Origin of the sequence: Mycolicibacterium wolinskyi str. Jessa 2025, assembly GCF_049241375.1 — a bacterium.
GTDB classification, from domain to species: Bacteria; Actinomycetota; Actinomycetes; order Mycobacteriales; family Mycobacteriaceae; genus Mycobacterium; species Mycobacterium wolinskyi.
In genome coordinates this window covers 5,892,075-5,946,973 of sequence record NZ_CP185960.1, presented here as the reverse complement: position 1 = coordinate 5,946,973, position 54,899 = coordinate 5,892,075, and the positions used below count along the sequence as shown (strand labels likewise).

60 protein-coding genes (2 of these 60 cut by a window edge) are annotated in these 54,899 nt (G+C 67.3%); 51 read left to right on the top strand and 9 right to left on the bottom strand.

Annotated elements, in window-relative coordinates; all coding sequences use genetic code 11:
- The 5 genes from mftC to mftG form a co-directional block, all read left to right on the top strand.
- On the top strand, window positions 1-819 hold the 3' portion of the coding sequence (gene mftC / locus ACOI2T_RS29485) for a mycofactocin radical SAM maturase (RefSeq protein WP_409502094.1). The gene continues 360 nt to the left of window position 1, outside the view; only the last 819 of its 1,179 coding nucleotides appear in the window; the start codon falls outside the window, past its left edge; its stop codon occupies window positions 817-819.
- A gap of 2 nt (window positions 820-821) precedes the next feature.
- On the top strand, window positions 822-2,015 hold the full coding sequence (gene mftD / locus ACOI2T_RS29480) for a pre-mycofactocin synthase MftD (RefSeq protein ID WP_409502093.1): 1,194 nt from the start codon (window positions 822-824) through the stop codon (window positions 2,013-2,015).
- A 132-nt stretch (window positions 2,016-2,147) separates the two neighbouring features.
- Window positions 2,148-2,882 carry a mycofactocin biosynthesis peptidyl-dipeptidase MftE gene (gene mftE, locus ACOI2T_RS29475; RefSeq protein ID WP_409502092.1) on the top strand — a complete coding sequence of 245 codons (735 nt, stop codon included), beginning with the start codon at window positions 2,148-2,150 and terminating at the stop codon, window positions 2,880-2,882.
- On the top strand, window positions 2,879-4,291 hold the full coding sequence (mftF, locus tag ACOI2T_RS29470) for a mycofactocin biosynthesis glycosyltransferase MftF (protein ID WP_409502091.1): 1,413 nt from the start codon (window positions 2,879-2,881) through the stop codon (window positions 4,289-4,291). The genes mftE and mftF overlap by 4 nt, the downstream gene beginning before the upstream one ends.
- 8 nt (window positions 4,292-4,299) lie before the next feature.
- The gene (gene mftG, locus ACOI2T_RS29465; protein WP_409502090.1) at window positions 4,300-5,718 is read left to right on the top strand and encodes a mycofactocin dehydrogenase MftG; all 1,419 of its coding nucleotides are present in this window, start codon (window positions 4,300-4,302) and stop codon (window positions 5,716-5,718) included.
- On the opposite strand, the gene ACOI2T_RS29460 is transcribed toward mftG, so the two are convergent.
- Window positions 5,705-7,279 (bottom strand): MFS transporter, encoded by a 1,575-nt coding sequence (locus tag ACOI2T_RS29460; RefSeq protein WP_409502089.1) that lies wholly within the window; start codon window positions 7,277-7,279, stop codon window positions 5,705-5,707. The two genes, mftG and ACOI2T_RS29460, sit on opposite strands and share 14 nt — an antisense overlap.
- Window positions 7,280-7,370: 91 nt before the next feature.
- Here ACOI2T_RS29460 and ACOI2T_RS29455 point away from each other — a divergent pair, with 91 nt between their 5' ends.
- Window positions 7,371-8,036 (top strand): TetR/AcrR family transcriptional regulator, encoded by a 666-nt coding sequence (locus tag ACOI2T_RS29455; RefSeq protein ID WP_409502088.1) that lies wholly within the window; start codon window positions 7,371-7,373, stop codon window positions 8,034-8,036.
- Here the strand turns inward: ACOI2T_RS29455 and ACOI2T_RS29450 are convergent.
- Complete coding sequence (locus tag ACOI2T_RS29450; RefSeq protein ID WP_085146512.1) at window positions 8,002-9,252, bottom strand: cytochrome P450; 1,251 nt, start codon at window positions 9,250-9,252, stop codon at window positions 8,002-8,004. The genes ACOI2T_RS29455 and ACOI2T_RS29450 overlap by 35 nt on opposite strands.
- Window positions 9,253-9,369: 117 nt before the next feature.
- On the opposite strand from ACOI2T_RS29450, the gene ACOI2T_RS29445 reads away from it, so the two are divergent.
- Both ACOI2T_RS29445 and ACOI2T_RS29440 read left to right on the top strand, forming a co-directional pair.
- Window positions 9,370-10,962: a carboxylesterase/lipase family protein gene (locus ACOI2T_RS29445; RefSeq protein WP_409502087.1), complete on the top strand. Its 1,593-nt coding sequence runs from the start codon at window positions 9,370-9,372 to the stop codon at window positions 10,960-10,962.
- A 4-nt stretch (window positions 10,963-10,966) separates the two neighbouring features.
- Window positions 10,967-11,320 (top strand): nuclear transport factor 2 family protein, encoded by a 354-nt coding sequence (locus tag ACOI2T_RS29440; protein ID WP_085146514.1) that lies wholly within the window; start codon window positions 10,967-10,969, stop codon window positions 11,318-11,320.
- Here the strand turns inward: ACOI2T_RS29440 and ACOI2T_RS29435 are convergent.
- Window positions 11,317-11,790, bottom strand: coding sequence for a hotdog fold domain-containing protein (locus tag ACOI2T_RS29435; RefSeq protein ID WP_085146515.1), 474 nt, complete (start codon window positions 11,788-11,790; stop codon window positions 11,317-11,319). The genes ACOI2T_RS29440 and ACOI2T_RS29435 overlap by 4 nt on opposite strands.
- 433 nt (window positions 11,791-12,223) lie before the next feature.
- Between ACOI2T_RS29435 and rpsJ the strand changes: the two genes are divergently transcribed.
- The 17 genes from rpsJ (at window position 12,224) to ACOI2T_RS29350 (ending at window position 26,665) form a co-directional block, all read left to right on the top strand.
- On the top strand, window positions 12,224-12,529 hold the full coding sequence (gene rpsJ, locus ACOI2T_RS29430; protein WP_003883485.1) for a 30S ribosomal protein S10: 306 nt from the start codon (window positions 12,224-12,226) through the stop codon (window positions 12,527-12,529).
- 14 nt (window positions 12,530-12,543) lie between these two features.
- The gene (gene rplC, locus ACOI2T_RS29425; RefSeq protein ID WP_067842138.1) at window positions 12,544-13,197 is read left to right on the top strand and encodes a 50S ribosomal protein L3; all 654 of its coding nucleotides are present in this window, start codon (window positions 12,544-12,546) and stop codon (window positions 13,195-13,197) included.
- Window positions 13,197-13,844 carry a 50S ribosomal protein L4 gene (rplD, locus tag ACOI2T_RS29420; RefSeq protein WP_067842139.1) on the top strand — a complete coding sequence of 216 codons (648 nt, stop codon included), beginning with the start codon at window positions 13,197-13,199 and terminating at the stop codon, window positions 13,842-13,844. The genes rplC and rplD overlap by 1 nt, the downstream gene beginning before the upstream one ends.
- Window positions 13,844-14,146 carry a 50S ribosomal protein L23 gene (gene rplW, locus ACOI2T_RS29415; RefSeq protein ID WP_067842152.1) on the top strand — a complete coding sequence of 101 codons (303 nt, stop codon included), beginning with the start codon at window positions 13,844-13,846 and terminating at the stop codon, window positions 14,144-14,146. The genes rplD and rplW overlap by 1 nt, the downstream gene beginning before the upstream one ends.
- A 23-nt stretch (window positions 14,147-14,169) precedes the next feature.
- Window positions 14,170-15,006 (top strand): 50S ribosomal protein L2, encoded by an 837-nt coding sequence (gene rplB / locus ACOI2T_RS29410; protein ID WP_067842155.1) that lies wholly within the window; start codon window positions 14,170-14,172, stop codon window positions 15,004-15,006.
- A 12-nt stretch (window positions 15,007-15,018) separates the two neighbouring features.
- Window positions 15,019-15,300, top strand: coding sequence for a 30S ribosomal protein S19 (gene rpsS, locus ACOI2T_RS29405; protein WP_003892827.1), 282 nt, complete (start codon window positions 15,019-15,021; stop codon window positions 15,298-15,300).
- Window positions 15,297-15,761 carry a 50S ribosomal protein L22 gene (rplV, locus tag ACOI2T_RS29400; RefSeq protein ID WP_085146516.1) on the top strand — a complete coding sequence of 155 codons (465 nt, stop codon included), beginning with the start codon at window positions 15,297-15,299 and terminating at the stop codon, window positions 15,759-15,761. The genes rpsS and rplV overlap by 4 nt, the downstream gene beginning before the upstream one ends.
- Entirely contained in the window at window positions 15,761-16,624 is an 864-nt protein-coding gene (gene rpsC / locus ACOI2T_RS29395) for a 30S ribosomal protein S3 (RefSeq protein WP_067842161.1), read from the top strand. The genes rplV and rpsC overlap by 1 nt, the downstream gene beginning before the upstream one ends.
- A 2-nt stretch (window positions 16,625-16,626) precedes the next feature.
- Window positions 16,627-17,043 (top strand): 50S ribosomal protein L16, encoded by a 417-nt coding sequence (rplP, locus tag ACOI2T_RS29390; protein WP_067842164.1) that lies wholly within the window; start codon window positions 16,627-16,629, stop codon window positions 17,041-17,043.
- Entirely contained in the window at window positions 17,043-17,276 is a 234-nt protein-coding gene (gene rpmC / locus ACOI2T_RS29385) for a 50S ribosomal protein L29 (RefSeq protein WP_067842167.1), read from the top strand. Before rplP ends, rpmC begins: the two co-directional genes overlap by 1 nt.
- Complete coding sequence (rpsQ, locus tag ACOI2T_RS29380; RefSeq protein ID WP_067842170.1) at window positions 17,276-17,572, top strand: 30S ribosomal protein S17; 297 nt, start codon at window positions 17,276-17,278, stop codon at window positions 17,570-17,572. Before rpmC ends, rpsQ begins: the two co-directional genes overlap by 1 nt.
- 86 nt (window positions 17,573-17,658) lie before the next feature.
- Window positions 17,659-18,168 (top strand): NUDIX hydrolase, encoded by a 510-nt coding sequence (locus ACOI2T_RS29375; RefSeq protein WP_409502086.1) that lies wholly within the window; start codon window positions 17,659-17,661, stop codon window positions 18,166-18,168.
- 264 nt (window positions 18,169-18,432) lie between these two features.
- Complete coding sequence (locus tag ACOI2T_RS29370) at window positions 18,433-19,941, top strand: phosphatidylglycerol lysyltransferase domain-containing protein (RefSeq protein ID WP_421874926.1); 1,509 nt, start codon at window positions 18,433-18,435, stop codon at window positions 19,939-19,941.
- 118 nt (window positions 19,942-20,059) lie between these two features.
- Complete coding sequence (locus ACOI2T_RS29365) at window positions 20,060-21,970, top strand: cellulose biosynthesis cyclic di-GMP-binding regulatory protein BcsB (RefSeq protein ID WP_409502361.1); 1,911 nt, start codon at window positions 20,060-20,062, stop codon at window positions 21,968-21,970.
- A 2-nt stretch (window positions 21,971-21,972) separates the two neighbouring features.
- A complete protein-coding gene (locus ACOI2T_RS29360) occupies window positions 21,973-23,499 on the top strand; it encodes a hypothetical protein (RefSeq protein ID WP_409502084.1) in 1,527 nt (508 codons plus the stop codon).
- Window positions 23,500-23,501: 2 nt separating this feature from the next.
- Window positions 23,502-24,986 (top strand): glycosyltransferase, encoded by a 1,485-nt coding sequence (locus ACOI2T_RS29355; RefSeq protein ID WP_409502360.1) that lies wholly within the window; start codon window positions 23,502-23,504, stop codon window positions 24,984-24,986.
- Window positions 24,986-26,665, top strand: a complete 1,680-nt coding sequence (locus ACOI2T_RS29350) for an ArnT family glycosyltransferase (RefSeq protein ID WP_409502083.1) — start codon at window positions 24,986-24,988, stop codon at window positions 26,663-26,665. The genes ACOI2T_RS29355 and ACOI2T_RS29350 overlap by 1 nt, the downstream gene beginning before the upstream one ends.
- Window positions 26,666-26,754: 89 nt before the next feature.
- Here ACOI2T_RS29350 and ACOI2T_RS29345 read toward each other — a convergent pair whose 3' ends face one another.
- A complete protein-coding gene (locus ACOI2T_RS29345; protein ID WP_409502082.1) occupies window positions 26,755-27,420 on the bottom strand; it encodes a fasciclin domain-containing protein in 666 nt (221 codons plus the stop codon).
- Between the two features lie 110 nt (window positions 27,421-27,530).
- Here ACOI2T_RS29345 and ACOI2T_RS29340 point away from each other — a divergent pair, with 110 nt between their 5' ends.
- A complete protein-coding gene (locus ACOI2T_RS29340) occupies window positions 27,531-29,258 on the top strand; it encodes a cytochrome c biogenesis protein DipZ (protein ID WP_409502081.1) in 1,728 nt (575 codons plus the stop codon).
- A gap of 6 nt (window positions 29,259-29,264) precedes the next feature.
- Here ACOI2T_RS29340 and ACOI2T_RS29335 read toward each other — a convergent pair whose 3' ends face one another.
- The gene (locus ACOI2T_RS29335; RefSeq protein ID WP_409502080.1) at window positions 29,265-29,963 is read right to left on the bottom strand and encodes a TetR/AcrR family transcriptional regulator; all 699 of its coding nucleotides are present in this window, start codon (window positions 29,961-29,963) and stop codon (window positions 29,265-29,267) included.
- 55 nt (window positions 29,964-30,018) lie between these two features.
- Here ACOI2T_RS29335 and ACOI2T_RS29330 point away from each other — a divergent pair, with 55 nt between their 5' ends.
- From ACOI2T_RS29330 to ACOI2T_RS29320, 3 genes are all read left to right on the top strand, one after another.
- On the top strand, window positions 30,019-30,699 hold the full coding sequence (locus ACOI2T_RS29330; RefSeq protein ID WP_409502079.1) for a DUF2306 domain-containing protein: 681 nt from the start codon (window positions 30,019-30,021) through the stop codon (window positions 30,697-30,699).
- A gap of 57 nt (window positions 30,700-30,756) precedes the next feature.
- Window positions 30,757-33,120, top strand: coding sequence for a sulfatase-like hydrolase/transferase (locus tag ACOI2T_RS29325; RefSeq protein WP_409502078.1), 2,364 nt, complete (start codon window positions 30,757-30,759; stop codon window positions 33,118-33,120).
- 114 nt (window positions 33,121-33,234) lie between these two features.
- The gene (locus ACOI2T_RS29320; protein WP_409502077.1) at window positions 33,235-34,116 is read left to right on the top strand and encodes a formylglycine-generating enzyme family protein; all 882 of its coding nucleotides are present in this window, start codon (window positions 33,235-33,237) and stop codon (window positions 34,114-34,116) included.
- Here the strand turns inward: ACOI2T_RS29320 and ACOI2T_RS29315 are convergent.
- Together ACOI2T_RS29315 and ACOI2T_RS29310 are read right to left on the bottom strand one after the other, a co-directional pair.
- A complete protein-coding gene (locus ACOI2T_RS29315) occupies window positions 34,048-34,776 on the bottom strand; it encodes a YoaK family protein (RefSeq protein WP_409502076.1) in 729 nt (242 codons plus the stop codon). The two genes, ACOI2T_RS29320 and ACOI2T_RS29315, sit on opposite strands and share 69 nt — an antisense overlap.
- 3 nt (window positions 34,777-34,779) lie before the next feature.
- The gene (locus tag ACOI2T_RS29310) at window positions 34,780-36,354 is read right to left on the bottom strand and encodes a hypothetical protein (protein ID WP_409502075.1); all 1,575 of its coding nucleotides are present in this window, start codon (window positions 36,352-36,354) and stop codon (window positions 34,780-34,782) included.
- Window positions 36,355-36,721: 367 nt separating this feature from the next.
- Here ACOI2T_RS29310 and ACOI2T_RS29305 point away from each other — a divergent pair, with 367 nt between their 5' ends.
- Window positions 36,722-38,098 carry an MFS transporter gene (locus ACOI2T_RS29305; protein WP_409502074.1) on the top strand — a complete coding sequence of 459 codons (1,377 nt, stop codon included), beginning with the start codon at window positions 36,722-36,724 and terminating at the stop codon, window positions 38,096-38,098.
- Here ACOI2T_RS29305 and ACOI2T_RS29300 read toward each other — a convergent pair whose 3' ends face one another.
- Entirely contained in the window at window positions 38,099-39,766 is a 1,668-nt protein-coding gene (locus ACOI2T_RS29300; RefSeq protein WP_409502073.1) for a PucR family transcriptional regulator, read from the bottom strand.
- Between the two features lie 186 nt (window positions 39,767-39,952).
- Between ACOI2T_RS29300 and ACOI2T_RS29295 the strand changes: the two genes are divergently transcribed.
- From ACOI2T_RS29295 to rplO, 20 genes are all read left to right on the top strand, one after another.
- Complete coding sequence (locus tag ACOI2T_RS29295) at window positions 39,953-40,405, top strand: GlcG/HbpS family heme-binding protein (protein ID WP_085146535.1); 453 nt, start codon at window positions 39,953-39,955, stop codon at window positions 40,403-40,405.
- A gap of 119 nt (window positions 40,406-40,524) precedes the next feature.
- Window positions 40,525-41,244, top strand: a complete 720-nt coding sequence (locus tag ACOI2T_RS29290; protein WP_067842216.1) for an iron-containing redox enzyme family protein — start codon at window positions 40,525-40,527, stop codon at window positions 41,242-41,244.
- A 34-nt stretch (window positions 41,245-41,278) separates the two neighbouring features.
- Entirely contained in the window at window positions 41,279-41,656 is a 378-nt protein-coding gene (locus ACOI2T_RS29285) for a Rieske (2Fe-2S) protein (protein ID WP_067842220.1), read from the top strand.
- A complete protein-coding gene (locus ACOI2T_RS29280) occupies window positions 41,653-42,882 on the top strand; it encodes an NAD(P)/FAD-dependent oxidoreductase (RefSeq protein ID WP_409502072.1) in 1,230 nt (409 codons plus the stop codon). The genes ACOI2T_RS29285 and ACOI2T_RS29280 overlap by 4 nt, the downstream gene beginning before the upstream one ends.
- A complete protein-coding gene (locus ACOI2T_RS29275) occupies window positions 42,879-44,318 on the top strand; it encodes an aldehyde dehydrogenase family protein (RefSeq protein ID WP_409502071.1) in 1,440 nt (479 codons plus the stop codon). The genes ACOI2T_RS29280 and ACOI2T_RS29275 overlap by 4 nt, the downstream gene beginning before the upstream one ends.
- 14 nt (window positions 44,319-44,332) lie before the next feature.
- Window positions 44,333-44,686 carry a Rieske (2Fe-2S) protein gene (locus tag ACOI2T_RS29270; RefSeq protein WP_067842230.1) on the top strand — a complete coding sequence of 118 codons (354 nt, stop codon included), beginning with the start codon at window positions 44,333-44,335 and terminating at the stop codon, window positions 44,684-44,686.
- Window positions 44,687-44,735: 49 nt separating this feature from the next.
- Window positions 44,736-46,286: a gamma-glutamyltransferase family protein gene (locus ACOI2T_RS29265; protein ID WP_409502359.1), complete on the top strand. Its 1,551-nt coding sequence runs from the start codon at window positions 44,736-44,738 to the stop codon at window positions 46,284-46,286.
- Window positions 46,276-46,704, top strand: a complete 429-nt coding sequence (locus tag ACOI2T_RS29260; RefSeq protein ID WP_409502070.1) for a RidA family protein — start codon at window positions 46,276-46,278, stop codon at window positions 46,702-46,704. The genes ACOI2T_RS29265 and ACOI2T_RS29260 overlap by 11 nt, the downstream gene beginning before the upstream one ends.
- A gap of 164 nt (window positions 46,705-46,868) precedes the next feature.
- Entirely contained in the window at window positions 46,869-48,365 is a 1,497-nt protein-coding gene (locus tag ACOI2T_RS29255) for a permease (protein WP_409502069.1), read from the top strand.
- Window positions 48,362-49,744 (top strand): amidase, encoded by a 1,383-nt coding sequence (locus ACOI2T_RS29250; protein ID WP_409502068.1) that lies wholly within the window; start codon window positions 48,362-48,364, stop codon window positions 49,742-49,744. The genes ACOI2T_RS29255 and ACOI2T_RS29250 overlap by 4 nt, the downstream gene beginning before the upstream one ends.
- Before the next feature lie 253 nt (window positions 49,745-49,997).
- A complete protein-coding gene (rplN, locus tag ACOI2T_RS29245) occupies window positions 49,998-50,366 on the top strand; it encodes a 50S ribosomal protein L14 (RefSeq protein ID WP_014814254.1) in 369 nt (122 codons plus the stop codon).
- On the top strand, window positions 50,367-50,684 hold the full coding sequence (gene rplX / locus ACOI2T_RS29240; RefSeq protein WP_067842241.1) for a 50S ribosomal protein L24: 318 nt from the start codon (window positions 50,367-50,369) through the stop codon (window positions 50,682-50,684).
- Between the two features lies 1 nt (window position 50,685).
- Window positions 50,686-51,249, top strand: coding sequence for a 50S ribosomal protein L5 (rplE, locus tag ACOI2T_RS29235; RefSeq protein ID WP_067842243.1), 564 nt, complete (start codon window positions 50,686-50,688; stop codon window positions 51,247-51,249).
- Between the two features lie 4 nt (window positions 51,250-51,253).
- Window positions 51,254-51,439 (top strand): type Z 30S ribosomal protein S14, encoded by a 186-nt coding sequence (locus ACOI2T_RS29230; RefSeq protein WP_064946110.1) that lies wholly within the window; start codon window positions 51,254-51,256, stop codon window positions 51,437-51,439.
- An 84-nt stretch (window positions 51,440-51,523) separates the two neighbouring features.
- Window positions 51,524-51,922, top strand: a complete 399-nt coding sequence (gene rpsH, locus ACOI2T_RS29225; protein WP_067842245.1) for a 30S ribosomal protein S8 — start codon at window positions 51,524-51,526, stop codon at window positions 51,920-51,922.
- Between the two features lie 13 nt (window positions 51,923-51,935).
- Window positions 51,936-52,475, top strand: coding sequence for a 50S ribosomal protein L6 (gene rplF, locus ACOI2T_RS29220; RefSeq protein WP_067842247.1), 540 nt, complete (start codon window positions 51,936-51,938; stop codon window positions 52,473-52,475).
- A 2-nt stretch (window positions 52,476-52,477) separates the two neighbouring features.
- Entirely contained in the window at window positions 52,478-52,891 is a 414-nt protein-coding gene (rplR, locus tag ACOI2T_RS29215) for a 50S ribosomal protein L18 (RefSeq protein WP_067842248.1), read from the top strand.
- Window positions 52,892-52,916: 25 nt separating this feature from the next.
- Complete coding sequence (gene rpsE / locus ACOI2T_RS29210; protein WP_084356398.1) at window positions 52,917-53,564, top strand: 30S ribosomal protein S5; 648 nt, start codon at window positions 52,917-52,919, stop codon at window positions 53,562-53,564.
- 2 nt (window positions 53,565-53,566) lie between these two features.
- On the top strand, window positions 53,567-53,746 hold the full coding sequence (gene rpmD / locus ACOI2T_RS29205) for a 50S ribosomal protein L30 (protein WP_067842254.1): 180 nt from the start codon (window positions 53,567-53,569) through the stop codon (window positions 53,744-53,746).
- Between the two features lie 5 nt (window positions 53,747-53,751).
- A complete protein-coding gene (gene rplO / locus ACOI2T_RS29200; RefSeq protein ID WP_067842257.1) occupies window positions 53,752-54,195 on the top strand; it encodes a 50S ribosomal protein L15 in 444 nt (147 codons plus the stop codon).
- A gap of 36 nt (window positions 54,196-54,231) precedes the next feature.
- Here the strand turns inward: rplO and ACOI2T_RS29195 are convergent, their stop codons facing one another.
- A complete protein-coding gene (locus tag ACOI2T_RS29195) occupies window positions 54,232-54,384 on the bottom strand; it encodes a hypothetical protein (protein WP_409502067.1) in 153 nt (50 codons plus the stop codon).
- Window positions 54,385-54,484: 100 nt separating this feature from the next.
- Between ACOI2T_RS29195 and sppA the strand changes: the two genes are divergently transcribed.
- Window positions 54,485-54,899, top strand: partial view of a signal peptide peptidase SppA gene (gene sppA / locus ACOI2T_RS29190; protein ID WP_409502066.1) — the start only. It continues 1,370 nt past the right edge of the window; the window shows 415 of its 1,785 coding nt (coding positions 1-415); the start codon lies at window positions 54,485-54,487; its stop codon lies off the right edge, out of view.

Genomic DNA, 54,899 nt, shown 5'->3' with positions numbered 1-54,899 from the left:
GTCGACGTCCAGATCTCACTCGACGGCGCGAACGCCGAGGTCAACGACGCCGTACGCGGCAAAGGCTCGTTCGACATGGCGGTCCGTGCGCTCGAGAACCTGAGCAACGCGGGTTTCAAGGACGCCAAGATCTCCGTGGTCGTCACCCGCCACAACGTCGACCAGCTCGACGAGTTCGCCGCGCTCGCAGCGCGTTTCGGTGCCACCCTGCGCATCACGCGGCTGCGGCCGTCCGGCCGCGGCGCCGACACCTGGGACGAGCTGCACCCGACCGCCGACCAACAGCGCCAGCTCTATGACTGGTTGGTGGCCAAGGGCGACGGGGTGCTGACGGGCGACTCGTTCTTCCACCTTTCGGGCATGGGCGCGCCTGGCGCGCTCGCCGGGCTGAACCTGTGCGGCGCCGGGCGCGTGGTTTGCCTGATTGACCCGGTCGGCGACGTCTACGCGTGCCCGTTCGCCATCCACGACAAGTTCCTCGCCGGAAACATCGTGTCCGACGGCGGTTTTGACAATGTCTGGAAGTACTCCCCACTCTTCCGTGAACTGCGCGAGCCCCAGTCGGCCGGTGCCTGCAGTAGCTGCGCGCATTACGACAGCTGCCGTGGCGGATGCATGGCGGCCAAGTTCTTCACCGGTTTGCCACTCGACGGTCCCGACCCCGAGTGCGTCGAAGGCTGGGGTGCCCCGGCGCTCGCGCAGGAGCGCGTCAAGCCCAAGCCCAGCGGTGACCATTCCCGGGGGACCAAGCAAGGTCCAGTGGCGCTGAAGCTGCTCACCAAACCCCCGGCCCGATTCTGTAACGAAAGTCCGGTGTGACGATGGCAAAAGATATCTGGTTCGAGACGGTCGCGATCGCTCAGCAACGAGCCCGCAAGCGGCTGCCCAAGTCGGTCTACGGTGCGCTCGTCGCGGCGAGCGAGAAGGGCGTCACCGTCTCCGACAACGTCGAGTCGTTCGCCGAGCTCGGCTTCGCCCCGCATGTCATCGGCGCTCCGGAGAAGCGCGATCTCGCCACCACCGTGATGGGCCAACAAATTTCGATGCCGGTGATCATCTCACCGACAGGGGTGCAGGCCGTTCATCCCGAGGGTGAGGTCGCGGTTGCCAGGGCTGCTGCGGCCCGTGGCACCGCTATGGGTCTGTCGTCGTTTGCCAGCAAGCCCATCGAAGAGGTCATCGCGGTCAACGACAAGATCTTCTTCCAGATCTACTGGCTCGGCGATCGCGATGCGATCGCCGCCAGAGCCGAGCGGGCACGCGCGGCCGGTGCGGTCGGGTTGATCGTGACCACCGACTGGAGCTTCTCGCACGGTCGGGACTGGGGGAGCCCCAAGATCCCCGAGAAGATGGACGTGCCGACCATGGTCAAGATGATGCCCGAGGCGCTGACCAAGCCGCGGTGGCTGTGGCAGTGGGGCAAGACCATGAGTCCGCCGAACCTGCGGGTGCCCAACCAGGCCGCACGCGGTGAGGCCGGCCCGCCGTTCTTCAACGCCTACGGCGAGTGGATGGGCACTCCGCCCCCGACCTGGGAAGACATCGCCTGGCTGCGCGAACTGTGGGGCGGCCCGTTCATGCTCAAGGGCGTCATGCGCGTCGACGATGCCAAACGTGCTGTTGACGCTGGTGTTTCGGCGATCTCGGTGTCGAACCACGGTGGTAACAACCTCGACGGCACCCCGGCGTCCATCCGCGCCCTGCCCGCGATCGCCGATGCCGTCGGCGACCAGATTGAGGTTTTGCTCGACGGCGGGATCCGGCGCGGCAGTGACGTGGTCAAGGCCGTGGCGCTGGGTGCCCGGGCAGTCATGATCGGCCGGGCCTACCTGTGGGGCCTGGCCGCCGAGGGGCAGGCGGGGGTTGAGAATGTGCTCGACGTCCTGCGCGGCGGGATCGACTCGGCACTCATGGGCCTTGGCCGTTCGTCGATTCATGATCTGGTCCCCGAGGACATCCTGGTGCCGGAGGGGTTCACCCGTACGCTGGGAGTACCACCCGCGCCGGGTTCCTGACGGGGCCGGTCGGCGCTTCTCGGCCCGCGTGACAGGGGTGGCGGAAGGGGCGCACGTGGTGGTGGCAAGCGGTTTCAGGAAAATTCCGGAAAATCAATTGCTGCCCATGCTCCAACAATTGGCGCACGCCAGGTGAATTCGGCCTACCATCGGCACGTGGCTTTCCCCAGCGGGCTCGGGAACTCGACGTCGAGGCAGCTACGAAGCATGTCGCCAATGTTGGTCATCCCGGTTGGTTCCACCGAACAGCACGGCCCGCACTTACCGCTGGACACCGACACCCGCATCGCCACTGCGGTGAGCCACGGGGTCGTGGAGCGGCTCGTGGGTGGCGAATGGCTGGTGGCACCCGCGGTCAGTTACGGGGCGAGCGGCGAGCACGAGGGTTTCCCGGGAACCGTGTCCATCGGGACGGCCGCCCTCCGGCTTTTGCTGGTCGAGTACGGTAGGTCTGCGTCGAACTGGGCATCCCGGTTGGTATTCGTCAACGGTCATGGTGGAAACGTGGAGGCGCTGGCGGCCGCGGTTGCGCTGCTTCGATACGAAGGGCGCGACGTCGGCTGGGTTTCGTGTAGTGCAGTCGATTCCGACGCGCATGCGGGCCATACCGAAACATCTGTATTGCTACATATTTCGCCCGGTGATGTATGGACCGATGAGCTCGCCCCGGGAAACACCGCTCCGTTGGCGGAGCTCATGCCGCGCCTGCGCAGCGGCGGTATCGCGGCCGTCAGCGAACTCGGCGTGCTCGGCGATCCGACGACTGCCACGGCGGCCGAGGGGGAGCGTATCTTTGCTGAGATGGTCAACGGCTGCGCCGACCGGATCACGCGGTGGCAGCCCGACCGGAACGGGATGCTGATATGACCGGACCGAGACTGCCCGACGGTTTTGCCGTGCAGGTGGATCGCCGAGTCAAGGTGCTCGGGGAGGGTGCGGCGTTGCTCGGGGGGTCCCCGACGCGCCTGCTGCGGCTCGCGCCGACGGCGCAGAACATGCTCAACGGCGGGCGCCTCGAAGTGCACGACGCGCTCAGCGCGCAGCTCGCGCGAACATTGCTCGACGCGACCGTCGCGCACCCCCGGCCGGCCAGCGGGCCGTCGCACCGTGACGTCACCGTCGTTGTCCCGGTGCGCGACAACGCATCCGGGCTGCACCGGCTGATCGGTGCGCTGCGCGGCCTGCGGGTGATCGTGGTCGACGACGGCTCGGCGATCCCGGTATCGCCGGCCGAATTCGCCGGAATGCACTGTGACGTTCAGGTGCTGCGACACAGCCGCAGCAACGGTCCCGCCGCCGCCCGCAACACCGGCTTGGCGGCGTGTGAGACCGACTTCGTGGCATTCCTGGACTCCGACGTGGTGCCGCGACGCGGCTGGCTGGAGGCGCTGCTCGGCCACTTCTGTGACCCCGCCGTCGCGCTGGTCGCGCCGCGCATCGTCGGCCTGCACAACGCCGACAACCTCGTGGCCAGGTACGAGGCTGTGCGGTCCTCGTTGGACCTCGGTATGCGGGAGGCGCCGGTGGTGCCGTACGGGACCGTGTCGTACGTGCCGAGCGCGGCCATCATCTGCCGGCGGTCCGCCCTCGTCGCGGTCGGCGGGTTCGACGAGACCATGCAGTCGGGTGAGGACGTCGACCTGTGCTGGCGGTTCGTCGAATCGGGCGCCCGGCTGCGATACGAACCGATCGCCCTGGTCGCTCACGATCATCGCACCGATCTGCGAAAGTGGTTCGCGCGCAAAGCATTCTACGGTTCGTCGGCGGCTCCGCTCACGGTGCGCCATCCGGGCAAGACGGCGCCTCTGGTGATCTCCCGCTGGACGCTGATGGTGTGGCTGCTGCTGGCCATGGGCTCCTGCGTGGGGTATTTCGCGTCTCTCGTGGTGGCCTTCGTCACCGGCAGGCGCATCGCCCGCTCGCTCAGTGCGATCGACACCGAGCCGAAGGAAGTCGCGGTGGTCGCCGCCCACGGGCTGTGGTCGTCGGCGTTGCAGCTGTGTTCGGCGATCTGCCGGCATTACTGGCCGATCGCCCTGATTTCCGCGTTGATATTCCGGCGAGCCCGCCATGCGGTGCTGCTCGCGGCGGTGATCGACGGGGTGGTGGACTGGGCGACCCGGCGCGGCAACGCCGACGATGACACCAAACCTGTCGGCCTGCTCACCCACATTCTGCTCAAGCGGCTCGATGACATCGCGTACGGGACCGGCCTGTGGACCGGCGTGGTGCGCGAACGCCATCTCGGTGCACTCAAGCCGCAACTACGGAGCTAACGCGGCAATTGCGGAGTGACATATTGATCATTGGCGCCGGAAGCGCCGGATCGGTGTTGGCCGAACGTCTTTCGGCAGACCCGGGTTGCCGGGTGACCGTCGTGGAAGCCGGGCCGGCGCCGGCGGACCCGCGGGTCGCAGCGCAGATCACCGACGGGGTGCGGCTGCCGATCGGGGCCGCGAGCTCGGTGGTGCGACACTATCCCTCGACGCTGACCGAGGAGCCGCGTCGGCACACCGAACTGATCCGCGGGTCGGTCGTCGGTGGCTCCGGAGCGGTCAACGGCGGTTACTTCTGCCGCGGGTTACCGACCGACTTCGACGCGTGGGCGGTTGCCGGGTGGAGTTGGGACGACGTCCTTCCGCATTTCCGCGCGATCGAAACCGACCTGGACTTCGACACCCCGCTGCACGGGCTCGAAGGCCCGATCAAGGTCCGCCGCGTACGCGAATTCGACGGATGCACAGCGTCTTTCGTTGATGCGGCGGCCGCGGCCGGGTTCGAGTGGATCGATGATCTCAACGGTGCGGACGCGGCGGCCGCGCTGCCCGCAGGCGTCGGGGCGGTACCACTCAACATCAACGGCGGCACCCGACTGGGCCCGGGCGGGGCGTACCTGCAGCCGGCGTTGCAGCGACCGAATCTGACGCTACTGTCCGACACGCGGGTGCGCCGGGTGCTCATCGCCGGCGGCCAGGCGATCGGCGCCGAGTGCGCTGACGGTGAGATACTGAGCGCCGGTCGAATCGTGTTGTGCGCCGGCGCAATCGGGTCGGCCCAGCTACTGATGCTGTCCGGTGTCGGCCCGCCGGATGAGTTGGCGGCGCTCGGCATATCCGTCGTTGCCGGATTGCCGGTCGGCATGGCGACAGTGGACCATCCGGAGTGGGTGCTGCCGGTCGCGTGGACACCCACGCACGATCTGCCGCCGTTGGAGGCCGTGCTCACGACGGCAGCCGGCGTGGAGATCCGGCCCTACACCGCCGGTTTCTCGGCCCTCGTCCACGGCCCCGGCCACGACCCCGCCGAGCTGCCACACCTCGGGGTCGCCCTCATGCGGCCGCGCTCGCGCGGGCGGGTCCGGCTCGCGTCGGCCGATCCGTTGGCTCTGCCCGTCATCGAGCACCGCTACGACACGGCGGCCGAGGATGTCGCGGAGCTGCAGGCCGGCGCGGAGCTGGCTCGCGAATTGGTCAGCCACACAGTGGAAGTCGGCCCGATGTCGTGGTCAACTTCGCAGCATCTGGCCGGCACGGCCCCGATGGGCACCGGGCAGGGCGCGGTCGTCGACCCGACCTGTCGCGTGCACGGGATCGAGGGGCTGTGGGTGGTCGACGGGTCGATCATGCCGTCCATTACGAGCCGGGGTCCGCATGCCACGATCGCGATGATCGGTCACCGGGCCGCGGAGTTCATCGCGAGCTGAGCCGGCGCACCCATCGCAGTTGTCGCCCGTCGCGCCCGGGGGCCCAGATGCCGACCAGGACTGACGCGACGGTCAGCACCACCGCCATGACCAATTGCGCCGAGTTCGTCGCGTCCAGGAACGCCGTGCGAGCCAGGTCGGCAAGCTGTGCGCCCTGCGGGCCCAGGTGCTCGGACACTGTCAAGGCTTCGGCCAGTGAGTTCAGCGCCGGGCCGCGCACGGCGTCGGGAACCGACGTCAGCGCAGGTGCCAACACGTGCTGGTACTGCGCGGCCAGGATCGATCCGGCGACGGCGATGCCCAACGCGGCGCCGACCTCACGCGTGGTGTCGTTGACTGCGGAGGCCACGCCTTGCTTCTCGTCGGGTACCGCACCCATGATCGCCGAAGTCGTTGGTGCCGTGCATAATCCGATGCCGGTACTGACGATCAGCAGGGGCCATGCGAAATCGAAGTAGGACGAGTCGAGTTCGAGCAGTCGCATACACAGCAGGCCAACCGCGATCAACAGCAGCCCTGCCGCGGCCGCGAGCCGCAACCCCAGCAGCGGTAGGTAGAGATGGGTGGTCGCGCCGAGTACCAGGACCGGAACAGCCAAGGGGCACAACGCGAATGCCGTCTGCAGTGCGCTGTATCCCATCACCAGTTGGATGTACTGCATGCTCACGAAGAAGAAGCCGAAGCTCGCGAAGAACAGGAACGTCACGCCTGCCGAGCCGGTCGCGAAATCCGGCTTGCCGAACAGGCGCACGTCCAGCAGGGGGTGTTTGTGCCGCAATTCGACGAGCGTGAAGACCGCGGCCAGCGCGATGCCGCCGGCCATGCAGCCCCAGACGATGGGGTGCGCCCAGCCGCGCGCCGGTGCTTCCACCACGCCGAAGACGAAGACCGCGACCGCCGTTCCGACAAGGAGGGCGCCCAGCCAGTCCAGTGGGGCAGCGCTGTCATCGCGTGAGGAGGGCACCGTGCACGTGAGGACGAACATCGCCACGCCCACGAGCGTGAACGTCACGAAGATGGAGTGCCAGGTCCAGACGTGCAGCAGACCGCCGGTCACGAGAAATCCGACGATTGCGCCGGATCCGACGACGCCGGCCCAGATCCCAACCGCCTTGTTGCGTTCGGATTTCGGGAACGCCGCGGTAAGCAATGACAACGTGGCGGGCATGATGAAGGCCGCGCCCGCGCCGGCGATCGCGCGGGCCACGATCAGTTGGACCGGGCTGTCGAGGATCAGCGGTGCTGCCGACGCGAGGGTGAAGACCACGAGACCGGTCAGCAACGCACCGCGGCGGCCGTACCGGTCGCCGATCGCGCCGGCAGGCAGCAGCAGACACGCCAGCGCGAGGGTGTAACCGTCGATCACCCACGTCAGTTGGGCCTGGGTGGCCGATGTCTGGCGCGCGATGTCCGGCAGCGCGGCGTTGAGCGCCACCATCGAGGAGATGACGATCGAGACGTCCATGCAGGCGACGGCGAGCAACCAGTACCGCTGTCGGATCGACAGTTCGGCCATGCCCGGATCTATATCCTGGGCTGACTCGACGAGAGCGTCGGCCATGCTGTGCGCTCCTTCGTCAGGCGATAGTTTTGAGACTAACAGTCTCGTATCGAGACGGTAAGTCTTGTTTCTTTGGCGGAGGTGGTGGACCATGACCCCGGGCAGCAGTGACCCGCGTCCGGCCCGCTCGCGGGCGCGACTCTTGGAGGCGGCGACAGCCCTGTTGCGATCGGGTGGGCCCAGTGCGGTCACCGTCGATGCGGTCACCCGGGCCGCCAATGTGGCGAGGGCCACGCTGTATCGGCATTTCCCGAGCGGAAATGACTTGCTGGCAGCGGCATTTCGATCGCTCATCCCCGCGGCGCCGATGCCTCCGGAGGGCGGCACGCTGCGTGACCGGCTGATCGCGACGGTGCAGGCGCAAGCTGAGCTGATCGCCGAGGCGCCCATCACCATCACTGCGATGTCGTGGCTCGCGCTGGGCGGCGACATGGAGCAGCTGCCCTGGCGTGCGTCCGACAGTCAAGAGGTCCGCACGCTGCGCGAGCGGGTGGCCGAGCAGTACGCGGCGCCGTTCGAGGCGATATTCGACAGCCCCGACGCCCAGGCCGAACTGGGACCGGTGGACCGCACGCAGGCGGCCGCGCTACTGCTCGGGCCGATCGTGCTGGGCAAGCTCAGCACGCTGCCGGAGTTCGACTACTCGGCATGTGTGCGGTCGGCGGTGGACGGCTTCCTGGCCACCCACCGCCTGGCTGAGTCGCCCAGGCCTGCGCAGGCGGTCAGCGAAGCGAATAACGAATCGGCAGGTGTTTGAGCCCACCGACGAACGTCGTCGCGGAAAGCTCAGGGGTGCCTGCCAATTCGATGCTCTCGAGCCGTGACAGCAATTCGGTGAACAGGCTGTTCATCTCCATGCGGGCCAGGGCCGCGCCCAGGCAGAAGTGCACACCGTATCCGAACGCGAGGTGCTTGTTCGGGTCACGGCCGACGTCGAAGCGGAACGGATCTGCGAAGACCTCTTCGTCACGGTTGCCGGAAACGTATGCGAGATAGACGGATTCGCCCTCGGCGATCGGTACGCCGCGCACGGTGGTGTCGGCGGTGGCGGTCCGCATGAATTCCTTGACCGGGGTGGACCACCGGATCATCTCCTCCACGGCGGTGCCCATCAGCTCGGGCTGTTCGCGCAGCCGAGCGAGTTCGGACGGGTTCTCGATGAGCGCGTGCAGCCCGCCGGAGATCGCATCCTTGGTGGTGTCGTGGCCGGCGCTGGCGACGATGACGTAGTACGACGCGGTGTCGACGTCGGACAACGGCTCGCCGTCGATACGGCCGTTGGCGATCGCCGAGGCCAGGTCGTCGGTCGGGTTGGCCCGGCGCGATGCGGTGAGCTTCGAGAAGTAGGCGAAGAAGTCGAGCAGGACCGCCAGCCCGTCCTCGAGGGACTTGCCGCGTTGATATTCCTCGTCGTCGCCGCCGAACATCTCCTGGGTCAGCATGTGCATGCGGGAGTAGTCCTCCTCCGGCAGGCCCAGCAGCGACATGATGACGTACAGCGGAAAGTGGACGGCGATCTCGGTGACGAAGTCGCATTCGGGGCCGATCTCGCGCATCCGGTCGACGTACCGCTTGGCAAGCTGGTCGACACGTACCTTGAGGTCACGCATTGCCTTGGGGCGGAACCAGTCCGCGCCGATCGCCCGGACCTTGCGGTGGTGCGGGTCGTCCATGTGGATCAGTGTCCGCAGGCCCATGCCCGCCTCGAGCTGCTCCTTGGCCATGTCGTCGGCGGCCGCGGTCGCCAGCAGGGGGCGGGGTGCACTGATGAAGAGGTTGTTGTCGCGCTCGATGGCCATGATGTCGGCGTGTTTGGTGATCGCCCAGAACGGCCGGTACGGCGGATTGTCGACCCAGGCCACCGGGTTGTCGGCGCGGAGCTGGGTCAGGGCCGCATGCAGTCGCGCGTCGTCGGCATATGCCGTCGGGTCGGCCAGGACTTTGGCGGCGTCATCCATCGTCGGCGCGCTCATTCGGACTCCTCCCGGTGCGGGGCTATTCACTTGACGGGTGTCAAGAATTCACCATATGTGACCGGGGCCACTCGTGGAAGAGGAAAGCCCGATCCGTTGCCAGTAGGCTCGTGCCTCATGCGCTCGGGGCGGTGGATCATCGCGTTGCTCACGGCATTGACGCTGATCCTCGCCGGATGTGGGAGCGGCGGCAGCGAGACCGTACCGGCCCCTCCGGTGAGCGCGGACCCGGCGATCGTGCACACCGCGGCGGGCACCGTGCGCGGAACCGTGGCCTCCGACCATCGCCTGTTCGCCGGAATCCCGTACGCCGCACCCCCGGTCGGGCAGCGGCGGTTCGCGGCACCGGCCCCGGCGGCCGGCTGGCCGGGGGAGCGCGACGCCACCAGGCCGGGGCCGCGGTGCATCCAGGACCCCGGCGGCGACCCCGAGCAGGGACGAGATGCCGGTGAGGACTGCCTGACGCTCAACGTGTGGACGCCGCCCGCCTCGGGTGAGCAACGGCCGGTGATGGTGTGGATTCACGGCGGCGCGTTCGTCAACGGCAGCAGCGGGATCTATGACGCGCGCTGGCTGGCCGCACGCGGTGACATCGTCGTCGTCACCGTCAACTACCGCCTCGGCACCCTCGGCTTCCTCGCTCATCCCGCGCTCGGCGCGGACGGGGACGTCGGCAACTACGGTCTGGCCGATCAGCAGGCGGCGCTGCGATGGGTGCGCGACAACATCGCCGCATTCGGCGGCGACCCGCGGAAGCTGACTCTCGCAGGCGAATCCGCCGGCGGCATGTCGGTGTGCGATCATCTGGTCGCGCCCGGTTCGGCCGGCCTGTTCCGGGCGGCGATCCTGATGAGCGCGCCGTGCCAGGCTCAGGCCGATCTGGCGACCGCGACGCGTCGCAGCATCGACTACGCGGCCGAGGCCGGCTGCCCCGACCCGGCGACCGCGGCGGCGTGCCTGCGTGCGCTGCCGGTGGACAAGCTCCGAAAGCCGGTGTGGTACTTCAATATCGGCAGCGACGAGCTCACGGGTCCGGTCACCGGCACCGCGGTGCTGCCTGCGGCCCCGATTGCCGCGTTCACTGCGGGGCAGGCGGCACGGGTACCCATCCTGATCGGCACCAACCGCGATGAGTTCACCTTGTTCGTGGCGTTGCGATACCTGCGCGAGGGGCAGCGGTTCACGCCGGAGGAATACCCCGGATTACTGGCCGAGACGTTCGGGCCAGCGGCAGGCGCCGTGGGCGTGCACTACCCGGCGGACCGTTACGGCGGTGTGGCCGAGGCGTATTCGGCGGCGGTGACCGACGGCGAGTTCTCGTGCGTGGCCGACCGGATGGCCGATGAGCTGACCCGCACGGGAACGGTCTACGCATACGAGTTCAACGACCGCGGTGCGCCGGCTCCAGAGGCCATGCGTAACTTGCCTTTTCCGGTCGGAGCGAGCCACTCGCTGGAGTTGCGCTATCTGTTCGACGTCGGTGGCGCGCCGCCGCTCGACCCGGCCCAACGGGTGCTCTCGGAGCAGATGATCGACTACTGGGCGGCGTTCGTGCGCAACACGAATCCGGCAGTCGACGGCCAACCGGCCTGGCCTGCCGTCGACGGTGCGGGCGCCCGGATGTCGCTGCGCCCCGACGGCAGCCGGATGATGGACGGATTCGAAGCCCAGCACCAATGCCCGTTCTGGGCCGGCCTGAAGGAGAAGTGAGCTGATGCCGACACCGGAGGCGGCGACGTTCGCCGATGACTGGGTCCGCGCGTGGAATGCGCACGACGTCGAGGCCGTCCTCGCGCACTTTCACGACGACGTGCTGTTCAGCTCACCCGTGGCGGCCCGGGTACTTCCCGACAGCGGCGGGGTCGTGCGGGGCAAGGACGCGCTGCGCCGCTACTGGACCACCGCGCTGGCGGGTATGCCCGATCTGCACTTCGAGGTGCTCGACGTCTACCGCGGCGAATCGGTTCTGGTGATCCACTACCGCAACCAGCGCGGTGGACTGGTCAACGAGGTCCTGATCTTCGACGGCGACCGGGTGCGCGAGGGCCACGGAACCTATCTGGACTAGGCCGGCGTGACCCAGGTGGTGATGTCGGCGTGCACCACTTCGACTCCGTGGCGGTCGGTGATGCTGACGGGTACGACGATGTCGGCGCCTTCGGTGATCGTGCTGAAATCGGGCGCGCTCAAGGTGGCAGTGGCCCGCAACGACGTGGTGGCCTTGGCGAGATAGGACACGTTCATCGCTTTGGGGATCCAGCGGTGGGTCGTGGGCACGGTGGCCTCCATCAGCATCCCCATCGCCATCTCGGCGGCATTGCACGACGCGATCGCGTGCACGGTGTGCAGATGGTTGTAGATGAAGAACCACTTCGGCACTTTCACCTCGGCAAGCCCGGGTTCCATGCGTACGACGTGCGGGACGATCGAGGCGAAATAGGGCACCCGAGCCATGGCCGCGGCCGAGAACAAGCGCGTGCCCAGGGGCTTGCCGGACAACTGCTGCCAGGCGCGGTAGGTGGTGCTCTGCTGCGTCACGGCCCCGACCTTACTCGTCGGTAAGATAGGGCGAAACGTCGAGCGTGGGAACTATGTACGCTGGGCAGCGGTTTTGCGTGCACAGCGCCCACGCTCGGCCCGTTCACCGCGGCTCGATCGGGGATTTGGAGCACGCCAGGATCTAGGGCATACTATTCGGGTTGCCTTGCGCCGGGTTCACACCTGGCTGGGCATCCGACCGGCGCCCAAATGGGCGCATCCGGTTCCAACACCGATCGCGACGGATTTTCCGACGCGGACGAGTGTGCGTGAGGGCGACACGCCCGACCGCGGGGATCGGTGGACCACAGACAGGTAAACAGCGGCGGCAATTCTCGGCGCAAACCGCGCCGGGCACCAGGCCCGAATGGGTTCCCATGGGAATCCGTGCAAGGCCGGCCGATGTACGAAGCAGGAGCGAGGTAGGAGAAGCGTGGCGGGACAGAAGATCCGCATCAGGCTCAAGGCCTACGACCATGAGGCCATTGACGCCTCGGCGCGCAAGATCGTCGAAACGGTCACCCGTACCGGTGCCAGTGTGGTGGGCCCTGTGCCGCTGCCGACCGAGAAGAACGTGTACTGCGTTATCCGGTCCCCGCACAAGTACAAGGACTCGCGGGAGCACTTCGAGATGCGCACCCACAAGCGGCTGATCGACATCCTCGACCCGACGCCCAAGACCGTTGACGCTCTCATGCGCATCGATCTGCCGGCCAGTGTCGACGTCAACATCCAGTAGGAGACCCGAGAAAAATGGCTAGAAAAGGCATTTTGGGCACCAAGCTGGGCATGACGCAGGTGTTCGACGAGAACAACAAAGTCGTCCCGGTGACGGTCGTGAAGGCCGGCCCCAACGTGGTGACCCGTATCCGTACCACCGAGCGCGACGGCTACAGCGCCGTGCAGCTCGCCTATGGCGAGATCAGCCCGCGCAAGGTCAACAAGCCCGTCGCCGGCCAGTACGCCGCCGCGGGCGTCAACCCCCGCCGGCATCTCGCCGAGCTGCGGCTCGATGACGAGGCCGCGGCCGCCGAGTACGAGGTCGGCCAGGAGCTGACCGCCGAGATCTTCGCCGACGGTGCATACGTCGACGTGACCGGCACCAGCAAGGGCAAGGGCTTCGCGGGCACCATGAAGCGGCACGGCTTCCGTGGCCAGGGCGCTGCGCACGGTGCCCAGGCAGTGCACCGCCGTCCCGGCTCGATCGGTGGCTGTGCCACCCCGGGCCGCGTGTTCAAGGGCACCCGCATGTCGGGCCGTATGGGCAACGACAAGGTGACCACGCAGAACCTGAAGGTGCACAAGGTCGATGCCGAGAACGGCGTGCTGTTGATCAAGGGCGCCATCCCCGGACGCAACGGTGGTCTGGTGGTCGTCCGCAGCGCAATCAAGCGAGGCGAGAAGTAATGACTCTCAAAATTGACGTGAAGACGCCGGCCGGCAAGAAGGACGGCTCTGTCGAGCTGCCCGCCGCGCTGTTCGACGTCGAACCCAACATCGCGCTGATGCACCAGGTCGTCACCGCGCAGTTGGCCGCCAAGCGGCAGGGCACGCACGCGACCAAGACCCGCGGTGAGGTCTCCGGCGGCGGCAAGAAGCCGTACCGGCAGAAGGGCACCGGCCGCGCCCGCCAGGGCTCGACCCGCGCGCCGCAGTTCACCGGTGGTGGCACCGTGCACGGCCCGCAGCCGCGCGACTACAGCCAGCGGACCCCGAAGAAGATGATCGCCGCCGCACTGCGCGGTGCGCTCTCCGACCGGGCCCGCAACGAGCGCATCCACGCGGTCACCGAGCTGATCGAGGGGCAGACCCCGTCGACCAAGAGCGCGAAGGCGTTCCTGGGCTCGCTGACGGAGAACAAGAAGGTTCTCGTTGTCATCGGCCGCACCGACGAGGTGGGCGCCAAGAGCGTGCGCAACCTGCCCGGCGTACACGTGATCTCGCCGGATCAGCTCAACACGTACGACGTGCTCAACGCCGACGACGTGGTGTTCTCGGTCGAGGCCCTGAACGCTTACATCAGCGCGAATACCAAAGAGGAGGTGTCGGCCTGATGGCAACGATTACAGACCCCCGCGACATCATCCTGGCTCCGGTCATCTCGGAGAAGTCGTACGGGCTGATCGAGGACAACGTGTACACGTTCGTGGTGCACCCGGATTCGAACAAGACGCAGATCAAGATCGCCATCGAGAAGATCTTCGGCGTCAAGGTCGATTCGGTGAACACCGCCAACCGTCAGGGCAAGCGCAAGCGCACCCGCACCGGCTTCGGCACGCGCAAGAGCACCAAGCGCGCGATCGTCACGCTGGCTGCCGGCAGCAAGCCCATCGACCTGTTCGGAGCGCCGGCCTAGCCGGCAGAGAGACCTAGAGAATCATGGCAATTCGCAAGTACAAGCCGACGACCCCGGGTCGTCGCGGTGCCAGCGTCTCCGATTTCGCCGAGATCACTCGTTCGACTCCGGAGAAGTCGCTGGTTCGCCCGCTGCACGGCAAGGGTGGTCGTAACGCTCACGGCCGCATCACCACTCGCCACAAGGGTGGTGGCCACAAGCGCGCCTACCGCGTCATCGACTTCCGTCGCCACGACAAGGACGGCGTCAACGCCAAGGTCGCGCACATCGAGTACGACCCCAACCGCACGGCCAACATCGCGCTGCTGCACTACCTGGACGGCGAGAAGCGCTACATCATCGCGCCGCAGGGCCTCAAGCAGGGCGACGTGATCGAGCAGGGCGCCAACGCCGACATCAAGCCCGGCAACAACCTGCCGCTGCGCAACATCCCCGCAGGCACCGTGATCCACGCCGTGGAGCTGCGTCCCGGTGGCGGTGCCAAGCTGGCCCGCTCGGCCGGCGTCAGCATCCAGCTGCTGGGTAAGGAAGGCACCTACGCCTCGCTGCGTATGCCCTCGGGCGAGATCCGCCGCGTCGACGTGCGCTGCCGCGCCACGGTCGGCGAGGTCGGCAACGCCGAGCAGGCCAACATCAACTGGGGCAAGGCCGGCCGTATGCGGTGGAAGGGCAAGCGCCCCACCGTTCGTGGCGTCGTGATGAACCCGGTCGACCACCCGCACGGCGGTGGTGAGGGTAAGACCTCCGGTGGTCGTCACCCGGTGAGCCCGTGGGGCAAGCCCGAGGGCCGCACCCGCAAGCCCAAGAAGCCGAGCGACAAGCTCATCGTCCGTCGCCGGCGCACCGGCAAGAAGCGCTAGGAGTAGATAGCGATGCCACGCAGCCTGAAGAAGGGTCCGTTCGTCGACGACCATCTGCTCAAGAAGGTCGACGTACAGAACGAGAAGAACACCAAGCAGGTCATCAAGACCTGGTCGCGTCGATCCACCATCATCCCGGACTTCATCGGGCACACCTTTGCGGTGCATGACGGCCGCAAGCATGTCCCGGTGTTCGTCACCGAGGCGATGGTCGGGCACAAGCTGGGCGAGTTCGCCCCGACGCGCACGTTCAAGGGTCACATCAAGGACGACCGGAAGAGCAAGCGGCGATGACAACCACGATTGAATACCCGTCAGCGACGGCGAAGGCGCGCTTCGTGCGCGTCTCGGCCAGCAAGGCCCGCCGCGTCATCGACCTGGTCCGCGGCAAGAGCGTCGAGGAAGCCCTCGACATCCTGCGGTGGGCACCGCAGGCCGCCAGCGAGCCGGTCGCCAAGGTGATCGCGAGCGCTGCCGCCAACGCGCAGAACAACGAGGGCCTGGATCCGTCCACCCTGGTGGTTGCCACCGTCTACGCCGATGAGGGCCCGACCGCCAAGCGCATCCGTCCGCGTGCCCAGGGGCGTGCGTTCCGGATCCGCAAGCGCACGAGCCATATCACCGTGATCGTGGAGAGCCGGCCGCCCAAACAGAAGGGTGCGTCCGCCCAGTCGGCTCGCAGCCGTCGTGCTCAGGGCAGCAAGGCAGCCGCGAAGAAGACCACCACGCCCGAGACGAAGGGAGGCTCGGAGTAGTGGGCCAGAAGATCAATCCCCACGGCTTCCGGCTCGGTATCACCACCGACTGGAAGTCCCGGTGGTACGCCGACAAGCAGTACAAGGACTACGTCAAGGAAGACGTCGCGATCCGCCGCCTCCTGGCCACCGGCCTGGAGCGGGCCGGCATCGCCGATGTGGAGATCGAGCGCACCCGTGATCGGGTTCGCGTTGACATCCACACCGCGCGTCCCGGCATCGTCATCGGCCGCCGTGGCACGGAGGCCGACCGGATCCGCGCCGATCTGGAGAAGCTGACCGGCAAGCAGGTGCAGCTCAACATCCTCGAGGTGAAGAACCCTGAGTCGCAGGCTCAGCTGGTTGCCCAGGGTGTTGCCGAGCAGCTGTCGAACCGTGTCGCGTTCCGCCGCGCCATGCGCAAGGCGATCCAGTCGGCCATGCGTCAGCCCAACGTGAAGGGCATCCGGGTGCAGTGCTCGGGCCGCCTTGGCGGTGCTGAGATGAGCCGCTCGGAGTTCTACCGCGAGGGTCGGGTTCCGCTGCACACGCTGCGTGCGGACATCGACTACGGCCTGTACGAGGCCAAGACCACCTTCGGCCGGATCGGCGTGAAGGTCTGGATCTACAAGGGCGACATCGTCGGTGGCAAGCGTGAGCTCGCCGCTGTCGCGCCGGCAGCCGACCGGCCGCGTCGTGAGCGTCCGTCGGGCACCCGTCCGCGCCGCAGCGGTTCGTCGGGCACCACCGCGACGAGCACCGAGGCCGGACGCGCTGCGACCGAAGAGGCGCCGGCAGCACCTGCCATCGCAGAAGCGACGGGTGGCACCGAAGCGGCAGCCGCAACTGCTGCCGAGACCACCACAGAAAATTCGGAGAGCTAGTCATGCTGATTCCCCGCAAGGTCAAGCACCGCAAGCAGCATCACCCCCAGCAGCGTGGCATCGCCAGCGGCGGCACGCAGGTGAGCTTCGGTGACTACGGCATCCAGGCCCTGGGCCATGCCTACATCACCAACCGGCAGATCGAGTCCGCTCGTATCGCCATCAACCGGCACATCAAGCGTGGCGGCAAGGTGTGGATCAACATCTTCCCGGACCGCCCGCTGACCAAGAAGCCCGCCGAGACCCGCATGGGTTCCGGTAAGGGTTCGCCGGAGTGGTGGGTCGCGAACGTGAAGCCCGGACGCATCCTGTTCGAGCTGAGCTACCCCGACGAGAAGATCGCCAGGGACGCACTGACCCGCGCGATCCACAAGTTGCCGATCAAGGCACGCATCGTGACCCGAGAGGAGCAGTTCTGATGGCAGTGGGAACTACGCCTGGCGAACTGCGCGAACTGACCGACGACGAGTTGAAGGACAAGCTGCGCGAGTCCAAGGAAGAGCTGTTCAACCTGCGCTTCCAGATGGCGACCGGCCAGCTCTCCAACAATCGTCGGCTGCGCACTGTGCGCCAGGAGATTGCACGGGTTTACACCGTGCTGCGTGAACGTGAGTTGGGTCTGGCATCCGGGCCCGTTGGTGAGGAAGCGTAATGGCAGAAACGAAGGGCCCCAAGCACACTCCGCGGACGGAGAAGCCGCGCGGTCGCCGTAAGACCGCCATCGGCTACGTCGTCAGCGACAAGATGCAGAAGACGATCGTCGTGGAGCTGGAGGATCGCAAGAGCCACCCGCTGTACGGCAAGATCATCCGCACCACCAAGAAGGTGAAGGCGCACGACGAGAACGGCGATGCCGGCATCGGCGATCGCGTCTCGCTCATGGAGACCCGTCCGCTGTCCGCCACCAAGCGGTGGCGCCTGGTCGAGGTGCTCGAGCGCGCGAAGTAACCTTCGCATCCACATGTGCAAACCCCCACCCGCCGCACGGCGGTGTCGGGGGTTTGTGCATTTCCAGGCTGGGCGATGATGTGGTGATGGACGAGACGGTCGCGGTGTATGACGCAGGCGGCAATGTGGTTGGTGCGGCGCCGCGTTCGCGGGTGTACGCCGACGGGTTGTGGCATGCGAGCGCCGGGGTGCTGGTCCGCTCGTCCGATGGCCGGCGCCTCTACGTGCATCGGCGTTCGGACACCAAGACGGTGTTCGCGGGCATGCATGACTGCCTCGCGGGCGGCGTCGTCGACCCCGGGGAGTCCCCGCTGCAGGCCGCGACCCGCGAACTCGCCGAGGAACTGGGCATCACCGGGCTGAATCCCGTCCCGCTGGCCTCGGCTGCGTGGGACGGGGAGTGGGCGGGACGTCCCATGCGCTGTCATCTGTTCGCGTATCAGGTGACCTACGACGGGCCGATCCGTCATCAGGCGTCCGAGATCGCCGACGGCTGGTGGTGGACCGACGACGAACTCGCCGATCGCCTAGCCGCGCCGGACTGGCCATTTGTGCCCGACACCCGAGTGCTGATCCCGAATTTGTTGCACCGGTAGTCCGACTTTCGCCGTCAACGCGGCCGGTGGGCACAAGCCGACCGTAAGCGACGAATCCTCGGCAACGCGGTGTTGCTGAATCTGACACACCACAACGAAACTGTGCGCACGCAACGAGTTCCGATTTGCTCGTCGGCCGCGCTGCCATAACATCGCGCACATGAGGGTGGGGATATGGCGTGGAATTCACGCCGATTGCGCGGCTAGCGTCCAAGTCGGCATATTAACTGCGGTGTCAACACCGGCGCACCACGTGTAACTGCGATGACCACGACGTCCACGGCCGCCCAATCGAGACCGGCGACGTTCCTGGAGTGGTACTACGAGCTGCATCCGACCTACCGCCTGGTGATCCGGTGGGCGCTGATCGCCGGTCTGACGGCCTTCGCGTTCCGGGCCAGCTTCGGCAGCCTGGTCACCACGACGCGAGAGGGTGGCATCGGCGGTTACGTGTGGACCGTGCCGTCGGTCGCCGCGCTCGTCGCGGTCGGGGTGGCGCGGCGCAACCGCACCGAGCTGCCGATCCACGACCGGCAGACCGACATCATCGTCGGCACCATGGGTTTGGGCCTCGCGCTGATGATCCAGGCGGCCCTGCTGGATCGATATGCGTTGTACTTCCATCTGCTGCGCCTCGATCTGGTCGCCGCCTGGCTGTTCGTACTATGTTGTTGCGTAATACTTTTCGGGCTTCGGCCGGTCATCCGGTTCACGTGGGTATGGGCACTGTTCGCGCTCGCGTTCTCGCTTCCGTACTACCTCGCGGTGGTCCTGCTCGGCGGTGGAAAGTTCGCCGCCAGGGCGGCAACGCTTCTCATCGCCGCGGTCGGTACGGGTATCGCTGTGGGCCGGACGTTTCGGCGCGGCGTGCTGGGTTCGCTGGGCGCGTGGGTGGTCGGCTTCGCGGTGCTCATCGCGATCGGGACGTTCTTTCCGGACACGCCGTTGTTGACCTACCAACAGGTACCGGCGGTGACGGCGATCTGCGTGGTCGGGGTCGCGATGTATCTGACATCCCGGCGCGGCGTCCGGAAGCGGATTCTGGACCGCAAGGTGGAACCGCTCGCGGCCAAGCAGGTCTGGTCGGGTGTGCCCTTGGTGGTGGCGGCCGCGGTGGCGCTGTCACTGTGTGCCCTGCCGACGCAGACCACCACCGCTCCGATCAGCAGGCCCAGTCCCGTTGCGCTGTCACCGGGCCAGCCGTTGGTCGCGCCGGGCGAATGGTCGACGATCGAGCGTGAGGATTTCCGGCAGGTCCACCGTTTCTACGGCGACAATGCCGTGCTGGTACGTCAGTACATGCGGGCCGATCACGGAAACCCGCGCTGGGACAAACTGTCTCGGCCCAGGACGGTCGTGGTCGACAGCATCGTCAGTCGGCGGCCGTTCACGTTCGGGGTCTACCCGGCGCGTGTGCTGTACGGGCTGACCGGGGCGCGGTTGAGTGCCCAGCGCCCGGTCGACCTCGGCATGGGTGTACACGGTCTGATGTTGTCGGTCGTGGACGACGATCTGCTGGTCACGTGGAACTCGCTCCAATTCGCATGGGGCGACAGCGATCTCGCGCAGCGAGTGACGGTATTCGCCGTCGACAACCATGAACCGGATGCGCCGTTCCCGACCCCGTCCGGCAGCGTCGTGTCGAATCTCCGCACGCTCATCACCTTGCTGTTCCGGGGCAACGCCGTGCTCGACGAACGCAGGCCGGTGTTCAAGGACCAGGAACTTCTCACCATATTCGGGCGCGCTCTGGTGGCCGCACAGTTCCCGTGATCACGAAATGAGGATGACGTACATGGCCAACCGCACACGTCGGAGCGCGGGTAACGATTTCAGTGAATACGGGCGTGTGAGCGATACCCGGCCTAGGCTTTTTCGAGTGACTGCACGGATGATGCCGCTGTTGGCCGCTGCGATCGTCGTTGCCGGAACCACGCTGCCCGGTGTCGCGCATGCCGAGCCCGAAGATCCTTCGCTGGCCACTTCGCCGACGCTGAACCTTCGGACACTCGGCGCTGACCCGACGATCTCCCTCTACGGCGTACAGGGGTCTCAGACCCTGACGATCCCTGTGCCACCTGGGCTGGTGCCGGCCGAACTGACCGCGACGGTGCAATTGCCGGTCAATGCCCGCGGGGGAACGCTGGAGGTCACGCAGCAGGACCGCACGATCTCGCGCGTGCCGCTGCCGCCCGATCAGTCACCGATCACGATTCCGCTCGCGGGGGCCAGGATCGTCGACAACGCAGTCACGGTTTTGCTGACCGACTACCTGACCCTGCCGGACGGGTACTGCGTGTACGACCCGACCAATCCGCTGCGATTGGCCAATGTCGATGTGCGCTACACCGGCCTGGAGCGACCCCCGACGGCCATCGCCGATTTCGTGCCGCCGGTGCTGCGCAAGCTCACGTTGTTCGTCCCGCCGAAGCCGTCCAAGCCCGAAGCTGACGCCGCCGTGCGCCTGGCGACCGCCACCGTGGCGCAGTTCGGACTGCAACGCCCTGATGTCGACGTCGTGGCCACCGACGGAGGTGCGTTGCCCCCGCCCCAGCCGCTCGAACGCCAGATCGTCATACGCGAGGGCGATGCCCCCGGCCTGAGCCTGCAAGGTCCCAATGCAGTACCGGCGCTGGTGATCTCGGGGTCAGCCGGTGAGCTGACCAATCAGGCGCGATTGTTGTCCAGCGATATCTCGAAATTGGCCGTCCGGTCGAAAGCCGTTGTGGGGCCGCTTTCGAAGACACCGCAGCTACCCGGTGACCTCACGACGATCCGCCAGCTCGGCCAGCCCGGTGTCAATGCCACCTCGCTGGTCAATCCGCGCGTGACGATTCCCCTCGACCAGACCAGGCTGGGACGCTCGGTCCACGGCGTGCGCGTACATCTGCAGGGGTCGTACACGCCGCTGCCCGCGAGCATCGCCGGTCAGGTGGTGGTCAGCATCGGCGGGCAGACCATCGCTCGATGGGCAACCGAGACGAGCGGAACGATCGACCGTTGGATCGATGTTCCCGACCGGCTGTTACAGCGCTACACGAATCTGGACGTGGAGGTCGACGCGGCGGGAAACACGGGCCGCTGCGGTGAGTTCCAGCCGATCACGCTCACGATCGACGGCGAGACGCCCGTGGAGAGCAAACTCGCCAAGCCGCCGGTTCCGCTCGGATTCCAGTCGCTGCCACAGGCGTTGATGCCGCGCGTCGAGGTCGGTATCGACGACGGGCTCGACAATCTGCGACGCGCGGTGTTGATCCTGACGGGCCTGCAGCGCCTGAGCGCACGGCCGTTCGATACCGCGGTCATATCACGGGATGACGCGATCGCCTCGTCGAATCCCGCGGTGATCGTGAGCGCCGACGAGTGGAACGACCAGCGGATCACGCTCCCGGTTGCCGAGAACGCCGACGGCGTGATCAGCGTCGAAAACGTTGACGGCAGCGGTGATTCGAGCACGCTCACGCTGGACCCGAGGATCGGCTTCGGTTCGCTGCAGACGGTCTACAGCGGCGGTCGCACCGTGCTCGTCGCGACGTCCACCGACGCCCCGCAGGAACTCGACCGGTTGTTGGGGTGGCTGGATTCCGACATCGGACGCTGGGCAGGCCTGACCGGCAACGCGCTGGTGGCCATACCCGGACGTGACCCGGTCGAACTGACCACGCAGGCGGCGCTGGAACCCGAGGCGGCTGCCACGGGTGACCGTAGGGCGTTGTTCCTCGGTATCAGCGCCGGTGTGGTGGCGCTGACGGTTTTGGTCGGGGCGCTGATCGCACTGCGTGGCCGGCGGTCTCGAGGCTAGCCGTGACGTCGACGGTCCAGACCGCCCCCGGCCCGTGGGATCGCCTGGGGGAATGGTGGTTCGGGCGCACTCCCACCGTACGCCTGGTGCTGCGCTGGACCCTCATCGCGGTGCTGACGGTCGTGGCATTCCGGGAGAGCCTGCGGAATCTGGTCGAGACCACGTTGGCGGGCGGTCTCATCGGCTACGTCTGGATGGTTCCGATCGCGGCGTTGCTGGCGGCGTTGGGAGTGAACTACCGGCGGCGCACCGAACTACCCATCCATGACCGGCAGACCGACATCATCGTCGGCGTCATCGGGCTCGGGCTCGCGCTGATGGTCCAGGGTGTCCTGCTCAAGCGGTATTCGGAGTTCTTCCACTTGATGCGCCTGGATCTGTTGGCGCTGTGGCTGTTCGTGCTCAGCTGCAGCTTCGTGTTGTTCGGCCTGCGCCCGGTAGCCCGCTTCGGATGGGTATGGGTGCTGCTGTCACTGATATCGGCATTGCCCTACCAGGTCGTCGTGATCACATTGGGCGGCGGGAACTTCGCGGCCGGGGTCGGGACACTGTTCATCGCGGCCGCCGCGACGGCGATCGCGGTGGGCCGCACGCGCAAACGCGCGGCGGTCGGGGCGCTGACGTCATTCGTCATCGGCTTCGTCGTGCTTTTCGTATTCGACAAGGTGAGGCCGGACGCGCCGGTGATCGCCTATCAGATGATCCCATCGCTCACCTCGATCCTCGTGGTGGGTTTCGCGGCGTTTCTGTACACCCGCCGCGGGCAACCGAAACGGCTGTGGGACCGCAAGATCGAACCCCTCGCCGCCAAACAGATATGGTCCGCGGTGCCGTTGGTGGTCGCGGTCGCGGTCGCGCTGGCCTTCATGCCGTTGCCGAAGCAGCTCAGCGCGACGACGATCAGCCGGGCCGCCCCCTACGAGCTGGATCCGGGCCGGCGGCTGGCCCAGCCGCCGGGGTGGTCGATCACCGGCGAGCAGACCTATACCGGCGTATCGCGGTACTACGGCGATGAGGCGATACTCGTGCGGCAGCGCATGACCGCCGATGTCGGCGACCCACGATTCGACAAACTGGCGGCACCGCGAACGGTCATGGTGGACAGCATCGTCAGCGAGTTGCCGTTCTCGTTCGACGCCTATCCCGGCCAGGTCCTCTACGACACCACGGGCACCCGGCTCAGTGCGCCGCGGCCCGTCGATCTCGGCCACGGCGTGACCGGCTACCTTCTGTCGGCGATCGACGACCGGCTCCTGGTGACGTGGGACGTGATGCGATTCGCGTGGGGCGACGAGGATCAGGATCAGATCGTCGACATCTTCGCCGTCGACAATCATCTGCCCGACGCGCCGTTCCCGGACCCGCAACGCGGCCTGATCTCAACGCTGCGCAATCTGCTGACGGTGTTGTTCCGGGGCAATTCGGTGTTGGTCCAGCGTGAACCGGCGTACAAGGATGCCGAGCTCCTGACCGAATTCGGCCGCGCGTTGGTCACCGAGCAGTTCGAGCAGACGAGGACCGGACAGTGACGATGCGCGAGATATTCGACGCCGACACCGTGACCGCTGAACAACGTGACTACGCGTTGCACCGGGCGATCAACGGCCTGCGCGAAGACGATCCACTGCATTCGGCGTCGAAGCCGTTGATGGGCTGGCAGAAACCGGCGTTGCTGGTGCTGCTGGCAGTCGTGATCGCGTTCGGGATATGGCGGCCGATGCAGACTGCCGTGGTCCTCATCGGATTATGCACGCTGGCATACCTTTTGACGTTGGGCGACCGTGTGTTGATCTTCAAGCGCGGGCTGGCGTCGCGGCCCATCGTCATCGGCGACGAGGCGGCCCGTGCGATCCCCGACGAGGAGTTGCCGCCGTACACGATCCTGGTCCCGGCCTACAACGAACCGGAGGTCGTGGCCGACCTCATCGGGGCGATGGATTCGCTGGAGTATCCGCGAGATCGGCTTCAGGTGCTGCTGTTGCTGGAGGCCGACGATCAGGTGACCATCGACGCGGCCAGGGCCTGCGGGGAATCCGACGTCATCACGATTCTGCTCGTGCCGCCCGCAGACCCGCGGACCAAGCCCAAGGCGTGCAATTACGGCCTGCATTTCGCGACCGGCGACATCGTCACGATCTTCGACGCCGAAGATCTGCCGGAGCCGCTGCAGTTGCGCCGCGTGGTGGCGGCGTTCCGTCAGCTTCCCGACGACGTGGCGTGTGTGCAGGCGAAATTGGTGTATCACAACGGTCACCAGAATCTGCTGACCGCGTGGTTCACCGCAGAGTACGCACTGTGGTTCGGGTATCTGTTGCCCGGCATGATGGTGAGCACTTCGCCGATTCCCTTGGGCGGCACGTCCAATCATCTGCGTCGTGACATGCTGCAGCAGATCGGCGCGTGGGATCCGTTCAACGTCACCGAAGATGCCGATCTCGGCTTGCGGATCGCCGCGCACGGGTTTCACACCGCGGTCATCGACTCCTACACGCTCGAAGAGGCCAACAGCGATGTGATCAACTGGATCCGGCAGCGGTCCCGGTGGTACAAGGGCTATCTGCAGACCTGGCTGGTGCACATCCGGCAGCCGGTGAAGTTGTACCGGACTCTCGGGCTGCGCAGCTTCATCCGCTTCACCCTGGTGTTGGCGGGCACCCCGATCATCGCGGTGCTCAACCTGCTGTTCTGGTTCATCACGGTGCTGTGGTTCCTGGGCCAGCCGGCCGTCGTCGGCGAGGTGTTCCCGGCGCTCATTTATTTCCCGGCGCTCATCGCGATGATCATCGGCAACTTCACCGTCATGTACATGAACATGATCGCGCTGCGCGAGGACGACCGGTCGGATCTGCTGTTCGCCGCGCTGAGCGTACCGCTGTTCTGGTTGATGATGAGCATCGCGGCCGCCAAGGGTTGCTATCAGATGATTCGCCAACCATCGTTCTGGGAGAAGACGTTTCACGGCCTCGCCGAGCGTCCCGAGGACAAGGCCGCGCACGAGCAGATGGCGTCGACGTGATGTCTGCTGCACGCGCACGGCCGGATTTCCGGCTGAAGGCGGCGATCTTCTTCGCCTTCCTGGTCGGGTACCTCGCGGTGGGGTACTGGCTGCAGATTCAGCACGCGTTCATCATGGGAGACACGCTGTCGCGCGTCGCGGCCACGCAATCGGTGTTGTTCAGCCGCGATCCGCACCTCGCCGCGCTGGGCTTCATCTTCACCCCCGTCGCGGCCATGGTGCAGATACCGGCGATCGCGTTCAGCTCGCTGTGGCCCCACATCACCACCTACGCGTATTCCGGCACCATCATGTCGGCGGCGTTCATGGCGGGTGCGGCCGTGCAGATCTTGAGCATGGGCATCGATCGTGGTCTGCCGCGGGCGTATTCGGTGACCATCACGCTGCTGTTCGCGCTGAACCCGATGATCGTCTTCTACGGCTCCAACGGGATGAGCGAGGCGCCGTTCATCTTCTTCATGGCGTGGGCGGTGCGCCGGCTCATCATGTGGATGGTCGACGACGACGTGCACCATCTCGTCGCGGCAGGCGGTATCGCGATGGGGCTGGCGTATCTGACCCGCTACGACGCTGCGGCTTCGATCGGCGCCGCCGGATTTCTGGTCGGCATCACCACGTACCTGCGGGCCAAACCGCCGCCCCGCTTGCGTCGCGCCTTCCTGGATCTGTTGATCGTGAGCGGTCCCGGCTTCCTGGCGTTCCTCGGCTGGGCGGCCGCCGGGTGGCTGATCACCGGTGAGGCGTTCGCACAGTTCACCTCGCAATACGGCAACACCGCGATACTCGAGCAATCCGGGCAGACGGCACCGAATTTCGCCGATGGGCTGCAGTTCGCGCTCATCTGCGTCATGTTGCTCGCACCGACGCTGATCCCGCTGGCGCTCTGGGTCACCATGCAGCGATGGGGCAAACCGAACTGGCAGGTGCTGATCGTGCCGGTGGCGATGTTCGGTGCGGTGTTGGCGTTTCAGGCCTACAGCTACGCCGCCGGATCGACGTTCCCGTTCCTGCGGTTCTTCATCATCGCGATACCGATGACGGCGTGCCTGGCGATGCTCGCGGTTCCCGACGGAGTGTTCGTCACACCGACGCGCCGCGGCAAGTACGCACCGCTCGTGAGTGCCGAAGCACCCCGGCGTCATTCGGCGGCGCGGTATGTGGCAGTTGCCGCGACCGTCGCGATCGGTATTCCGGTGACGGTCATCGGCATGGCTCAACCCGATTACGCACCACAGGAATACGGTCTGGGCGCGGTGCTCTCGCCAGACCCGGACAACGTCACCGAACGCAAGGCAACCGAGCATCGGATCGCGCGCACGTTCGGCACCGAACGAAAGATCGCAGACTACCTCGACACGCTCGATCTGCCGGACAGTTCGGTGATCACCGATACGGTCTACGGGTTCGGCATTCTCGCGGCGTCGAGCCGGCCGCGGATGTTCATCATCCCGTCCGATCCGGATTTCACGGAGTTGCTCAACGATCCGAGCGGCAACGGGATCAAGTACCTGCTGGCCGTCCCGCCGATCGGCCGCGGCACCTCCGATGCGCTCAATCTCCGTTATCCGACGCTCTACGACACGGGGGCCGAAGTCGCGACCTTGGAGTTGGAGATACCCAATGACGGTGATGGCCAGCCGGATTGGCGTCTGTACCGGGTAAACGAACCGGTTGGTTGACGGCCTCTTGCGCGAGCAGACGCGTGGGTACCCGAAAACCGTGAATTTGGGTACCCACGCGTCTGCTCGCGAGTAGAGGTGGGGGCCGCTTATGCCGGCGGCATCAGCACGGTGTCGATCAGGTAGACGGTCGCGTTGGCGGTGCGCACACCGCCGCACACCACACCCGCGTCGTTGACCTTGAGCGCGTCGCCCGAGCCGGTGACGTTCACGGTCGCGCCCTGCACGGTCGGATGGCTGCCGACCACCTTGGCCGGGCTGGCCTGACCCGGCACGACGTGGTAGGTCAGGATTTTCGTCAGGGTGGCGGAATCGGTCTTGAGTGATTCGATCGTCGCCGGATCGATCTTCGCGAACGCGTCGTCGGTCGGCGCGAACACCGTGAACTCACCGCCGTTGAGGGTGTCGACCAGGTTCACGTTCGGGTTCAGCTTGCCCGACACCGCCGAGGTCAGGGTGGTGAGCAGCGGGTTGTTAGAGGCCGCGACGGTCACCGGGTCCTGGGCCATGCCGGTCACCGAACCCGGCCCCGACGGGACCTGCTCGGCGTAGCCCGCACACCCGGGCCCGACGAGGTCGGCAGCCGGGTCGACCGGGGCGGCCGGCTCGTTCGACATCGGTGCGACCGCGCTCGTGGTCGATTCCACCTGCGGCGCCGGCCTGGCGGTCTCACTCGACGAGCAGGCTGACAGGCCCAGCGCGGCTGCCGCGGCGAACCCGGCCAGCATGCCGGCGGATTTCTGAATGTTTCGCATTTCCACTCCCTGTGTCGGCGACAGCGGTTGCCGTCGTCTACCGGGTATTCGGAGTGGTCTGCGTCATGGATGGGAGCAATCCTTCCGGGGACCGGTTCCGAATACCGAGCATGTACACCTTGGTGCTCATCGGATTCCTCGGCGGCCTCATCACCGGCATCTCGCCGTGCATCCTGCCCGTGCTGCCGGTCATCTTCTTCTCCGGCGCGCAAAGTGCCCGTGTGCCCGGCGATCGCGGCACGACCATGATCGAAGTGAAACCGTCGCTCGCACAGGCCCTGCGCCCGTATTTCGTGATCGCCGGACTCGTCCTCAGTTTCAGCGCGGTGACGCTCGTGGGTTCGGCGGCGCTGCAACTACTGAATCTGCCGCAGGACGCGATCCGGTGGGCCGGGCTGATCGCACTGCTCCTGATCGGCATCGGGCTGATCTTTCCGCGCGTCGAGCAGCTGCTGGAGAAGCCGTTCTCCCGTATCCCGCAGAAGCAGTTCGGCAGTGGGCGTAACGGTTTCGGGCTTGGCCTCGCGTTAGGGGTGCTGTATGTGCCGTGTGCGGGACCGGTGCTGGCCGCGATCGTGGTCGCGGGTGCGACGGGCTCGATCGGGCTGAACACCGTGGCCCTGACGTTGTCGTTCGCGGTGGGGGCCGCGCTGCCGTTGCTCGTCTTCGCGCTCGCCGGCCGGCGGGTGGCGGAGCGGGTCAACGCGTTTCGGCATCGGCAACGCCAGATCCGGGTGGCCGGCGGTGTCGTGATGATCGTGTTCGCACTCGCGCTCGCGGTCAACCTTCCCGCGACGCTGCAGCGCGCGATCCCCGACTACACCACGGCACTGCAGGACAGGGTTGCCTCGACGACCGAATTGCAGGACAACCTGGGCGGCATCATCACCGATCAGAACGCGCAATTGTCCAACTGCGCCAACGGCGCCGAGCAACTCAAGAGTTGCGGGCCCGCACCGGATATCACCGGCATCAATGGCTGGCTCAACACCCCGGACGGCGCGGCGGTGGATATCAAGTCGCTGCGTGGCAAGGTCGTGCTCGTCGACTTCTGGGCCTATTCCTGCATCAATTGCCAACGCGCCGTGCCACATATCGTCGACTGGTACGACAGATACCGGGATCTCGGGTTCACCGTGATCGGCGTGCACACTCCGGAGTATGCGTTCGAACGCGTGCGGGCCAACGTCGAGAGCGGGGCGGCCGACCTCGGTATCACCTACCCGGTCGCACTCGACAACGCCTACTCGACATGGACCGATTACCGCAACCGGTACTGGCCGGCCGAATATCTGATCGACGCGAACGGCACCGTGCGCCACATCAAGTTCGGTGAAGGCGACTATGCGACGACCGAGCGCTTGATCCGCGAGTTGTTGGTCGACGCGAATCCGGCTGTCCAGCTGCCGGATCCGACCGACGCCGTAGACACGACACCGGACTCCGACCGCACGCCCGAGACGTACCTCGGCGTCGGCAAGGAGATCAACTACGCCGGCGGCGGCGTGTACGACGAGGGCGAGGCCACGTTCGCCTATCCGGCGCGCCTGCCTGAGGATTCGTTTGCCCTGCGCGGCCCGTGGCGGCTGGACTACCAGGGCGCCACCGCGGGCGCCGACACGTCGAGCATCAGGCTGAACTACCACGCGAAGGATGTCTATCTGGTGGTCGGCGGTACCGGCACGGTGACCGTTATCCGCGATGGCGCGACGACGACCGTGCCCGTCAGCGGTCCGCCCACATTGCGCCAGGTCGTCGCGGCCGGCGAAGTGCGGCGTGGCGAACTCGAAGTACGCCTGAGCCAAGGGCTGCAGGCGTTTTCGTTCACCTACGGATAGCGCGGGTCAGGTGATCCGTGACGCGATGCCGTCGAGTAGCTGGTTAAGGCCGGACCGGAAGTCGGCCACGCGGTCGTCATCGTCGCCGAACGCGCCGGCCCGCACCGCGGCGGCCAGCGCCGGGAAACGGTCGCGATCCAGCAACGTGCTGACGACGAATGGGAAGAGCCCGGGATCGGTCTGACCGGCCTCGATGTCGATCGCCGCGGCACCGCGCACGTAGTGCAGCACTGCCATGATCGCAGCCAGTTTGTCGCGCTCGGACAATCCGGTCGGGGCAAGTGCCGCCAGGCCGGCATCCAGCCACGCCAGCTGCCCGGGGTCGACCGGCGGGCCCATCGAAGCGGCCGGCAGGATCCACGGGTGCCGGTGGTAGACCTCCCACAGGCCGAAGGCCCAATTCTCCAGCGCGTCACGCCAATTCGCACAGTCGCTGGATGGCGGCGGCGGACCCGGACCGGCTGACAGCATGAACATCACAAGTTCGTCCTTGCTCGCCACGTGCCGATAGAGCGACATCGTCCCGCAGCCGAGCCGTTCGGCCAGCCGGGCCATGGACAGTGCGCCGAGCCCATCGGCGTCGGCCAGGTCGATCGCCGCCGCGACGATCGCCTCACGCGTCAGCCCGCGGGCGCGCCGTGGCGCGGTGTCCTGCTGCCACAGCTCCCGCAGCGCGTGGGGGAGTCGGTCGTCCGGTGCGGTCATCGGTGCTCAGCGTAAACCAGTGACAAGCACGAGCGTATGTCGTACGCTTTTGCGTATGACATACGCATCGCGTCGCCAGGTCGGCCTGGCGGGCGCATTGGCCCTCGTCGTCGTCGCGTTCCTGGCCTACTCGATACCGCCGTACCTGACGGGCGGCACGCGCGTACCCGCCACGTTCGGATTGCACTATCCGCTGCTCGTCGCACACGTCCTGTTGGCGAGCGTGGCCATGGTGTGCGCGGTCGCGCAGATCTGGCCCGGGCTGCGGCGTCGCCATCCGGGACTGCACCGGCGAACCGGGCGGGTGTATGTCTTCACGGCCATTCCCGCCGCGGTGTGTGCCATGGTGATCGGGGTCGCCACCCCGTTCGGCCCGGTGCTCGCCGCGAGCAACGTGGCGCTCGGAGCGCTGTGGCTGTGGTTCACCGTCGACGGGTTCATCGCCGCGCGGCAACGCCGCTTCGGCGTGCACCGACGCCAGATGCTGCGCAGTGTGACGCTGGCGCTGTCCATCATCACCAACCGCGTCTGGACGCCCGTCCTCTACCTGGCCTTCGAACCGTTACGGGACAGCGTCTTTGACGGCAACGACGAGCACTATCTGTGGGCGGTGGCCGGCCTGGGCGCGTGGCTGGGGTGGACCTTACCGATGTTGGCCCTACAGCTGTGGTTGACGCGGCGGCCCACGGTTTCGCCGTCGTCAGTTTCTCCGGCGCCACGCCGCGAGCCGGTGTAGTCTCCGGGCGAATCGTCCAAACCGCCGGCGGTTCACCGACCGGGATGAGGTTTCGTCATGGCTGCTGGAACCGACGGGGCGTTCAACGGCAAGATCGAACTGGACATCAGGGATTCCGAACCGGATTGGGGCCCGTACGCCGCGCCGACAGCCGCGGAGAACGCGCCGAACGTGCTCTACCTGGTGTGGGACGACACCGGCATCGCAACCTGGGACTGCTTCGGCGGGCTCGTCGACATGCCTGCGATGAGCCGTATCGCCGAGCGAGGTGTGCGGCTGTCGCAGTTCCACACCACCGCACTGTGCTCCCCGACGCGGGCGGCTCTGCTCACCGGCCGCAACGCCACAACGGTGGGCATGGCGACCATCGAGGAGTTCACGGACGGATTTCCCAACTGCAACGGGCGAATTCCGTTCGACACCGCGCTGCTGCCGGAAGTGCTCGCCGAAAACGGGTACAACACCTACTGCGTCGGCAAGTGGCATCTCACGCCGCTGGAGGAGTCCAATCTCGCCTCGACCAAACGGCATTGGCCGCTGAGCCGCGGATTCGAACGGTTCTACGGGTTCATGGGCGGCGAGACCGACCAGTGGTATCCGGACCTGGTCTACGACAACCATCCGGTGGACCCGCCCGCGACACCCGAAGACGGCTACCACCTGTCGAAAGACCTGGCCGACAAGACCATAGAGTTCATCCGCGACGCCAAGGTCATCGCGCCGGACAAGCCGTGGTTCACCTACCTGTGCCCGGGTGCCGGGCATGCACCGCACCATGTGTTCAAGGACTGGGCCGACCGGTACGCGGGCCGCTTCGACATGGGCTACGAGCGTTACCGCGAGGTCGTGCTGGAAAACCAGAAGCGGCTGGGCATCGTGCCGCCCGACACCGAACTGCCTCCGGTCAACCCGTATGCCGACACCACGGGACCCAACGGTGAACCCTGGCCGGCCCAGGACACCGTGCGCCCGTGGGACACGTTGTCCGACGACGAGAAGCGGTTGTTCTGCCGGATGGCCGAGGTGTTCGCGGGCTTCCTGTCCTACACCGACGCCCAGATCGGCCGCATCCTGGACTTCCTCGAGGAGTCCGGCCAGCTCGACAACACCGTCATCGTCGTGATCTCCGACAACGGTGCCAGCGGGGAGGGCGGCCCGAACGGCTCGGTCAACGAAACGAAGTTCTTCAACGGCTACATCGACACCGCCGAGGAGGGGCTGAAGTTCTTCGACCGGCTCGGCGGCCCGCAGACCTACAACCATTACCCGATCGGCTGGGCGATGGCGTTCAACACGCCGTACAAGCTGTTCAAGCGCTACGCGTCACACGAGGGCGGTATCGCCGATCCGGCAATCATCTCCTGGCCCAACGGGATTGCCGCACACGGCGAGGTCCGCGACAACTACATCAACGTCTGTGACATCACCCCGACGGTCTACGACCTGCTGGGTATCACCCCGCCTGCGACGGTGCGCGGCGTTGCGCAGAAGCCCCTCGACGGCGTGAGTTTCAAAGTGGCCCTTGCCGAGCCGAACGCACCGACCGGGAAGGAGACCCAGTTCTACACCATGCTGGGGACGCGGGGGATCTGGCACAAAGGCTGGTTCGCCAACACCGTGCACGCCGCAACCCCGTCGGGCTGGTCGCATTTCGAGGCAGACCGCTGGGAACTGTTCCACATCGAATCCGACCGCAGCCAGTGCCACGATCTCGCCGCCGAGCAACCGGACAGACTCGAAGAGCTCAAGGAGCTGTGGTTCAGTGAGGCCGCCAAATACAACGGGCTGCCGCTGGCCGACCTCAACATTCTGGAGACCATCGGGCGGTGGCGCCCCTACCTGGTCGGCGAACGGACCACCTACACCTACTACCCGCACACTGCAGAGGTCGGTCTCGGTGCGGCCGCCGAACTCCGCGGGCAGTCGTTCAAGGTTCTCGCCGAGGTCACGGTGGAGACCGCCGACGCCGAGGGCGTGCTGTTCAAACAAGGCGGTGCGCACGGCGGTCACGTGCTGTTCCTCGCCGACGGCTATCTGCACTACGTCTATAACTTCCTCGGCGAGCGCGAGCAGCTGCTGTCCTCACCCGATCCGGTCACGCTGGGACAGCACGTCTTCGGCGTCAATTACCAGCGGACCGGAACCGTGCCGGACAGCCACACCCCACTCGGCGACACCACCCTGTTCGTCGACGACGCGGCAGTGGCCGAACTGGCCGGCATGCAGACCCATCCCGGCATGTTCGCCCTGGCCGGTGGCGGAATCTGCGTCGGCCGCAACACCGGGTCGGCGGTGTCGCGCAGCTACCGGGCACCGTTCCCGTTCACCGGCGGCAGCATCGCCAAGGTCACCGTCGACCTGTCGGGTGCACCGTACGAGAACGTGAAAGCCGATCTGGCGCTGGCCTTCTCGAAGGACTGATCGCCTCGTCCACATCTGGATCAACGACCAGAAGCCCCTGGTCACCGCCCGGACACCGGCGTTTCGAGGTGCCTGCGCTGATCGCCGACTTCGGCATCGGCATACCCTGAACGGATGGTGACAGAGCTGGTCGAAGTCCCCGGCGGGTCGTTCCGGATGGGTTCGACGAGTTTCTACCCCGAAGAGGCGCCGATCCACACCGTGACGGTCGCGGACTTCGCGATCGAGAAACATCCCGTCACCAATGCCCAGTTCGCCGAGTTCGTCGACGCCACCGGCTACCGGACGGTGGCCGAGCGTCCGCTCGACCCCGCGCTGTACCCGGGCGTGGCCGATGAGGACCTGCAACCGGGTTCGCTGGTGTTCCGGCCCACCCCGGGACCGGTCGACCTGCGTGATTGGCGGCAGTGGTGGGACTGGGCGCCGGGCGCGAGTTGGCGCCACCCGTTCGGGCCGCAGCGTGCGGAATGCCGCCCGGACCATCCCGTGGTTCAGGTGGCCTACCCCGACGCGGTGGCTTACGCGGCCTGGGCGGGCCGCAGGCTGCCCACCGAGGCCGAATGGGAGTACGCGGCGCGCGGCGGCGTCGAGGGCGTCTATGCCTGGGGCGACGAGGCGACCCCGGATGGCCGGTTGATGGCGAACACGTGGCAGGGCCGGTTCCCGTACCGCAACGACGGTGCGCTGGGCTGGGTGGGCACCTCGCCGGTCGGGACGTTTCCGCCAAATGCCTTAAGGCTGTTCGACATGATCGGCAACGTGTGGGAGTGGACGACGACGCGGTTCGCGCCGCACCACCGGTCCGGTGCGGCGGAGTCGGGGTGCTGCCCCTCGCCGAGCGGTGATCCCGGCGTGAACCAGGTGCTCAAGGGCGGCTCGCACCTGTGTGCCCCGGAATACTGTCACCGCTACCGGCCTGCCGCGCGATCACCGCAGTCGCAGGACAGCTCGACGACTCACATCGGGTTCCGGTGCGTGGCTGACGCGCTCGTGTAGGCATAGGTGCCCGGCGATGACGACGGCAACCGTCAGCGCCGTCGCCAGGGCCAGCGGCACGGCCATGTGCAGTCGCAGCAGCACCGCGCCTGCGACCGCGCCGAGGAAGATGACCACGATCGCGGCGATCCTGCGGTTGAAAACCGCCGCGCGTCCGCCGCCGGTCCAGGTTTCGCCGGCCAGGCTCGTCAGGGTCGAGGTCACCACGACCGTCGTCATGTCCTTGACGGCCAGCGCGCGGGCCACCATTGCCTGCACACCCATCACGGTGGCGATCGCGGTGGCGATGACGACCTGCCCGGTGGCGCCGGGATTGTCACCGCCGAGCGCGACGGCGACCGTCAGTGCGAGGAGCACCGCCGCACCGATCGTGAGCAGCAGTGTGATGCGGGTGTCCCAGCCGCGCGCCGAGCGTCTGCGCACGGTCAGCCCCGCGGCCAGCGCCCCCGCCGTGAACCCTGCCAGCGCGATCGCGGGCCCGAGCACCGGCAGGTCGTCGGCGCCTGCCACACCCATGCCGAGGATCACGATGTTGCCCGTCATGTTTCCGGTGAACACTCGATCCAGGCCGAGATAACCGACCGCGTCGACGATCCCGGTGACGAACGTCAGCGCGAGTGTCGTGAGGAGGCCGAGGCGATTTCGATCCGGTTGCCGCATCTGTCAGAAGACGGCGATCGCGAACACGGTGGCCAGGATCAGCCCGCTCATCACCGGCAGGAAACACTTGCGCGCCAAGGTGAGAACGGGCACCCGCGCGAATCCGGCCACCGCGACGAGTGACGACCACGCGACAAGCGTTCCGCCGCCCGACCAGATGTTGCCCATCTGGCCGATCGCGGCGAGTGTCGCGGGATCCATGTCCACGACCGGTGCGAGCGCACCCGACAGCGAACCGGTCAGCGGCAGCCCGCTGAAGCCCGACCCCTCCAGGCCCGCGATGAGGCCGACGAACAGCACGGCGAACGCCGTGACAACGGGATTCGGCGACACGAGTGACTGCGCGGCGGTGATGAGATCGAACAGGAACGCCGGACCTTTTGCGTCCGCGGGCATTCCGAGGATCGCGGCCGAGAAGTCACCGTTCCCGATGAAGAAGAAGCCCGCGATCGGCAACACGATCCCCATGGCCTTGAACGCGAACACGAGGCCGTCGACCACGTGCTGGGACGAGGTCTCCAGGAAGTTGCGCTTGTCGTTGGTGGCGGACGCCGCGAACAGGAGCAGCGCGGCGAGCCCGCCGACGATCGCTGCCGCGTCCCCGCCCTTGAGCGGCGGCACCGCGGTGGTGAACTTCCCCAACAGCAGATAGACGATGAACGCGAAGTAGACCAACGGAACAAGCACCGCGAACAGCTTCGCCGCCAACATCTTTCGCTCGGGCTCGGGTGCCTGGACCGGATCGGACATGACCACCGTGGCGGTAGCTGTGGCGGTCGTGCCGTCGGTGACGACCGGGCCGGTCACCGGCGGCGGAGCCGGTATGTTCTTGCGGGCCGCCCCGCCCCCACCCAATGACGTGTCCGGCGTATCGGCGTCGTCGTCGCGGGACCGCTCGGCCTCGTTCTCCCACTCGCGCAACAGCTCCGGGGACGGCGTCCGCCAGGTGCGGCGCTGCATGAAGTACGTGATGGCCAGTGCGGTCAGGCCGACGATCAGCGACAGCACCATGGCCTTGTCGGCCACGGCATCGGGATCCACACCCGCGGCCTTCGCCGAGATGCCCGGCGCCACTTTGATGATGTAGTCCGATGAAAGCGCCATGCCCTGACCGCAGATCGCGATGACCATGCCCACCGACAACGGTGACAGGCCGGCCCGGATGGCGACCGGTATGAGGACCGCGCCGACCAGTGGGACCGCAGGCGTCGGCCAGAAGAACAGCGAGATCACGTAGGTCACGACGGCGAGCACGATGAAGCTGCTGGTGCCGGCCCGCATGACCCGCCGGAACGGCGTGACCATCATGCGGTCGGCGCCCATCTCCCGAAGTGCCCCCAGCATCGCGGTCACGATCGCGATGATCAGGAAGATGTTGAACAGTTCCTTCGCCGCGGTGAGGCTCGCGTTGAAGATCGACGACAGGCCGGTGATGAAGCTGCCTGAGAAGGCCCATGCGGTCAGCAGGGTTGCGGTGACGGCGGGCACCACGATGTTCTTCCGGATCGCCATCGTGATCAATATGACGACGATGCCGGCCAGATAGATCCAGTGCGCCGCGGTGAGTTGGATGTCCAATTCGGGACCTCTCGTTGAACTGCTGGGGGCTGTGCAGTCTGATGCTGGAATGTTCGGCGCGGTCACGACCTGGGTCAACGACAACAGTGCACATCGGCGACGGCCTCACCATGTGCAGTGTGTTCGAAACTTGTCGACCGCATATCGTGCGGTTTCGACCACGTAACGATTGGGTTGGACTGCGGTGCCGACCGTCGGCGACAGTGCCGTGGAGCGGCGCTCATGTGCAGATTGACCAGACGGTGCGCTGATGGCCTGTGCACTATTGCCCGGTGGGATCGCCCTATGTCGGCCGTGGCAGTGAGACAGTGCATGGGAGGGGGAGAGAACCCCGATTCCGTTGCCTACGAGGATGGTTGCGAGCACCATGACCGACGTTCGTTCCACCACACACCCCGGCTCGCGGTCGGCATGCCAGGACAGCGGCACGCCGCTCGGGCTGGCAGCGCTGCTGGCGGGGACAGTGGTCGGCACCGTGAGCAACAACGTCGTGAACGTGCCGCTCGACGCGATCATCGACGAGTTCGACGCTCCACTGGGCAACGGGGTGTTCGTGGTGGTCGGCTTCCTGGTCTGCTTCGCGGCGACGATACCGCTGGCCGGATGGTTCGGCGACCGATTCGGCCGCAGGCGCGTGTACTGCGCGGCCCTGCTGGCGACCGCGGTCTGCGCCGTCGGTGCCGCAACGGCACCGTCGCTGCCGCTGTTGATCGCCTGGCGATCGGCGGGCGGGGTCGCCGCGGCCGCGTTCGCCCCGGCTGTCATGGGCCTGATCGCGTGGATGTTCTCGGGCGAACGCCGAGGCCGCGCGATGGGTGCGTGGGCGTCGGCGAACGGTATCGGCCAGGCGGTCGGCCCCAGCCTCGGCGGCCTGGTGGCCGACACCTGGGGTTGGCGGTGGGTGTTCGTCCCGCTGGTCCCGGTGGCCCTGGCCGGTTTCGCCGGAACACTGCGCTACGTGCCGCGCTATCGGGGCGTCAAGATGTCGTTCGACCTGGCCGGGGCGGCCGCGCTGACGATCGGTTCGGCGTTGCTGATGCTCGCGCTCGCGGTGGTGTCGCGGCCTGACGTCAGCGGCTGGCTGATCGCGGGCACAGCCGCTGCCGCCGTGGCCGCGCTGGCCTGGTTCGGCTGGCACTGCAGGCGTGCCGAGAGTCCGTTCGTCGACGTCCGGCTCATCAGCGAGTCGCGGTTCGTCCGCAGCTGCCTGGCCGCGTTCGCCCAGATGTTCTGTCTCGGTGCGACATTGCTCGCGGTGCCGCTCTATCTGGTCGGCAACTCGGTGTCGATCTCGGCTGCGGGATTCGTGCTGTTCACGGTTCCCGCCGCGATGGCGGTCCTCGGCCCGGGGGTGGGGCGGTGGCAGGACCGGCTCGGGCCGAGGCGCGTGTTGCGGACCGGCCTGGTGTTGTTGCTGGGTGCCCAGGTCGGCATGGCGGTGGTCGTGGCGCAGGATCGGATCGTCCTGCCCGCGTTGATCGCGGTGTTGGTGGCCGGCGGGATCGGCATCGCGTTGGTGCAGACACCGGCGGCCACCGGCGCGACGCGCTCGCCCGCCGGTGCGCAGGGCACCGGGCTCGGCTTGTTCAATCTCGTTCGGTTCGGTGGTTCGGCATGCGGTGCGGCGTGGGTCGCGGTCGCGCTCGACGTGGCGGACTATCCGGCGGTGTTCGCCGCGTGCGCGGTGATCGTGACCCTCGGGCTGGCCGGATCCTTCTTCGGCCCCGACCCGCAGCCGGTGTGATCAGCGGAAGCTGGCTTCCCGGTCGATCGCCGAGTGCACCTCGTCGAGGAGGTCGAGCCGGATCGCCAGCCACACCGTGAACTGGTTTTCCGGGACGCGGATGTCCATGCCGAGCAGCCGCGAGATCCGGTCCAGCTTGGCCAGCATGGTGTTGCGATGCACGTTGAGCACGCGCGCGGTGGCGTTCACGTTGCCGCCCTCGCTCAGGTAGGCGCTGAGCGTCTCCAACAGGTCGGGCCCGGACCGCAACGGCCCCAACATGTCTCGCACCAGCTGGCGACTCTGCTCGGTTTCGGCCACCTGCGCGAGCACGGTGAAGCCACGCAATTCCTGATACGACGTGGCGCCGGTGCGGTGCAGGCGCCGCGCGATGCCGAGTGCGACGCGGGCTTCGCGATAGCTTTCCCTGACCTCGCTCGCGCCGCGCGCCGGCCGACCGTACGCCACCGGGGCACGCAGGCCGCGCCGCCGCTCCAGCTCGAGCGACATGGCTTGCGCGTACTCGTCCATCTCGGCGCGCATGGCCGGGCCGTCCTGGCTGCGCAGCGTGCGGACCACGACGAGCACGTCGCCGATCACCGTGACGTAGGCGTGTACCGCCGGGTGCGGTGCGACGCCTGCGGCATACCGGGCCAGGCGGACCATGCTCGCGGTCGGATTGTCGACGCGGCGGGGCAGCACCCCGGGAGCCACGAAGACCCCGAAGCGGGCGTCGAGTTCGATGTCGTGGTGCTCGGCGCGGGCGCGCATGTCGTGTTCGCTGGAGAAGCTGCCGTGCACCAGGGCCTGGACGAAGTCGCCCCTGGCGCGTTCCTCGGCCTCGTCGACGCTGCGTTGCCGCAACATCTCCGAACCGATGATCGCGGTCGCCTGCTCGGTCAGCACCGAGTACCTGGCGAGATCATGGCTGCCGGGGTGTGGGTCGGGTACCAGGATCACAACCCAGCCTTCGAACGACTTGCCGAGCCGGATCGCGCTCGCGACACACGTCCAGGTGCTGTCGTGCAGACCGGTGATCGGCTGGATGCGCGTGTCGTGCCCATCGGAGCGCCGTTCGGCGGCAGGCACATCGGCGGCGAGCATGTCGTTCACCGAATCAGCGAGCGGTGCAAGGGTTTCGGGTGTCAGCCCGGTGTGCGCGACCACGTGTCCTCGGGCATCCAGCGCGACCGCGGGGTTGCGCGCCAGGTTGGACACCTCCCGGACCAGGATCTGCAGCCCGGCACCGCGATGGAACAAGCCGGCAAGCGACGCGTGCACGTGTGTCGAGTACCGCATGACGTGGACTTCCTGGCTGAGCGCGCGCTCGGCCAGTAGCCGGTTGAGGGCGGCGAAACCGACCGGTATCCCGAGTTCGACGACCACCAGGCCGGTGGGCAGCCGCCCCAGATCGGGCGGGACGACGCCGTCGACGAGCAGCGTGGTCGCACCCCGCGCGGTCAGCGCCGACAGCGCGGCACCGTTTGCCACCAACGACTCCGGCCGGGCGTAGACCGCCACGGCGTCGAGCGGGTCATGCTGCGACAGCACCTCGTTGAGCGGCAACACCCACGTGAGTTCCCGGTCGAGTCGGTCGGTGCCGGCGACCACCCGGGCGCCGGACATGAGCGACTCGTCCAGCAGTCCCTGCACAGTCATGCGGCCGGTGCCGGTCGGTGGTTCTGTCATGTCAAACCCCGTGCTCTTTTGTGCGTTGTGTATCGATTACCGGACGTGTCGGCACAGACACCATGTGCAACTTAACCGTCAGCGGCCACAGATTCAGGTCATATTAACCATCCCATCGGGGACCTGCTCGTTGATAGACATTCCAGCGTCAGCCGACACCGACTGCCGCGAGAGAGCGAAAGATCAATGCATCGAATTCACCGCATCACCCTCGACGACGCGTTGCCACTGCTGGCCGCGGGTCGCGCCAAGGCCGAGGAAATCGGCGTCAAGCAAACCCTGTGCATCTGCGACGACGGCGGCAACGTCCTTGCGCTGCACCGGTTGCCGGGCGCCCGCCTGACCGGTGTGGACATCGCGATCGCCAAGGCGTTCACCGCCGCAGGGCATGAGCGCGCCACACATCTGTTCAACGAGCCGCCCAACGGCCCGGCACTGCCCGGCAACGAGGCATTCGGCATCAGCCACATGCTGCCCGGCAAGTTCGCGATCTTCGTCGGCGGGTTTCCGCTGGTGTTCGACGGTCAGATCGTCGGCGGGGTCGGGATCAGCGGCGGCAACGGCGAACAGGACAAGGCCGTCGGCGCGGCGATCCTCGCGGAGTTCGATGCGCTGACCGCGTCGGTCGCCCGCGCTTGAGCTGGTGTGCACGTTGACCCGGCAACGGCCTCATCGCCGGTGATTGTGACCATCGCCGGTACCCGGCGCTCTAGCTAATGTCCCTGGTACCCAAGTGTTTTCACCGAAAGGATTGATCGATGACCCAGCTGCTCGGGCGCGACGAGTTTCGCGCTGAACTCGAGAACGCCATCAAGGGCCGCGAGGCGAAGAACGCGTCGTTCTCCAAGGCGTGGGCGGAAGGCAAGCTGAGCAAGCAGCACTTCGCGCGGTGGGCCGAGAACCACTACCACTATGTCGGGCCGTTCGCCGACTACCTGGCCAACATCTACTCCAACACCCCCGACCAGTTCACCGGCGCAAAGGATTTCACGCTCCAGAACATGTACGAGGAGGAGCTGGCCGACATCCGCCACACCGACCTGCTGATCAAGTTCGGCGAGGCCTGCGGCACCACACGTGAGCGGATCGAGGATCCGTCGAACATGAACGCCATCACGCGCGGGCTGCAGGCGTGGTGCTATGCGGTGTCGCAGCGCGAACACTTCGTGGTGGCGACGGCGGCCCTGGTGGTCGGCCTGGAATCACAGGTGCCCAGCATCTACACCAAGCAGATCGTGCCGCTGCGCGAGGTGTACGGATTCACCGAGGACGAGATCGAGTTCTTCGATCTGCACATCACTTCCGATGTGGTGCACGGCGAACGCGGTTACCAGATCGTGCTCGACCACGCCGACACCCCGCAGTTGCAGCAGCGTTGCCTGCAACTGGTGCGCTGGGGCGCCGAGATGCGCTTCTCCTACACCAAGGGTCTCTACGACTACTACGTCGCACCGGACCTCGAATCGGCGTCCGTCTGATCTGACCCCGCCGCCTCGGCAGAAAGGTTGAGCTGTGACCACGGATTGGATTGCGGTGGCGAGTACCAAGGAACTCGCCCGTCGCCGCAAGCTGCGCGTCACGCTGGATGGTTCGGACGGCGCCGCCGGCCTGGCCATCGCGCTGTTCGAGGCGGCGGGGCAGGTATATGCGTTCGCCGACAGCTGCATACACCAGGACCGCTCCCTGGCGAAGGGAACGCTGTTGCACGGCAAGGTCATCTGCCCCGGCCATCAGTGGCAGTTCGACCTGGAAACCGGATATGAGGAAAGCCAGGACCGTTGCCAACCCACCTATCCGGTCCGGGTCGAGGACGGCACCGTCTACGTCAACCCCACGGCGCGGATGAGCGCGGTGGCCACCGGGTCTGACGGAAAGGAAGCACAGCCATGACCAGCCGGACATTCGTCACCGTCGGAGCGGGCCAGACCGCCGCGGTGGCCGCCCGCACGCTGCGAAGGCGCGGATTCGACGGCCGCATCCTGCTCGTCGGCGACGAACCGTACGCGCCATACCAGCGGCCGCCGTTGTCGAAGGAGTTCCTCGCCGGAACAGACACATTCGATTCGCTGGAGATCCTCCCGGAGACCTGGCGCGCCGACAACGACGTCGAGATTCTGACCGGTGCCGAGGTGACGCGCGTCGACGCGAGCACCCGCAGCGTCGAACTCGCCGGCCGGGCGCCCATCCAGGCGGATGCGGTGCTGTTCGCCACCGGTGGACGGCCCCGGGCGCTTCCGGTGCCCGGTCCGCGGCCGGAGCTCGTGCACTACCTGCGCACCGTCGAGGATGCGCAGCGGCTGCAGACCGCACTCACGGCCGGCAGGCGGCTGGCGATCATCGGCGCGGGGTTCATCGGACTCGAAATCGCCGCGACCGCAAAGAATCTCGGTGTCGAGGTTACGGTTCTGGAGGCCGCGCAGGTACCGCTGGGCGGCATTCTCGGGCCGCGCATCGGTGCCGAGGTGGCCCGCATCCACCGCGACCACGGTATCGATCTCCGCACCGGTATCGGCGTCGACGGGATGCGCACCACCGCAGACGGGGTTGTCGTGACCTGTGGGGGTGGGCAGCCGATCGAGGCCGATGCGGTGGTGATCGGCATCGGCATCACGCCCAACACGGCGGTGGCGTCGGCGTCGGGACTGGCGGTCGACGACGGCATCGTCGTCGACGAGCAGGGCCGCACCTCGATTACCGGTATCTACGCAGCAGGCGACGTCGCGCGGCGCTACTCGACGCGGGCGGGTCGTCACGTCCGCCACGACCACTTCGACAACGCCAACAAACAAGGTGCTGCCGTGGCCAACGCGATGCTGGGCCGCGACGCCGTCAACGACGACGCCCCGTGGTGCTGGTCCGACCAGTTCGACCACAACATCCAATTCCTCGGCGCGGCAACCGCCGACGTGGTCATCCGCGGCGACGTCGACGCACTCGACTTCACCGCTTTCTATGTCGATGACGACGCCCTGCGCGGGGTGTTCACGGTCGACCGCGGCGAGGACGTGATGGTGGGACGCGAGCTGCTCGGCCGCCGGGTCGAGCGTGCCGTGCTCGAGGACGAGGACGCTGACCTGTGGGATCTGGTGGATACCGAGGAGGCGGTGACCCGATGACCCAAGGCGCCAACTTCATCGACGGGCAGTGGGTTCCGGCGGTCTCCGGCCGGGCCTTTCAGCGGCGCAACCCCGCCGACCCCGACGAGCTGATCGGCACGTTTCCGGCGTCGGATGCGGCCGACGTCCGCGCCGCGGTCGACGCGCTGGAGAAAGCGGCGCCCGAGTGGGCGGCGACGCCGCCGGAGCGGCGTGCCGCGATCCTGGAATCCGCGGCAGCGCAACTGGAGTCCCGGGCCGACACGCTGATCGCCGAACTGGTGGCCGAAGAGGGCAAGACCAAAGCCGAGGCCACCATGGAGGTCAGCCGGACCCCGGCGAACCTGCGCTTTTACGCGGGCGAGGCGACGCGCACCACCGGGTCCACCTACCCCTCGGCGGGGGACAACCTCGTCTACACGCTGCGCGAACCGGTCGGCATCGTCGCCGCGATCACGCCGTGGAACTTCCCGCTCAACATCCCGTCCCGCAAGATCGGCCCCGCGCTGGCCGCCGGTAATCCCGTGCTGTACAAGCCATCCGAGGTGACACCGCTGATGGGCCAGCGTCTCGTCGAGGCGCTGCTGGACGGCGGGCTGCCGCCTGCCGCGATCGCGCTGGTGCAGGGTGACGGAACCGCGGGAGCGGCCGTCGCGGCCGATCCGCGGGTCGCGGCCGTGACGTTCACGGGCTCCACCAGGGTGGGCCGGGCGATCCATCGCGAGGTGGGTCCGGAGCGGCGCGTGCAGTTGGAGATGGGCGGCAAGAACCCGGTGGTGGTTGCCGCCGACGCCGACCTCGACGGCGCCGCCGCGCTGATCGTCAAGGGCGCGTTCGGGCTGAGTGGACAGGCCTGCACCGGGACCAGTCGCGTCGTCGCGGTCGATGCCGTCCACGACGCCCTGCTGGAGCGGGTGATCGCGAAAACCGAAGCGTTGCAGGTCGGTCCGGGCAGCCAGCCGGGGGTGAGCATGGGCCCGCTGGCCAGTGCCGACCAGCTCGACAAGTTCCTGCACTATGTGCAGGCCGGAGTCGCCGAGGGCGCGACGCTGCGCTGCGGCGGTACCACGGTCGGCGAGCGCGGATTCTTCGTTCGGCCCACGGTGTTCGCCGATGCGCTGCCCACCATGCGTATCGTTGCCGAGGAGGTGTTCGGACCCCTCGTCGCATTCCAGCGGGCGGCGACCCTCGATGAGGCGGTCGCGTTGGCCAATGCGACGGAGTACGGGTTGAGCGCCGCGATCGTCACGTCCGACCTCGCCACCGCAACCCACTTCGCGCGTCAGTCGCGGACCGGGCTGGTCAAGATCAACCAGCCGACCACCGGCATGGCGATGAACGCCCCGTTCGGCGGCTACAAGTCGTCGAGTACCCAGACGTACAAGGAACAAGCGGGCGCGACGCTCATGGAGTTCTACACGCTCGAAAAAACCGTCTACCTCAACCCGGCCGTTTAACCACAGGAGCTGCAATGGAATTCAAGCGAGTCGCCCGGTCGGGGCAGGTGCCCGAAGGCATCGTCCGGCGGTTCTTCGCCGACGACCACGAATTCGCGGTGGCTCGCCTCAACGGCAAGGCCTACGCGACCTCCAACTACTGCACGCACCTCGACTGCATGCTGTCGTCGGGAAAGCTCGTCGACGACGGCATCGGATGCTCGTGTCACGGCAGCGCGTTCGACCTCGAGACCGGCGAACCGATCTGCCCGCCCGCGACCGTCGCCATCAAGACCTACCCGGTGCAGGAACGCGACGGCGAGATCTTCGTCGGCGTCGAGGCAGGGGAGATGCCTGTCGGGCCGCGGCGCCGACGCAAGGGAGCGTGATCGCGACGTGACGACACTGCAGCGGCCTTCAGCGCTGTCGGTCGGGGGCATGGTCAGCTCAAGTCACCCCGCCGCGAGTTTCGCGGGCGCCCGGGTGTTGTCGGCAGGCGGCAACGCCATCGACGCGACCCTGGCCATGGCGGCCATCACGTGGCTCACGCTGCCGGGACAGTGCGGGATCGGCGGCGACGCCTTCGCGGTGGTACGCGAACCCGACGGACGCGTGTGGACCATCGGCGGCTCGGGTTTCGGCCCCGACGGAGCAACCACGCAGTTCTACCGGGACCGCGGGATGGCGGCCATCCCGTTGGACGGCGCACTCGGCGTGACGGTGCCCGGCGCGCCCGCCGCGCTGGCGGCCATGCATGCGCACGGCGCGACCATCACGCTCAGCGAGTTGTGGGAGCCCGCGGCGCGGCTCGCCGACACCGGCCCACCGTGTTCGGCGAAGACGGCCGCCGACGTCGACGAGGCGTTCGCGGCGATCCGCGCCGACAGCGGGCTGGCCGCGGTGTACGCGCCGACCGGAGAACCGGTGCGCATCGGCGATCGTGTCGGCCAACCGGATCTCGCGCGCACGATCCGCCGGATCGCGCGCGATCCCGGCGACTTCTACACCGGCGAGCTCGCACAGCGTGCGCTCGAGACGCTGACCGCGGCCGGCGCCCCGTTCGGCGGTGACGAATGGGCCGCCGGGGCGGTGGCCGTGCCCGAGCCCGCGATCACCGGCCGCTACGCCGGCGCCACCATCCACCAGACGCCGTTGCCGACACCCGGCTGGATGGTGCTGCAACAGGCCGCGTTGTGTGATGGTGCCGTCGGATTCGCGCCGTGGCTCAGCGCCGAGGCCATCGACCGTATGGCCCGCGCGGCGCGGGTCGCGTTCGAGGACCGTTTCGCGCTTTGCGGCAGCGACACGTCCGGAGCGCGAGATGTGTTGGAAACCAGCCGGATCCAAGCGCAGCGGAACGAGTTGTCCGGTGCGCGTCAGCTCGCGTTCCAGGTGCGAGGCGGCGACACGACCTGTACGGTCGCCGTCGACTCCGAAGGCCGCGCGGTGACGTTCATCCACTCGCTCGGCTACACGTTCGGCGCCAAGCTGACGGTGCCGGGCACCGGGGTGGTGCTCAACAACCGGTTGGGCCGCGGCGCATACCTGATCCCCGGCCACCCGAACGAGCTTGCGCCGCGGCGCAAACCGCTGCACACGCTCAACGCCTGGATCGCCACCGGTGACGACGGCGAGCTGCTCGCGCTCGGCAGCATCCCGGGCGGCGACGGCCAGGTGCAGTGGAACATGCAGCTGATCTCCCACGTGTTCGACCACGGCCTCGACCCGGCGGCCGCCGTGTCCGCGCCGCGGTTCACGGTGTACCCCGGCTCCGACGCCGACGTGATCGGCCACCCCGCCGAACTGCGCGTCGAGGCGCGGATCCCCGACGAAACACGAAGCCGGCTCGAGCAACTCGGCCACCGCGTCGTCGTCCAGCCGGCCTACGGTGCAGGCGGCAGCGCGCAGGTGATCTGCCGCGACGAACGCGGAGTTCTCAGCGGCGCCGCCGACCCCCGGCAGGAAGGCGTGGCAATCGGTGTCGACTGACCGGGTTACCGCGCCGGCCCCGCAGGGTGACTACGTACCGGCCGTGCAGCACGACGGCGTCATCTACACCGCGGGCATGACGCCACGGCGCGACGGCGTACTGATCCTGACCGGTGTGGTCGGTGCGACCGTGACCGCCGAACAAGCCCGCGCCGCGGCCGGCGTGGCGGCCGGCAACGCGCTGGCCGCGGTGCGTTCGCAGGCGCCGCCCGATGCGGGCATCCGCTGTCTGCGGATGACGGTCTACATCGCATGCGCGCCGACGTTTCACGAACTGTCGGCGGTGGCGGACGGTGCATCGGCGGCGATCCGCGACGCGCTCGGAGAGGCCGCACTGCCCGCCCGCGCGGCCATCGGCGTGCAAACCCTGCCGTCCGGTGCACCGGTCGAGGTCGACCTGATCGCCGCGGTCAGTTGAGATGGGGCTGGGCCATGTTGCACAGCGCGCCGGCGCGATGGCTGTGCAGGTTCACATGGTCGCGGTCGGGTCAATCGACCACAATCACGAAACCCCTTGAGCACCATCGTGGTATGTCAATTGCAGACAGTTAGATCAGCCTAACGGATTGGATGGTGGCGCCCTTGTCCGCAGCCCATTGGGTCTACCTGGTCGGCCTCGTCGTACTGATCGGGACCGTGGTGGCCAAGAAGAACGTCATCGCCCCGGCCATCATCGCCACGTTCCTCACCGGCCTTGCCTATCAGGGCAGCTTCACCATGGGGCTCGGGGCCGTGTTCAACGCCGCGATCGCCGGAACCCGGGAGCTGCTGCCGATTTTCATCATCATCGCCCTGGTCACCGCGATGCTCGGGGCGATGCGTGCGCTCGGCGCCGACACCGTCATGATCCGGCCGTTGAGCGGACTGTTCCGCAACGGGCACCTGTCCTACGTCCTGCTCGCAGTCGTGACATTCCTGCTGTCGCTGGCGTTTTGGCCCACTCCGGTGCTCCCGCTGATCGCCGCGATCCTGTTGCCCGCCGCGGTTCGGGCAGGTCTGCCGCCGCTCGGCGCGGCGCTCGCCATCGCTATCGCCGGCCAGGGCATGGCGCTCAGCTCCGACTACATCATGGGTGTCGCACCCGCGCTGTCGGCCGAGGGGGCGGATGTGCCCGCCAGGCTGATCGCCGATCGCGCGACCATCATCGCCTTGATCGCCGGTGCGGTGGCGCTGGCGATCGCCTACCTGCGCGATGTCCGTACGAAGATGCTCGATGCCGCGGCCGCCGAACAGGTGGAACTGCCGGTGTCCGACGGTGGCGGCGGTGCGCCGCGTCCGTCCGGCGGCACGGCACCCACAGGCGGTGGCGCCACGCAGAGCGCCGTCGCGACGCTGACCGCGCCGGCCGACACCGCCGCGCCCGCACCCCGGTCACCGAAGGCGCTGTTGATCGCCGTCGCGGTACCCGCACTGTTCGCCGGGCTGCTGGTGTTCATGCTGCTCGGCCGGTTCACCACGATTGTGCCCGACATCGACGAAGGGCTGGGCGCACCGCTCGTCGGCGGTACGGCTGCGTTGGCCCTTGTCGCAATCTCGTTGCTGGCCAACCGAAAAGGGTGGCTCGAGGATGTCGGCGGGCATTTCACCGATGGCATCGCGTTCTCGTTCCGCACCATGGGCATGGTGATCCCGGTGGCCGGATTCGTCTACATCGGGTTGGCCGACTACTCCGCGGGAATCCTCGGCCTGTCCGAGGACGCGCAGGCGCCGGCGTTCCTGTTCGATGCGGTCGGCGCGGTACAGCCGCACATCCCCCAGGTACCCGTATTCGCCGCCTTCGCAATGTTGTTCGTCGGCACGCTGATCGGGCTGGACGGCAACGGCTGGCCTGGCCTGCCGTTCACCGGATCCCTCGCCGGCACGCTCGGCGACAGCACGACCGATGTCGCGACGCTTGCCGCGATCGCGCAGAACGGCGCGAGTTGGACCGGCGGCGGCACGCTGGTGATCTGGTCGTCGCTCATCGTCGTCGCCGGCCTGACCGGGGTGTCGGTGGTGGACCTCGCGCGACGGCTGTTCATCCCGGTGGTCACCGGGTTGGTGGTGGCGACCGCGATCGCGACGGCGGTGCTGATGTGAGCGGCAGCCTGGCGGCTCCGGGCCGCACCGTCGTCGACACCGCCGCGCTGGTCCGCTCGGGTGAGCTCGCCGCCGTCACGGTCGTGCAGGAGGCGCTGCGCCGGATCGGATCCGTCGACGGCGTGCTCGGCGCCTTCGTCCATGTGGACGCCGAACGTGCCCTCGACAGGGCGCGCGCGGTGGACGAGATGGTGGCCCGCGGCGCCGATCCCGGCCCGCTGGCCGGTGTCCCGTTGGGCGTCAAGGAACTTCACCCGGTGCAGGGCTGGCCGTACGCAATGGGCAGCACGCTCTACGCCGACCGCATCGCCGATCACACCTGCACGCTGGTCACGCGGGCCGTCGAAGCCGGCGCCGTGCCGCTCGGCCTCACCGCGTCACCGGAATTCGGGCGCGCGTCCTTCACCGCATCCGCATTGCACGGCGTTACGCGCAATCCGTGGAATCCCGAACTCACCCCGGGCGGTTCGAGTGGTGGTTCGGCGGCGGCAGTGGCCGCGGGGATGGTGCCGATCGCCACCGGCACCGACGGCGCCGGCTCGCTGCGCATCCCGGCGTCGTACTGCGGCCTGGTGGGCTTCAAAGGCACCTACGGCCTGGTGCCACGGGGTCCCCGGCACCGCGGCGTCGCCGACAACGACCACTACGGCGCACTGACCCGAACCGTGCGCGACACCGCTCGATTCCTGGACTCCGTATGCGGCGTCGATCCCTATGACCGCGCCTCGCTGCCTGCACCGGCCCGCTTCCAGGACAACCTGGACGCCGATCTGCGCGGACTGCGCGTAGCGTTCACGACAGATCTCGGCAACGCGCCGTGCGATCCGCACGTGGCCGAGGCGGTGCAGACCGCCGCGGAGAAGTTCATCGCCGCGACCGGCGCGCAACGCGCCGCGGCCGAGCTACGGATCGACGAACGGTGCGGCGCGGCGTTTCGGACGCTGTCGGCCCCAGACGTGTATGCCCAGCTGCGCGACCTGTCAGCCGGGGCAACCGTGCACCCCACACTGCGTGGCTACCTCGACGCGGCCGCCGGCCTCGACGCGGATGCGCTCGCCGACGCGCACGAGGCACGGGCACTCCTGGTCGCGACCGTCGCCGAGGCCTTCGAACGTTTCGACCTGCTGCTCACACCGGCGACCCAGGTGCCGGCATTCGCCGCGCAGGGCCCGATGCCCACGGAAATCGCCGGTCAGCCCGTCAACCACTGGGGCGCGCTCGCCGTCACGTTCCCGTTCAACCTGACCGGGCAGCCCGCCGTCTCGGTGCCTGCCGGTAGGGTCGGCGGCGCACCGGTCGGGCTGCAGATCGTCGGACGCCGCCACGCTGACCTGCTGGTTCTGGCAGCCGCCGCGGCGATGGAGGACATCGCGCGCTGATCGCCGAGCGTGCGCGCACGCCCGTCGAAACGCGGCGCGGCGGCCGCTTGACCCGCATGCTCGGCGGGCGAAGTGCGACGATTTGGTGCATTCGGCGTGCTCACCTAGTATGTAGGGGTTGCCTTGGGCAGACCTCGGCTGGCCGCTGTTCTGATCCACAGTTCCGGTTAGCCCCGCGTGCCCTTGGGTGACAAAGACCGCGCACGTCCAGGTCGGTATCTGGCGTGCATACAAAACCAGGTCAGGAGATCGAGTGATTCAGCAGGAATCGCGGTTGAAGGTCGCCGACAACACGGGCGCCAAGGAGATCTTGTGCATCCGCGTGCTCGGTGGCTCGTCGCGGCGCTACGCCGGCATCGGTGATGTCATCGTCGCGACTGTCAAGGACGCCATCCCCGGCGGCAACGTCAAGCGTGGCGATGTCGTCAAGGCCGTCGTGGTGCGCACCGTCAAGGAGCGCCGCCGCGCCGACGGCAGCTACATCAAGTTCGACGAGAACGCGGCCGTCATCATCAAGAACGACAACGACCCCCGCGGTACCCGCATCTTCGGGCCGGTCGGTCGCGAACTGCGCGAGAAGCGCTTCATGAAGATCGTCTCGCTGGCCCCGGAGGTGCTGTAAATGAAGGTGCACAAGGGTGACACCGTGCTGGTGGTCTCGGGCAAGGACAAGGGCGCCAAGGGCAAGGTCCTGGTGGCCTACCCCGAGCGCAACAAGGTGCTCGTCGAGGGCGTGAACCGCATCAAGAAGCACACCGCCCAGTCGGCCAACGAACGCGGCGCATCGTCGGGTGGCATCGTCACCCAGGAGGCGCCCATCCACGTGTCCAACGTGATGGTGGTGGATTCCGACGGCAACCCGACCCGCATCGGCTACCGCGTCGATGAGGAGAGCGGCAAGAAGGTCCGCGTCTCCAAGCGCAATGGCAAGGACATCTGAGATGACCACTGTTGAGAAGACCCAGCCGCGGCTGAAGGCTCGCTACCGCGAGGAGATCCGCGAAGAACTGCAGAAGCAGTTCGAGTACGCCAACGTCATGCAGATCCCCGGTGTGGTCAAGGTCGTCGTGAACATGGGTGTCGGTGACGCCGCCCGCGACGCCAAGCTGATCAACGGTGCGGTCAACGACCTCGCGCTGATCACCGGTCAGAAGCCGGAGATCCGCCGCGCGCGCAAGTCGATCGCCCAGTTCAAGCTGCGCGAGGGAATGCCCATCGGTGCCCGCGTGACCCTGCGCGGCGACCGGATGTGGGAGTTCCTCGACCGGCTCATCTCGATCGCGCTGCCCCGTATCCGCGACTTCCGCGGTCTGAGCGCCAAGCAGTTCGACGGCACCGGTAACTACACCTTCGGGCTGAACGAGCAGTCGATGTTCCACGAGATCGACGTGGACAGCATCGACCGGGCCCGCGGCATGGACATCACCGTCGTCACGTCGGCGACGAACGACGACGAAGGCCGCGCGCTGCTGCGGGCGCTGGGCTTCCCGTTCAAGGAGAACTGAGTAGATGGCAAAGAAGGCGCTGGTCCACAAGGCCAACAAGAAGCCCAAGTTCGCGGTGCGCGCGTACACGCGTTGCCAGCGGTGCGGTCGCCCGCACGCCGTATTCCGCAAGTTCGGGCTGTGCCGTATCTGCCTGCGCGAGATGGCGCACGCGGGTGAACTGCCCGGCGTGCAGAAGTCCAGCTGGTAACAGACCCAATCCAACAGGTTGCGGCAGGCCTCCCCAAGTGATTGGGCCAGGGGGAACCGCCGCGAGAAAGGTGAGCCGGTTGTCATGACGATGACTGACCCGATCGCAGACTTCTTGACACGTCTGCGCAACGCCAATTCGGCGTACCACGACGAGGTGACCCTGCCTCACTCGAAGATCAAGGCGAACATCGCCGAGATCCTCAAGAAAGAGGGCTACATCAACGACTACCGCACCGAGGATGCTCGCGTCGGCAAGTCGCTGATCGTTTCGCTGAAGTACGGCCCGAGCCGTGAGCGCAGCATCGCGGGCCTGCGCCGGGTGTCCAAGCCCGGCCTGCGGGTCTACGCGAAATCCACCAATCTGCCGCGCGTGCTCGGCGGCCTGGGCGTGGCGATCATCTCCACGTCTTCGGGTCTGCTCACCGACCGCCAGGCAGCACGACAGGGCGTGGGCGGCGAAGTCCTCGCTTACGTGTGGTGAGGGGGTAGGAAACATGTCGCGTATTGGTAAGCAGCCGGTTCCGGTTCCCGCCGGGGTCGACGTACAGATCGACGGACAGAACGTGTCGGTCAAGGGACCCAAGGGCACGCTCGCCCTGGACATCGCCGAGCCGATCACGGTTTCGCGCAACGACGACGGCGCCATCGTGGTGGCCCGCCCCGACGACGAGCGGCGCAGCCGTTCGCTGCACGGGCTGTCCCGCACGCTGGTGGCCAACCTGGTCACCGGTGTGACCGAGGGCTACACCACCAAGATGGAGATCTTCGGGGTCGGCTACCGCGTGGTCGCCAAGGGCAGCAACCTCGAGTTCGCGCTCGGCTACAGCCATCCCGTTCTGATCGAGGCGCCCGAGGGCATCACCTTCGCGGTCGAGACGCCGACGAAGTTCTCGGTCTCGGGTATCGACAAGCAGAAGGTCGGCCAGATCTCGGCGGTCATCCGTCGCCTGCGTCGCCCGGACCCGTACAAGGGCAAGGGCATTCGCTACGAGGGTGAGCAGATCCGCCGCAAGGTCGGAAAGACAGGTAAGTAACCATGGCTACCAAAACTGAAGGCACAGCTGCCGCTCAGCGTAAGCCGGTGGGGCAGAACATCTCCGAGACCCGTCGGAACGCGCGGCTGCGTCGCCACGCGCGCCTGCGCAAGAAGGTCGCCGGCACTGCCGAGACCCCGCGTCTGGTCGTCAACCGTTCGGCTCGCCACATCCACGTCCAGCTGGTCAACGACCTCGAGGGCACGACGCTGGCCGCGGCCTCGTCGATCGAGGCCGATGTGCGCGCCGTCGACGGCGACAAGAAGGCGCACAGCGTTCGGGTCGGTCAGCTGATCGCCGAGCGTGCCAAGGCTGCCGGTGTCGACACCGTGGTGTTCGACCGTGGTGGCTACACCTACGGCGGCCGGATCGCTGCGTTGGCTGACGCCGCGCGTGAGGCGGGCCTGAAATTCTGATGACTGTCAACGAGAGGACTGCATGATGGCCGAGCAGGCAGGTGCCGCTCAGGCATCGGAGGGCCGTGGCGGCCGCGGTCGCCGCGACGACCGCGGTGGCCGTGGTGGCCGCGACAGCGGTGAGAAGAGCAACTACATCGAACGCGTGGTGTCGATCAACCGCGTGTCCAAGGTCGTCAAGGGCGGCCGCCGGTTCAGCTTCACCGCGCTGGTGATCGTCGGTGACGGCAAGGGCATGGTCGGCGTCGGCTACGGCAAGGCCAAGGAAGTTCCGGCCGCCATCGCCAAGGGTGTCGAAGAGGCTCGCAAGAACTTCTTCCGCGTCCCGCTGATCGGCGGCACCGTCACGCACCCGGTTCAGGGCGAGGCCGCTGCCGGTGTCGTGATGTTGCGTCCGGCCAGCCCCGGTACCGGTGTGATCGCCGGCGGCGCGTGCCGCGCGGTGCTGGAATGCGCAGGCGTGCACGACGTCCTGGCCAAGTCGCTGGGCAGTGACAACGCGATCAACGTGGTGCATGCCACCGTTGCCGCGCTCAAGCTGCTGCAGCGTCCGGAGGAGGTGGCGGCCCGTCGCGGTCTGCCCATCGAGGATGTTGCGCCGGCCGGCATGCTCAAGGCCCGGCGTGAGAGCGAAGCGCTGGCCGCCGCGGCAGCGCGTGAAGGATCGGCATAACCATGGCAGAGCTCAAGATCACCCAGGTGCGCAGCACCATCGGTGCGCGCTGGAAGCAGCGGGAGACCCTGCGGACGCTGGGCCTCAAGAAGATCCGCCAATCGGTGGTGCGTGAGGACAACGCCCAGACTCGGGGTCTCATCAAGACCGTTCACCACCTCGTAGATGTTGAGGAGGTTTAGGACAGATGAGCGTTATCAAACTTCACGACCTGAAGCCGGCTGCCGGCTCCAAGACCGCCAAGACCCGTGTGGGTCGCGGTGAGGGTTCCAAGGGCAAGACCGCAGGCCGTGGTACCAAGGGCACCAAGGCCCGCAAGAACGTCCCCGTGACGTTCGAGGGTGGCCAGATGCCGATCCACATGCGGCTGCCGAAGCTCAAGGGCTTCAAGAACCGCTTCCGCACCGAGTACGAGGTCGTCAATGTCGGCGACATCAGCAAGGCCTTCCCCGAGGGTGGCACGGTTGGTGTCGACGAGCTGGTGGCCAAGGGCCTGGTTCGCAAGAACACCCTGGTGAAGGTCCTCGGCGACGGCAAGCTGACCGTCAAGGTCGACGTCACCGCCAACAAGTTCAGCGGTAGCGCCCGCGAGGCGATCACCGCCGCCGGTGGTTCGGTCACCGAGCTGTAGTTTTTCCTGCGCGAGCAGACGCGAAAGCACCCCAAATCAACGGATTTGGGGTGCTTTCGCGTCTGCTCGCGAGTGGTTGCTCACCGACACAACGTTCAAGCCGACTCGACTCAGTCGCGGGATGACCTCGGCGGCAAGGCGTTCCATCTGCTCGCGGTCCTCGGCGACGGTGGCGCCGGTCGCCGGCATCGATCACGTCCTGTAGTTCGAGTCGCAGCGAATCGTGCCGCGAGGTGACCAGGACCGCCACTCCCAGCCGCACGGAACCGCGGATCGGTAGGCTCGTGCCATGTTGGACTTTCTTCCTGGACTTCCCGGCCCGGACGAGCTTCGGGCACTCGTACGCCGCGTCGACACCGCGCGTCACAACGGGGTGCCCAGCGGCTGCGTGCTGGAGCTCGACCTGCTGTCAGTGCCGCCGGAGACCGTCGGATTCGATCCGTTCGCGATGATCGCGAGCGGCGGACGGCCCCTGGTGCTGCGCCAGGCCGTCGCGGCCATCCACCGCGCGGCCGAAGACGACCGGGTGGCCGGGTTGATCGCGCGCGTGCAGATCCCGGCCGCCGCAGCCGGTCCGGTGCAGGAACTGCGGGATGCGATCGCCGCGTTCGGCGCGGTGAAGCCGACGCTGGCCTGGGCCGAAACCTATCCGGGCACCTTGTCGTACTACCTGGCGTCGGCATTCCGCGAGGTGTGGATGCAGC

What these genes read in the sequence shown, in the direction of transcription:
- ACOI2T_RS29375 (WP_409502086.1), top strand. Translation starts at nt 17,659, where the DNA reads ATGGACGAGACGGTCGCGGTGTATGACGCAGGCGGCAATGTGGTTGGT.
- rplE (WP_067842243.1), top strand. Translation starts at nt 50,686, where the DNA reads ATGACCACTGTTGAGAAGACCCAGCCGCGGCTGAAGGCTCGCTACCGC.
- ACOI2T_RS29295 (WP_085146535.1), top strand. Translation starts at nt 39,953, where the DNA reads ATGCATCGAATTCACCGCATCACCCTCGACGACGCGTTGCCACTGCTG.
- ACOI2T_RS29355 (WP_409502360.1), top strand. Translation starts at nt 23,502, where the DNA reads ATGCGCGAGATATTCGACGCCGACACCGTGACCGCTGAACAACGTGAC.
- ACOI2T_RS29460 (WP_409502089.1), bottom strand. Translation starts at nt 7,279, where the DNA reads ATGGCCGACGCTCTCGTCGAGTCAGCCCAGGATATAGATCCGGGCATG.
- mftD (WP_409502093.1), top strand. Translation starts at nt 822, where the DNA reads ATGGCAAAAGATATCTGGTTCGAGACGGTCGCGATCGCTCAGCAACGA.
- rplW (WP_067842152.1), top strand. Translation starts at nt 13,844, where the DNA reads ATGGCAACGATTACAGACCCCCGCGACATCATCCTGGCTCCGGTCATC.
- rplB (WP_067842155.1), top strand. Translation starts at nt 14,170, where the DNA reads ATGGCAATTCGCAAGTACAAGCCGACGACCCCGGGTCGTCGCGGTGCC.
- rplP (WP_067842164.1), top strand. Translation starts at nt 16,627, where the DNA reads ATGCTGATTCCCCGCAAGGTCAAGCACCGCAAGCAGCATCACCCCCAG.
- ACOI2T_RS29455 (WP_409502088.1), top strand. Translation starts at nt 7,371, where the DNA reads ATGACCCCGGGCAGCAGTGACCCGCGTCCGGCCCGCTCGCGGGCGCGA.
- ACOI2T_RS29230 (WP_064946110.1), top strand. Translation starts at nt 51,254, where the DNA reads ATGGCAAAGAAGGCGCTGGTCCACAAGGCCAACAAGAAGCCCAAGTTC.
- ACOI2T_RS29270 (WP_067842230.1), top strand. Translation starts at nt 44,333, where the DNA reads ATGGAATTCAAGCGAGTCGCCCGGTCGGGGCAGGTGCCCGAAGGCATC.
- rpsQ (WP_067842170.1), top strand. Translation starts at nt 17,276, where the DNA reads ATGGCAGAAACGAAGGGCCCCAAGCACACTCCGCGGACGGAGAAGCCG.
- ACOI2T_RS29315 (WP_409502076.1), bottom strand. Translation starts at nt 34,776, where the DNA reads ATGCGGCAACCGGATCGAAATCGCCTCGGCCTCCTCACGACACTCGCG.
- ACOI2T_RS29330 (WP_409502079.1), top strand. Translation starts at nt 30,019, where the DNA reads ATGACATACGCATCGCGTCGCCAGGTCGGCCTGGCGGGCGCATTGGCC.
- rplD (WP_067842139.1), top strand. Translation starts at nt 13,197, where the DNA reads ATGACTCTCAAAATTGACGTGAAGACGCCGGCCGGCAAGAAGGACGGC.
- rplC (WP_067842138.1), top strand. Translation starts at nt 12,544, where the DNA reads ATGGCTAGAAAAGGCATTTTGGGCACCAAGCTGGGCATGACGCAGGTG.
- rpsE (WP_084356398.1), top strand. Translation starts at nt 52,917, where the DNA reads ATGGCCGAGCAGGCAGGTGCCGCTCAGGCATCGGAGGGCCGTGGCGGC.
- rplV (WP_085146516.1), top strand. Translation starts at nt 15,297, where the DNA reads ATGACAACCACGATTGAATACCCGTCAGCGACGGCGAAGGCGCGCTTC.
- ACOI2T_RS29345 (WP_409502082.1), bottom strand. Translation starts at nt 27,420, where the DNA reads ATGCGAAACATTCAGAAATCCGCCGGCATGCTGGCCGGGTTCGCCGCG.
- ACOI2T_RS29350 (WP_409502083.1), top strand. Translation starts at nt 24,986, where the DNA reads ATGTCTGCTGCACGCGCACGGCCGGATTTCCGGCTGAAGGCGGCGATC.
- ACOI2T_RS29300 (WP_409502073.1), bottom strand. Translation starts at nt 39,766, where the DNA reads ATGACAGAACCACCGACCGGCACCGGCCGCATGACTGTGCAGGGACTG.
- ACOI2T_RS29450 (WP_085146512.1), bottom strand. Translation starts at nt 9,252, where the DNA reads ATGAGCGCGCCGACGATGGATGACGCCGCCAAAGTCCTGGCCGACCCG.
- ACOI2T_RS29280 (WP_409502072.1), top strand. Translation starts at nt 41,653, where the DNA reads ATGACCAGCCGGACATTCGTCACCGTCGGAGCGGGCCAGACCGCCGCG.
- rplO (WP_067842257.1), top strand. Translation starts at nt 53,752, where the DNA reads ATGAGCGTTATCAAACTTCACGACCTGAAGCCGGCTGCCGGCTCCAAG.
- ACOI2T_RS29320 (WP_409502077.1), top strand. Translation starts at nt 33,235, where the DNA reads ATGGTGACAGAGCTGGTCGAAGTCCCCGGCGGGTCGTTCCGGATGGGT.
- rpsH (WP_067842245.1), top strand. Translation starts at nt 51,524, where the DNA reads ATGACGATGACTGACCCGATCGCAGACTTCTTGACACGTCTGCGCAAC.
- ACOI2T_RS29325 (WP_409502078.1), top strand. Translation starts at nt 30,757, where the DNA reads ATGGCTGCTGGAACCGACGGGGCGTTCAACGGCAAGATCGAACTGGAC.
- ACOI2T_RS29275 (WP_409502071.1), top strand. Translation starts at nt 42,879, where the DNA reads ATGACCCAAGGCGCCAACTTCATCGACGGGCAGTGGGTTCCGGCGGTC.
- ACOI2T_RS29265 (WP_409502359.1), top strand. Translation starts at nt 44,736, where the DNA reads ATGGTCAGCTCAAGTCACCCCGCCGCGAGTTTCGCGGGCGCCCGGGTG.
- ACOI2T_RS29290 (WP_067842216.1), top strand. Translation starts at nt 40,525, where the DNA reads ATGACCCAGCTGCTCGGGCGCGACGAGTTTCGCGCTGAACTCGAGAAC.
- ACOI2T_RS29440 (WP_085146514.1), top strand. Translation starts at nt 10,967, where the DNA reads ATGCCGACACCGGAGGCGGCGACGTTCGCCGATGACTGGGTCCGCGCG.
- rpmC (WP_067842167.1), top strand. Translation starts at nt 17,043, where the DNA reads ATGGCAGTGGGAACTACGCCTGGCGAACTGCGCGAACTGACCGACGAC.
- rpmD (WP_067842254.1), top strand. Translation starts at nt 53,567, where the DNA reads ATGGCAGAGCTCAAGATCACCCAGGTGCGCAGCACCATCGGTGCGCGC.
- rplF (WP_067842247.1), top strand. Translation starts at nt 51,936, where the DNA reads ATGTCGCGTATTGGTAAGCAGCCGGTTCCGGTTCCCGCCGGGGTCGAC.
- ACOI2T_RS29340 (WP_409502081.1), top strand. Translation starts at nt 27,531, where the DNA reads ATGTACACCTTGGTGCTCATCGGATTCCTCGGCGGCCTCATCACCGGC.
- mftF (WP_409502091.1), top strand. Translation starts at nt 2,879, where the DNA reads ATGACCGGACCGAGACTGCCCGACGGTTTTGCCGTGCAGGTGGATCGC.
- ACOI2T_RS29195 (WP_409502067.1), bottom strand. Translation starts at nt 54,384, where the DNA reads ATGCCGGCGACCGGCGCCACCGTCGCCGAGGACCGCGAGCAGATGGAA.
- rpsS (WP_003892827.1), top strand. Translation starts at nt 15,019, where the DNA reads ATGCCACGCAGCCTGAAGAAGGGTCCGTTCGTCGACGACCATCTGCTC.
- ACOI2T_RS29335 (WP_409502080.1), bottom strand. Translation starts at nt 29,963, where the DNA reads ATGACCGCACCGGACGACCGACTCCCCCACGCGCTGCGGGAGCTGTGG.
- rplR (WP_067842248.1), top strand. Translation starts at nt 52,478, where the DNA reads ATGGCTACCAAAACTGAAGGCACAGCTGCCGCTCAGCGTAAGCCGGTG.
- rplX (WP_067842241.1), top strand. Translation starts at nt 50,367, where the DNA reads ATGAAGGTGCACAAGGGTGACACCGTGCTGGTGGTCTCGGGCAAGGAC.
- ACOI2T_RS29445 (WP_409502087.1), top strand. Translation starts at nt 9,370, where the DNA reads ATGCGCTCGGGGCGGTGGATCATCGCGTTGCTCACGGCATTGACGCTG.
- ACOI2T_RS29365 (WP_409502361.1), top strand. Translation starts at nt 20,060, where the DNA reads ATGATGCCGCTGTTGGCCGCTGCGATCGTCGTTGCCGGAACCACGCTG.
- ACOI2T_RS29305 (WP_409502074.1), top strand. Translation starts at nt 36,722, where the DNA reads ATGACCGACGTTCGTTCCACCACACACCCCGGCTCGCGGTCGGCATGC.
- ACOI2T_RS29370 (WP_421874926.1), top strand. Translation starts at nt 18,433, where the DNA reads ATGACCACGACGTCCACGGCCGCCCAATCGAGACCGGCGACGTTCCTG.